We start from the raw sequence: 55,127 nt of genomic DNA on the forward strand, positions 1-55,127 counted from the left end.
GCGCGCGGGCGCCGCGTCAGGAGCTGGAGGCGATCGTCGCCGGCGCGATCGATGTGATGGTCGGCAACAAATAGCGGTTCAATATCCCCTGACGCGATCGACCAGATTGCGCAGCGCCCCGCCGGCCTCGAAGGTCGCGATCTGCTCGGCGACGTAGCGCGAGATCGCGTCGGCGTCGGTGTCGGCCGCATTGTGCGGCGTCAGCACCACCTTCGGGTGGCTCCAGAACGGGCTGTCGACCGGCAGCGGCTCCTGGCCGAACACGTCGAGCGAGACCGAACCAAGTGTGCCGTCGTCGAGGCAGGCGAGGATGTCGGCCTCGTTCTGCAGGCCGCCGCGCCCGGCATTGATCATGACGGGGGCGCCGAGCGGCGAGCTGCGCCGAAGCCTCGCGAACATCTTGCGATCGAGAATGCCGCGCGTGTCGGGCGTCAGCGGTAGCAGCGACACCAAAATGTCGGTCCGCGCCAGGAACGCATCCAGCTGCGCCGCACCGTGGAAGCACTCGATGCCGTCCGCCTGCTTTTCGCTGCGGCTCCAGCCGGCGACCTGGAAGCCGAGCCGCTTGAGCACTTCGGCCGCATCGATGCCGAGCGTACCCAGTCCGAGAATACCGACTCCGATCGCGGCCGCCGGCCATTGATACTTGGGCGCCCAGCGCTTCACGCGCTGCGACTCGCGCAGATACAGCTCCTGCCGATGATGCATCAGCACGTGCAGCACGACATATTCGGTCATCCGCGCCGTAAGATCATCGACCGCGACCCGGACCAGCGGCACGCTCGGCAGCGTCTTGTCGGCCATCAGTGCGTCGACGCCCGCGCCGAGATTGAAGATCACGCGCAGGTTCGGGAAGCCGGCGAGCTCGCCGGGGACCGGCTTCCACACCGCGGCGTAGTGCACCTCCGCCGGATCGAGGCTCGCATCCGGCAGCAGCACCACCGGGCGGTCGCCGCAGACGTCGTCGAAACGCGCCTTCCAGCGCTGCGGCGACCAGTTATCGGTGCCGCCATGGATCAGGAGCGCCAGCGCGCCTTTGGTCATCGGGGGGTCCTCGAGCTTATGTGACGTGTTCCACATACCAGATCGCGCGCGCAGGCCAATCTCCAGCCATCAACACGGAGACATCGTCATGCGCAAATTGCTTCTCGCCGCCGCTTTCGTCATCGCATCCGCCTCGGTCCAGGCTCAGACCATCGATGTCGGGTCGATCCTGTCGGCCAACGGCATTTCCATTGGCAAGGGCGGCGGTCAGCCGCAGGCCGCCAGTCAACAGGGCGCCGCGGACGGCATGGCGCAAGGTGCGGGCGGCCAAGGTGCCGCAGGGCAAGGTCAGGGGCAGGGCCAAGGCCAGTCGCAGCGCCAGACGGGCCGAGCCAGGCAGCCGCGCGAGAGCGCGCAGGAGACGCGGGCGCGCAACATCGCGGCCAAGTACGGCATCTCTTGGTAGGCGGCTTGTTCCTGCAGGCGGAACCCGCGAAAATACTTCATGGGTCTGTCGGCCGGAGGCATACTCCGCCGTCTTGAAGACGAATGGAGATGACTTCCGATGCTGTATGCGCTGCTCTGCTATCATGACGAGGATGTCGTCTGCGCCTGGAGCAAGGACCAGGATGCCGCGGTCATGGCCAAGCTTGCGGTCATCCAGGAGAAGCTCGCCAAGCAGGGGCGGCTCGGGCCGGTGGCGCGGCTGCTGCCGACCACGGCCGCGACGACGCTCCGGAAGGAGGATCCGCCGCTCGTCATCGACGGCCCCTATGCCGAGACCAAGGAGCAACTGCTCGGCTTCTATCTCGTCGACTGTGCCAATCTCGACGAGGCGCTCGAGGTCGCGCGCGAGCTCGGTGAGGCCAATCCAGGCGGCTCCTACGAGATCCGTCCCGTCGGCACGTTCAGGCCGGGTGGAGCGCTGGCATGACCGATACGGCCTGGATCGATGCAGCCCTGACATCAGCACGTCCCCAGGCCGTCGGCGCGCTGCTGCGCTATTTCCGCGACCTCGACACGGCGGAGGAGGCATTCCAGAACGCCTGCCTGCGCGCGCTGAAGAGCTGGCCCCAGAATGGGCCGCCGCGCGATCCCGCGGCGTGGCTGATCATGGTCGGACGCAACGCGGCCATCGATGATGTCCGCCGTGTCCGCCGCGAGCAGCCGCTGCCGGAGGACGAGGCGATCTCGGATCTCGACGACGCCGAGAGCGCGCTGGCCGACCGGCTCGACGGCTCGCATTATCGCGACGACATCCTCCGCCTGCTGTTCATCTGCTGCCACAAGGATCTGCCCGCGACGCAGCAGATCGCGCTGGCGCTGCGCGTGGTGTCCGGACTGACGGTGAAGCAGATCGCCCGGGCCTTCCTGGTCAGCGAGGCCGCCATGGAGCAGCGCATCACCCGCGCCAAGGCGCGCGTCGCGCAGGCGAACGTGCCGTTCGAGACCCCTGGCGCGGTCGAGCGGTCGGAGCGCCTGACCGCGGTCGCCGCCATGGTCTACCTGATCTTCAACGAGGGCTATTCGGCCAGCGGCGAGACCGCCGCGCAGCGCCAGCCGCTGTCCGAGGAGGCGATCCGGCTGGCGCGGCTGCTGCTGCGGCTGTTTCCGAGCGAGCCCGAAATCATGGGGCTGACGGCGCTGCTGCTGTTGCAGCACGCCCGCTCCGCCGCCCGCTTCGACGCCGAGGGATTGCCGATTCTTCTGGAGGATCAGGATCGCTCGCTGTGGAACCAGCCGATGATCGCGGAAGGCACAGCCCTGATCGACAAGGCGATGCGCCATCGCCGCAGCGGTCCGTACCAGATCCAGGCGGCGATCGCGGCGCTGCATTCGCGCGCCGCGCGTCCGGAGGACACCGACTGGACGCAGATCGACCTGCTCTATGGCGCGCTGGAAGTGGTGCAGCCCTCGCCGGTGGTGACGCTCAACCGCGCCGTTGCGGTGTCCAAGGTCCGCGGCGCCGGGGCGGCGCTCGACCTGATCGCGCCGCTCGAAGGGCGGCTCGCCAACTATTTCTATTTCTTCGGCGTGCGCGGCGCGCTGCTGATGCAGCTCGGACGCGCCGACGAGGCACGGACCGCCTTCGACCGCGCCATCGCGCTGGCGCACAGCTCGGCGGAGGCCGCGCATATCCGCATGCAGCTCGATCGCCTGATGCGCGACAGCGCAACGGCTCAGGTCCAGGTCGGCCAGTGACATTCCGCTGAGATTCGATCCAAAATCTTGAACCGGGCTGTCGGCGGCACGCTCCTTCATTCGTCCTTGGAGCAGCATTACGGGGAGGAGCTGCAGATGACGACGATCACCTTGGAAGAACCGGTCTCGCGCGCCGAATTGTGGAGCGGCCGCATCCTGAGTGGGCTGGTGACCCTGTTCCTGCTGTTCGACGGCGCGATCAAGCTCGTCCCTCTGTCCGTCGTCACCCAGACGCTGGATCAGATGGGCTATGGCGCGAGTGACGGCACGGCCCGCGCGCTCGGTCTGATCACGATCGTCTGCACCGTGCTCTATGCGTTGCCGGCGACGTCGTTCGTCGGGGCGATCCTGCTGACAGGCTATCTCGGCGGCGCCATCGCTTCTCATGTCCGCATCGGCAGTCCGCTGTTCAGCCACGTCCTGTTCGGCCTCTATCTCGGGCTGATGCTGTGGGGCGGCTTGTGGCTGCGCGATCGCCGGCTGCGCGCGCTGCTGCCGCTGCCGCTGCCGCGCTGACGAATGATCTTTCAACCAAGGAGGATGACGATGATCTGTCCCTATCTGACGTTCAACGGCGATTGCGAGCAGGCGCTCAAGCACTACCGCGAGGTGCTCGGCGCCAAGATCGAGATGATGATGCGCAACGGCGAGGCGCCGCCGGAGATGCCGTGTGCGCCGGAGCACAAGGACAGGATCATGCATGTCCGCTTCTCGATCGGCGGAGGCGTCCTGATGGCCTCGGATTCGCCGCCCGAATATTATCAAGGCAAGCCGCACGGAATCTCGGTCTCGCTCCAGATCGCGGATCCGGCCGAGGCCGAGCGCAAGTTCAACGCGCTCCTCGAAGGCGGTGCCGTCACCATGCCGTTTGGCAAGACCTTCTGGTCGAAGGGCTTCGGCATGGGCGTCGATCGCTTCGGCATTCCGTGGATGATCAATTCCCCGGCGGAAGGCTACGCGGCGTGACGCCGCTAGCGGCACGAGGGGTACATCGCCTTGAGCTCGCGCCCGCGCAACAACAGAAGCCGCGACGTCAGGCCGCCGCGGCGCTCGATCCAGCCGCGCACCGGCGTGGGATAGGTCTGCAGCACCAGCTTGGAGGCTTCGGGTTCCGCATAAACGCGGCCGCGCCGGTCGACCGAGCGTGCGGCGTGGAAGCCGAGGGAGGCTCGCCGCGTCACGCAGATGCGGTCCTCGGGCACGACGCTGAGCACCAGCGTGCAGGCCGACAGGCAGGGACCGTCGATGATGACACGCTCCCCGGAGGCGCGCACCTTCTCGAACAGATCGAGGAACGGTCCCACCTCGCCGCCGGGCGAGGAGATGATGCGGACGTCGGCGCGCGCCAGCATCGTCGCGATCCCCCACAAGAGGACGGCGAGCAGCAAGGTCAGGATGATGCGCGTCCGGCTCGGCATCGTTTCATGTGTTCCTGCGTTGGCCGCGCAAGGTCGGCAATCCGATTCCCGCGGCATCGAAGCCGCCATCGACGGCCAGGATCTGTCCGGTGATATAGCTGGAGCGTTCGGAGCTGAGAAACAAGATCGCCTCGGCGAGTTCGTCCTCGAGGCCGTAACGGTTGAGTGGAATGGCGTCGTGATAGTCGGCGCGGATCTCCGGCGTGTGCACGTCCTTGGCCATCGCGGTCTCCACCGGGCCCGGCGCCACCGCGTTGACGCGGATGCCGGCGGAAGCGAGCTCGACCGCGAGCTGCTTGGTCAGATGCGCCAGCGCCGCCTTGCTGGTGCCGTAGGCGGAGCGCAGCGTCGAGGCGCGGACGGCTGAAATCGAGGTGATGTTGACGATGGTGCCGCCGTGCTCGCGCATCAGCGGCACCGCGGCGCGCGTGCACAGAAACGGCCCGGTCAGGTTGACGTCGAGGATGCGTTGCCAGTCGGCTTCGCTGGTTTCCATGATCGGGGCGAAACGCGCCACGCCGGCATTGTTGACCAGTGCATCGAGACGACCGAAACGGCCGGCAATGCGCGCCAACGCATCGGCGACCATCGCCGCGTCCGCGACGTCGCAATGCAGCGCGAGCGTTCGATCGGGGGATTTGAGTGCCGATGTGGCGTCGTCGAGCAGCGTCTTCTCGATGTCGAGAAGCGCCACGCGCCAGCCTTCGTGCAGAAATCTCTTTGCCGTCGCCAGCCCGATGCCGCGTGCCGCCCCGGTGATCAGGGCGACCTTGTCAGTCAGCGTCGTCGTCGATGTTTCCGTCACGGGGGTCGACTCCTCGGGCCGGCAGCCCGGCTCTTCTCGTCGTTGAGTCCTAACATGCGCTGCGCGGATCGGCTGTGGAGGCCGTCACATCTGTCAGTGTACGTTCAATCCAGCTCCGCGCGATGCGTATAGCCAGCGAGTTTCGTGGGCGTTGTCAAACAGCCAGGGGTGGTAACGACGACGTCAATTCGCGTTCTCGCGGTGTCGAAGCACCCGAGTCGTGCTCGCCCTGGCCTCCCTCTCGGGTCGGAGGGCGCAGGGAAGACCGGGAGCTTGCCCGCCCCATGGCCCCCGCGGGAAAAATGCACGGGGCAGGAACCACAGATTCGGCTGAGACATCCCGGCCCTCCCTGCGCGATGCCCGGGGACCGGCTGTTTTGCCCCCGTTTCCGCCACAATACGCTCCCGCATCGGACACGGCATCAGCATCGGGATGCCAGGGACCACATGATTTCGCCGTACGCGCCGCGTTGTTCGTCTGCGTGTCCTCATATGAGCATGATCTTGTCGGAAAGCTGTGGCGCAATAGCCGTCAACGGCCTCCGGTTCCGAATCATGCTCCACGCTGCAACATCGACGCGTTCACCGCATCCTGCTCCCCACGTTCGTGACGACCGCGAAACGTCCCTCTCGATCGGGAACAGGACGTGGCTAAAGGAGCATGAATTCCGGAAAGGCGAAAGAGGGATTTTTTACGGGAAGCACTGGACAAGGGTGATCGACTTGAAAGTCTTCAGGAAAAGAGCCGCCTCTCCAGGCGCGTTCCCCCGTGGAATTGGACAGTCCCGCCGTCGGCTGATTTGCTCGTCGTCGGGTGGCTCTCGGACGTGTCCGGGACGAATCTGAACCGGTGGCGTAGAGTTTAAGAGTCTCGGTAGAATCGACATGGGCGATCTATTCATCAGCCGGCGAATCACCCTCGTCAGAACCACGGAGCTGCACGCTTCGTCGCACGGGTCGAATGGTCTGTGGCGCGGGTGCGGCGCGCTGCTGTTGTCGTGCATTGTCCTCGGGCTCGCGGCGTCCGGCGCCGTCGGAGCGGATGGCAGCGTTGCTGCGAAACCGGCAGAGACCGAGCAGGCTGCGCACGATGTCGCGCCGCCGCAGCAGCCGCAGACGGCGGAGCCCGAGACGGTGGGGCGGCCGTCGGACGTGCAGATGCCGGCTCTGAAAGTGGTTGTTCCACCGACCGAGCCTGCGAAGCCGATCGCGGCCGAGCGCAAGGGCGACCCGCGGAGCGACGCCAAGACCACGAAGAATCTGTCGGTGCCTCAGCGCGCGCTGCCGGCCGACGTCGCGCAGATGATCGGCCGCAGGATCTGGCTCAACGAGGCCGGGGGACGGCGCGACGCGATCACGTCGTGGAATGCGGGTGAAGAATTCGCCTCGCTGGGAATCGGGCATTTCATCTGGTACCCGTCCACCGCGAAGCCGCCTTATGAAGAGGGTTTTCCGGGGCTGATCGCATTTCTGCGCAAGGGCAAGACGCCGTTGCCTGCATGGCTCGACAAGACGCCGATTCCGGCATGCCCGTGGACCAGCCGGGCCGACTTCAAGCGGAATTTCAACTCGCCGCAAATGCGGCAATTGCGGCAGTTCCTGCTCGACACGATTGCGGAGCAGACGCAGTTCCTGGTGGCGCGTGCGCAAGGCGCGATGGACAAGATCCTCGCCAACACGCCCGACAGCGCCGAACGCGAGCACATCGTCGCGCAATATTCGCGGGTCGTGCGCGCCTCCAACGATCTCTACCCGCTGATCGACTACATCAACTTCAAGGGCGAGGGCACCAATCCGTCCGAGACGGCCGTGGACAAGGAGACGGGCCAGCGCCAGGGCTGGGGTCTCAAGCAGGTGCTGCTCAAGATGAACGGCACCACCACCGAGTCCAAGGCCGTGCTCGCCGAATATTCCGACGCGGTGCAGGTCGTGCTGCAGCAGCGGGTTCGCAATCTGCCCTCGAACCGCGTGTGGGAGGCGGGCTGGCTGCGTCGCGCCGAGACCTATCGCCGTCCGATCGCGCAGCTCGAGCAGGCCCCCGAACGCGCCCCGCGCAAATCATCGCGCTACAGGGCCGACAACACGCGGTTCTGATGCGGGAAGCGGCGCGCACGATCCGTGCGCGTCGCGAGGCGTGCGATCATCGGCCGCCTGCCTCGGCCTTCTTGGCAGCGACGACCTTCTGGTAAGCTGCCTGCAGCCGCTCGCCGACGCTCGGTCCAGCCCTCCTGCGCCGTTTCGCGCCGAGATGGGTTTCGCGCAGCTCGTCCATGAATTCGGCCCACATCTTCGGGCCGCCTTCCATCAATAGCTTGGCGCGGATGCCGAGCTCCTCCGAGACGGGCAGATACTTGTAACCCCAGCCCGCCATCTGCGCGAGGATCGGCAACAGCTCGATGCCCTGCTCGGTCAGGGAATAGATGCCCTTCTGCTTGTGGCTCGGATCGTCCTCACGGCTGATGATGCCGGCCGCGAGCAGCGTCTTCAGCCGGTCGGCGAGAATGTTCGAGGAGATGCCCTCCTCCGAGCCGCCGAGCAGCTCGCGATAGTGCCGGCGATTTCCGAACATCATGTCGCGGATGATCAACAGGCTCCATTTATCCCCCACCACTTCGAGCGACAGGTTGATCGGGCAGCCGGAGCGCTGAGGGTCGGACATCGAAGTCTCGTGAGCAGGGATCGCGCATAAACCGCTTGCAATATTGCACCGGTCTGGGCATTCTCCAACTGCTTGCAAAATGAAAGCAGTCAGGGAGAGGCAGTCGATGGCGAGACTGGTGATGTGGAACATGATGACGCTGGACGGCATGGTTGCGGGCCCGAACGGCGACATCTCCTGGCACGAGGATGTGTGGGGCCCGGAGCTGGAGCAGATCTCCGAGACGCAACTGCACGAGGCGGGCGGATTGCTGTTCGGCAGGGTGACCTACGATCTGATGGCCGGCTATTGGCCGACCGAGAAGGGCGTGATCGCCGACGTCATGAACAGCATCCCCAAATATGTTGCCTCCCGCACGCTATCTCGCCTGGCATGGTCAAACGCGCATCTGCTGGGTCCGGAGCTCGCGGCCGAGGTCGACAAGCTCAAGCAGGAGAATGCCAAGGACCTGTTCCTGTTCGGCAGCGCCGACCTCGGCTCGACGCTTGTGGCACACGACCTGATCGATGAGCTTCGAATCGCGATCAACCCGCGCGTGCTTGGCGCCGGACGGCCGCTGTTCAAGCCGGGGCAGGCCTTGAAGCTCAGCCTGATCGACAGCCGGGCGCTGTCCAACGGCGTTGTCATCGCGCGCTATGCCCCCGTTCGGGGCGTGTGAGCCCATATCTCGCGGCGCGCTCCGGGTTCCGGGGCAGCGCAGGTCTTTCCACTCACATCATCCGTGCGTCAAGGGCCTCACCTCAACCCTCTCCCCGTGAACAGCGGGCCGCGGGAGCGCACCGTCCTGCGGCCGCGCGTTCGGGACCAAACGACTTGTTCTCACTCAACTCAGCAGGAGCGTACGATGTCCCTGACCCTTTACTATCATCCGCTGTCGTCGTTCTGCTGGAAGGTGCTGATCGCGCTGTATGAGAACGACGTTTCGTTCACGCCGAAGCTGATCAATCTCGGTGACGCGGATGAGCGCGCGGCGTTCTTGAAGCTGTGGCTGATCGGTAAATTTCCCGTGCTGCGCGACGAGCAGCGCACGATTCCGGAATCGAGCATCATCATCGAGTATCTCGACCAGCACTATGCGGGCAGGACGCGCTTCATTCCCGATGATCCCGATCTCGCTTTGCGGACACGTCTGCGCGATCGCTTTCTCGACCTCTATGTGCACATGCCGACGCAGACCGTCGTGTTCGACCGGCTGCGGCCGGCCGATGCCCGCGATCCGCTCGGCGTCGCCGACGCCCGAAGCCGGCTCCGCACGTCCTACGCCATGCTCGAGGCCGAGCTGCCGCCGCGTGGCTGGGCGATGGGCGACCCTTTCACCCTGGCGGATTGCGCGGCCTTGCCGGCGCTGTTCTACGCCGACAGAGTGGAGCCGCTGGGTGATGGGCTGCCTGGGGTCACAGCCTATCTCGACCGGCTCAAGGCGCGGCCCTCCGTCGCGCGGGTGCTCGCCGAGGCCCAGCCTTATTTCCACATGTTCCCGCAAGAGCCGGGCTGAACCGGGAACCCGGCCAAAATAATTGCGGGAGCGTGTCGGCCGTGCCGGGGCCGGATCGTCCTACTGATGAGGGCAGGGCAGTCCTGCCGGACAGCATCAGGGGAGAGCAGCCATGCGGTTCATGGTGATCGTGAAGGCGACCAGGGACACGGAAGCCGGAATCCTGCCGACCACCGAGGAGTTCGCGGCGATGGGCCGGTTCAACGAGGGCTTGGTGAAGGCCGGCATGATGGAGGCCGGCGAGGGCCTGCATCCGACCGCGAAGGGGGCGCGCATCGACTTCTCGAACGGGACGCCGAGCGTCGCGCGCGGTCCGTTCGATCTCTCCCGCGATCTCGCGGCGGGCTTCTGGATGCTCAAGGCCGGTTCGCTCGAGGAGGTGATCGAGCACATGAAGCGGGCGCCGTTCCCGAGCGGCGAGATCGAGATCCGCCAGGTCTATGCCGCGGAGGATTTCGGCGAGACGTTCACGCCCGAATTGCGTGAGCGGGTCGAACGGCTGCGTGCGCAGGCCGCCAGGAACTGAACCGACCCTGATCAGGAGAGGAGGATAAACGCGATGCGATTCATGATGCTGATGATCCCGCTCGGCTATGAGAGTGCGCCGCCGGACGTGCAGCTCGATCCCGAGCGTGTCAAGGCGATGATGCGCTACAACGAGGCCCTGAAGGACGCCGGCGTGCTGATCACGCTGGAGGGCCTGCATCCGCTGTCGATGGGGGCGCGGGTCTCGTTCGCGGGCGGCAAGCCTGTGGTGACCGACGGCCCGTTCGCGGAGGCCAAGGAGGTGCTCGGCGGCTATTGGATGATCGAGGTCGCCTCGCGCGACGAGGCGATCGCCTGGGCCAGGCAGTGCCCGGCCTCGGACAACGAGATCATCGAGATTCGCCAGGTCCAGGAGATGGCCGACTTTTCCGAGGAGGTGCAGCAGGCGGCGGCGGGCTTCGCCGAGCTGCCGCATGCCGGCCGTGTCTGATCGATCCGTTTCACAGCAGGAGAGGGAAGTGCAATGAGTGACAACAGCAACACCTATCTCGCCGTCTTTCTCGGCAGCAAGACCAGTCCGGTCTGGAAAGACTGGGAGGCGCTGTCCGAGACGGAGCGCAATGCCAGGGGACAGCAGGGCATGGCGGCCTGGCATGCCTGGGTGGACCAACACAAGGACGCGATCGTCGCGATGGGCGGGCCGCTCGGCAAGACCAAGCGGGTCGACAAGGGCGGCGTCAACGACATCGCCAACGAGATGGGCGCGTTTACCGTGGTCCGCGCCGCGTCGCACGAGGATGCCGCGAAGATGTTCGTCAACCATCCGCATTTTGCGATCTTCCCGGGCGAGCGGGTCGAGATCATGCCGGTGCTGCCGATTCCGGGCGGCTAGTTGAGCGGCCTGCAGGGCGGAGCACGTCGGCTGAGGTGAACGTCCCGCTTGCTGCGGGCGCCCGGCGCTTGTGCCGGGCGCGCTGATCCCGCGGCGACTTCGGTGCCACCCTGCCCCTTGCGGGGGCCCTCAAGGGGCGAGGGTGGCACCTGTTCGCGGGGGCTTAACCGAACGGCGCGATAGAGCGTCCCGGAAGTCGGCGGCTGACCCCGCCCAAAAGTCGCTGGCTTCCTTCGACCCGGCTCATGTAAAAGCCATTTACATGAGCTGGCGCAAGGAAGAGCGCCGCGCCGAGCGCGGCTATCATCACGGTAACCTCAAGGAGGCGCTGCTGCAGGCGGCGCTCGACCTGATCGCGCAGAAGGGGGCTGCCGGCTTCACCTTTGCCGATGCGGCCCGCATGGCCGGCGTCAGTCCGGCCGCGCCCTATCGCCACTTCCGCGACCGCGACGAACTGCTGTCGAGCATCGCCCAGCGCGGCTTCGAGCAGTTCGAGGCGCAGCTCTCGGCGGCGTGGGACGACGGCCGGCCCGACACCGTCACGGCGTTCGAGCGCGTCGGCAAGGCGTATCTCGCATTTGCCCGTTCGGAGCCTGCGTTCTATTCGGCGATGTTCGAATCCGGCGTGCCGGCGGACTCCACCGCGGGCCTGTTGGCGGCGGGTGAGCGCGCTTTCGGCGTCATTCGGGCCGCGGCGGAGCGGCTGGCGGCGCTGGCGCCGCCCGGGATGCCGCGGCCGCCGGCCCTGATGATGGCGCTGCACATCTGGTCGATGGCGCATGGCATCGCCTCGCTGTTCGCGCGCGGCGATGCCGCCCGGCGCAAGCTGCCGATGTCGCCCGAGGAGCTGCTGGAGGCCGAGCTGCTGATCTATCTGCGCGGGCTCGGCTTCCCGACCGACCGCCGGCCTGCGCCGTCCTCCGCTGCCGAGCCGCCGCCGCTGCCGGACGATGACAAGCCGGCAGGGCCCTGGGGCCGCCCGAAATAAGGTTCAAAGAACGCCGAAAAATAATTCGAGCGACGCGTCAGGCGGTCGCCTTGACAAAATCCCGGGTTGAGCTAGCTATGTAAATGTTATTTACATTCACACGGCATGGCGCCGCGAATGGAGAGGGAGATGGCCTACACCGCAGATGTCAATCGTTGGCGCGGTTCGGAGGAGGAGCAGAGGTACCGGCCCCGCATGATGGAGTCGCCCTGGCATCCCGGCTGGATCGCCGTGACCGTGCTCGGCTTCATCATCTGGTGGCCGATCGGACTTGCCCTTCTCTTTTTCACACTCGGGAGCAGAAAGATGTCGTGCTGGAACGGCGGCGATCGCTGGTCGAACAAGATGGAACGGATGCAGTGGAAGATGGACCGCATGCGCGACAAGATGGAGCGCCGCGGCTTCGGCTTCGGTTTCTCGCAGCCGGCTTCGAGCGGCAACCGCGCCTTCGACGAGTACCGCATGGAGACCCTGCGGCGGCTCGAAGAGGAGCAGCAGGAGTTCCGTGACTTCCTGACCCGGCTGCGCCACGCCAAGGACAAGGAGGAGTTCGACGCGTTCATGGCCCAGCACAAGCCGCGTCCGACCCCGCCGAACGACCAGCCGCAGAGCTGATCGCCTCTCACCTGACGCCGCAGGGCTTTCAGCCCCCGCCCTGACGGCACAAGACGCCCGCCTGCGGTTCCCCCGCCTGCGGGCGTTTTGCGTTCTCCGATACCGCCCGCCTGCGGCGGCTGGCCGCTGTCCGCCGCCGGCCAAAACGGTCAAGCGGCTGATCACAAAGGCTCTATCTGGCTGGTCCGGCTGGACCTTTGACCTCGGCAATACTCCGCGGTAACCCCGCCTTAACCCCGGAGGGGGTTTGGTTAAGGGGCGCTTACGCGCGCCAAGAGCCCTTGTTTTGACACGTTGGCAGAGGAAGCAGGCCGCTTATGGCTTCGGCGGGCCTCTTAAAGCGATCAGTTCAGGGTTTTCTCGCGCAGGCGCTTTCCGCCGCGACGGCATCCGGCATGGAACGGCGGCTGCATGGTCCCGGGCATCCCGGGATGATTGGTTGAGAGGATACTGCAGATGTCTGTCGATAGCGGCGGCCTGTCCCTGATCGATCTGTTCGGCAATGCCGGCTGGGTAGTTCGGATCATCATGCTCGGCCTGATCTCCTGCTCGATCTGGGTCTGGGCGATTGCGATCGACAAGATGTTCCTGTTCTCGCGGACCCGTCGCTCGATGGACCGGTTCGAGCAGGCCTTCTGGTCCGGAGAATCCATCGAGGAGCTGTACCGGGTGCTATCGGCGAAGCCGACGCAATCCATGGCGGCGTGCTTCGTGGCGGCGATGCGCGAGTGGAAGCGCTCGTTCGAGGGCCACGCGCGCTCCTTCGCCGGCCTGCAGATGCGCATCGAGAAGGTGATGAACGTGTCGATCGCGCGCGAGGTCGAGCGGCTGGAACGCCGTCTCCTGGTGCTTGCCACGGTCGGTTCCGCCGGCCCGTTCGTCGGTCTGTTCGGCACGGTCTGGGGCATCATGACCAGCTTCCAGGCGATCGCGGCTTCCAAGAACACCTCGCTGGCGGTGGTCGCGCCGGGCATCGCGGAGGCGCTGTTCGCCACTGCCATCGGCCTGATCGCGGCCATCCCGGCGACGATTTTCTACAACAAGTTCTCTTCGGAGGTGAACCGGCAGGCGCAGCGGTTGGAAGGCTTCGCAGATGAATTTTCGGCCATCTTGTCCCGTCAGATCGACGAGCGGGGATGAGGGCAGGTATAGTGGCATCCGGATCGTGAGTACCACAGCATGGGCATGAGCATGGGCAGCGCGTCCGGCGGCGGTGGTCGCCGCGGTCGGCGCAAGGCGGCCGTGATGGCGGAGATCAACGTCACGCCGATGGTCGACGTCATGCTGGTGCTGCTGATCATCTTCATGGTCGCGGCGCCGCTGCTCACCGTCAACATCCAGGTCGACCTGCCCCAGGCGCAAGGCGGCTCGGCCTCGACGGCCGACGCCAAGCCGCCGCTCGAGGTCACCGTGAAGAAGACCGGCGGCGGCTGCGCGTCGAAGGTGGACGTGTATCTCGGTGACTCGCCGATCGCGATCAACGAGCTTGGGCCGAAGATCAAGGCGATGAAGGAGGCGGGCGCAGGCGGCGGCGACAACGTCGTCAAGATCCGCGGCGATCGCGACGCCTGCTACTCCGACATGATGAAGGTGCTGGGCCTGGCGCGCGATGCCGGCTATCGCGCCAGCATCGTCGTGCTGCCGGATCAGGGCTCATGACGTCGAAGGACCTCATCCGGTTCGTGCGCACGCGCAAGGGGACAGTGCTGTCCGTCGCCCTGCACGTGCTCGTGCTGTGCTGGGGCCTGTTCAGCTTCTCCGCGCGCTCGATGGTGGCGCCGCCGGAGGACCTTGTGCCGGTCGACGTGATCTCGGAGGACAACAGCTCGAAGGCCAAGGCCGGCGCGCTGACGGGCAAGAAGGAATCCCAGAAGCTGCTGGCCGACAAGATCGGCGAGAAGAAGCCGACCGAGGACATCGTCGGCAAGGTCGATACCAAGCAGGTCACCGAGACCGACGCCGCGCCTGAGCCGCAGCCCAAGCCGGAGAAGCCGGTCGAGAAGAAGCCCGATCCGCCGAAGCCGGTCGAGAAGCAGCCGGATACGCCGAAGCCGGTGGCCGAGAAGAAGCCGGAGCCGCCGAAGCCCGCGCCGGCCGAGAAGCCGAAGCCGGAGGAGAAGAAGCCGGACCCGTTCAATCCGGACCAGATCGCCAGCGTGCTCAACAAGGACAAGGCGAAGCAGCCGCCGAAGCCGCAGGCCGCCGCCGCGCCGCCGGAGCCGCCCAAGCACAAGAGCGAGCGCAAGTTCGACGCCGAGAAGATGGCGAGCTTGATCAATCAGAAAGATCCGACGCGGCAGGCGGTCACGGGATCCGAGATCAATGCGAATGCGGCGCTGGGCTCGGTGCGAGGAACGGCAGAGGCCAATGTCGCGAGCTGGCAGGCCGCGTTCCAGGAGGCGGTCACCCGCTGCTTCAATGCGCCCTATAGCGGCGTGGATGAAGACAAGATCTCCGTTGATCTCGATATCCAGCTACGGCCGGATGGATCGCTCTTTGCTGCTCCCGCCGTCGTCGGCATGACCGGACCGTCCCGTACCGTCAGCCTGGCCATGGCGGAAAATGCCAAGCGTGCGGTCGAGAACTGTGCGCCCTACGCGTTTCTGCCGAAGAACCGGTACAATGAGTGGAAGTTGATACCCGCGACATTCAACCTCAAAATGATGAATTCGATGCGAGGCCGAACTTGACGACACCTCCGACGCGCAAGACAGGATCCACCACGCGGCGCCAGGTTCTGCTGGGCGGAGGAGCCGCCATGGCAGCCTTGGGCGCGGGGCCCGCGTTCGCGCAACGTGTGATTATCGGCCCCGGCGAGTTCAAGCCGATCCCGATCGCGATTCCGCCCTTCGTGCCCGGCGGTGCCGGCGACGCCGATGTCGGCAACGGTATCGCACAGGTGATTACCAACAATTTCAAGCGCAGCGGGTTGTTCGCGCCGGTGGACCCGGCCGCCTTTCCCGAGCGCATCAGCAATTTCGAGGCCCCGCCGCAATTCGCGAGCTGGAAGCCGCTCGATCTGCGCGGGCTCGTCACCGGCCGCGCGACGCGGCAGCCGGACGGGCGGCTGAAGGCCGAGTTTCGGCTGTGGGACCCGAACTCAGGCCAGCAGCTCACCGGCCAGCAATATGTGACGGCGCCGGAATACTGGCGGCGCATCGCACATATCATCTCGGACCAGATCTACACCCAGATGACCGGCGAGAAGGGCTATTTCGACAGCCGCGTCGTGTTCGTCGACGAGAGCGGCCCGTCCGAGCGGCGCGTCAAGCGGCTCGCGCTGATGGATCAGGACGGCGCCAACGTCCGCTACCTCACCCGCGGCGCCGACCTCGTGCTGACGCCGCGGTTCTCGCCGTCGAGCCAGGAAATCACCTACATGGAGTTCGGGCAGGGTGACCCGAGGGTCTATCTGTTCAACATCGAGACCGGCCAGCGCGAGATCGTCGGCAACTTCCCCGGCATGTCGTTCTCGCCGCGGTTCTCGCCGGACGGCCAGCGCATCATCCTCAGCCTCCAGCAGGGCGGCAACTCCAACCTGTTCGTGATGGATCTGCGCTCGCGCACGACGACGCGGCTCACCGACACGCCGGCGATCGACACCTCGCCGTGCTACTCGCCGGACGGCAGCCAGATCTGCTTTGAAAGCGATCGCGGCGGCAAACCGCAGATCTACGTGATGTCCTCCAGTGGCGGCGCAGCGCAGCGCATCTCGTTCGGCGAGGGCAGCTACTCGACGCCGGTGTGGTCGCCGCGTGGCGACTTCATCGCCTTCACCAAGCAGGGCGGCGGTCAATTCGCGATCGGCATCATGAAGACGGACGGCTCGGGCGAGCGCATCCTCACCGCCGGCTTCCACAATGAAGGGCCGACCTTCTCGCCCAACGGCCGCGTGCTGATGTTCTTCCGTGACCCCGGCGGCACCGCTGGTCCGTCGCTATATTCGATCGACGTCTCCGGCCGCTTCGAGCAGAAGGTGCCGACGCCGGGCTTCGCCTCGGATCCGGCCTGGTCGCCGCTGCTGTCGTGATGGAGCGAGCCTCTGGGCCCGCTCACGTCGTGGTGGACGCGATTTTTCCAGTCGCGCGATGCGTGTAATATGGAAAGGCAGAACTATTAGTTGTAGTAGCCGGGTAGTGTTTGCCTAGTTCTCTGAATTTTCGAGCGAATTCGTGCACTTCGCGAACGCGGAAACGCTCCGCTAACGATGTTCCCTCAGAAAGACTTCACCTGCGAGCGGTAATGTTTGTGCACCGAACAGGACGCGTGCGCACGAATGCAGCTTGCCACTCAGAACGGAGAAGACGATCGAAAGTTGTCGCCTGCGATCCAGGCGGCTCTCGTCGACTCCCTCTTCCAGGATCCCGGCCCGATGTTCGCCGGCGCACTCTGCGCCGCCGTCGCCGCCGTCATGACCGCGATCAAGAGCGGCGACGTCAATCTGTGGCCGTGTGCCGCGATGCTGATCATCGCAGGGGCGTTCCGTTCGCTCGACATGCGCTACTATCGAAGCCTGTGCGACAACGGCCGCCTCACGCAGGAGGCGGTCGAGCGCTGGGAGGTTCGCTACCAGATCGGCGCCATGATCTATGCGCTGGTGCTCGGCGTCTGGTGCGTGGTCGCCCTGGTCGACAACAGCGACCCGGTGGTGCACCTGATCGCGATCACGGTGACGCTCTGCTACATGTCGGCGGGCGCGGGCCGGACCTACGGGCGGCCCTGGATCTTCCACGTCCAGATCCTGCTCGCCTGCGGACCGCTCGCAGTGGCCCTCGCGATCCACGGCAGCCCTTATTACCTGGGCATGGCGGCGTTCTGCGTCCTGTTCTTCGTGTCGCTGAAACACATCTCGACCAACCTGCAGCGGATCTTCGTCCAGGCCTTCGTGGCGCGCGAAAGCGAGGCCGCACTGGCCAAGCAGTTCGATACGGCTCTGAACAACATGCCGCACGGCCTGTGCATGTTCCGCTCCGACGGGCGTCTGGCCGTGATGAACCATCGCTTCGGCCAGATGATGAGCCTGCCGGATGACATCCTGCAGCGTGGCGGCAAGGCGGCCGACATCATCAACGCCTGCGTGATTGCAGGCTCGATCTCCGCTTCGAGCGGCCGGCTGATCCTGGCCGAGATCGAGCACACCAAGACCCATAATGTCATTACCAGCGATCCCGACGTCGCGCGCGACCGGTCGCTGTCCTGGACCTTCCAGCCGATGGCCGACGGCGGCGCCGTGGTCCTGCTCGAGGACATCACCGAGCGCCGGCATGCCGAGGCGCGCATCTCGCATCTGGCGCGCTACGACGAGCTCACGACCTTGCCGAACCGCGTCAGCTTCCGCGACGAGATCGAACGGCTGCTCAGGATTCCGCAGCGGCACGGCGAATTGTCCGCGCTGCTGTTCGTCGATCTCGACCGCTTCAAGCAGGTCAACGACACGCTCGGCCACCCCTGCGGCGATCAACTGCTCTGCGCGGTCTCCGAGCGGCTGCGCGACATGCTGCGTCCTGAAGACTTCGTCGCGCGCTTCGGCGGCGACGAGTTCGTGGTGTTCCAGCGCAACATCCGCTCCAACGACGACGCGGCGATGCTGGCGCGCCGGATCGTCGACCAGCTCAGCGAGCGCTACAAGATCGACAATCACCTGGTCGAGATCGGCGCCAGTGTCGGCATCGCCATGACCGCGCCGGGGATCAGCGCCGACACCCTGCTGAAGAATGCCGACATGGCGCTGTATCGCGCCAAGGCGGAGGGACGCGGCACCTTCTGCTTCTTCCGCGATGAACTCGCCCAGACGGTGGAAGCACGCCGCATCCTCGAGCTCGACCTGCGCAAGGCGCTGGCGAACGAGGAGTTCGAGCTGTTCTACCAGCCGCTGGTCAACCTGAAGTCCGGCAAGATCTCGACCTGCGAGGCGCTGCTGCGCTGGAACCACCCGGTGCGCGGCACGGTCTCGCCGGTCGACATCATTCCCGTCGCCGAGGACATGGGCCTGATCGTTGATCTCGGCCGCTGGATCCTGCGCAAGGCCTGCCTGGAATGCATGAAATGGCCGGATGCGGTCAGCGTCGCCGTCAACTTCTCGCCGCAGCAGTTCCATCAGCGCGATGTGCTCAGTGAGGTCCGCTACGCGCTCGAAGTGTCCGGGCTGCCGCCGCATCGGCTCGAGATCGAGATCACCGAATCCTCGCTGTTGCGCAACACTCAGCTCACCCACGATGTGCTGTCGCAGCTGCACATGCTCGGGGTCCGTATTTCGCTCGATGATTTCGGCACCGGCTATTCGAGCCTCAGCTATCTGCACAACTTCCCGTTGGAGAAGGTCAAGATCGATCGCTCATTCCTCGAAGGAATCGACAGCGATCGGCCGCTGACCCTGTTGCGCGGTGTCGCAAGATTGTCCGCCGATCTCGGCATGTCGGTGGTGGTGGAGGGCATCGAGACCAACGAGCAGCTCGAACTGGTCAGCGCCGACGGTACGGTCACCGAGGCGCAGGGCTATCTGTTCAGCCGGCCCGTCCCCGCCATCCGCATCCGGCAGCTCCTGAATGCATCGCATGGGCGCCGTTCGAGCGACGGGGCGATCGCGGCCGCCGGCGGGACACGTTCGATCGCTTGATCGCCCGACCTCCGCCTTGATGCGGTGGTGCCGGGAAAGACCGACCAGTGCTGAAGGCGGCTCTGTGCGCAGCATCCCGCCGGTCCGAGCATGGCTCGTATGGGAATGGCAATGTAACAACCCCACGTCGCATCGTTCGGAAACATCGCACGTGCATGCCAAGCGAATCCGTTTCGATTTGATACGCAAGTGATCCGAAGCAATCGTCCAGCGTAGCATCCAATCCCGTAAGTCACGGTTACGCCTCCGGGATTCTACGTGCCGTTAACTTTGTACCGGCGAAAGCTTTGCGTCGGCATTAACCCGCTGTTAAGCTCATACTGCTCGTAGGAGTTGTGTGAAAAGGGGTTGCGGATGAAGTCGGCGGCTAGAGTGAGTGCCGTTGCTGAGCAGAAGTCGGATGTGCTGGAGAACGTGGACTATCGACTGGCGTTGACTGCTGAAGACAAGGACGAGATCTATCGGCTGCGCTACCGCGCCTACCTGCGTGAAGGCGCCATCCTGCCGTCGCCCAGCGAACGCGTCAGCGACGAATATGACGATCTTCCCAACAGCTTCATCTTCGGCGTCTACGTCAATGGCGAGCTCTACAGCTCGATCCGCATCAGCGTGCTGAACTCGCAATGGCGCCGATCGCTGTCCTCGGACATGTTCGCCGACCTGCTGCATCCCGAGCTCGATCGCGGCAAGGTCATCATCGACCCGACTCGGTTCGTCGCCGACCATGAGAAGGCGCGGCTGTTTCCGGCGCTTCCCTATGTGACCGTCCGGCTCGGCTACGTTGCCTGCGCCCATTTCAATGCGGACATCGGTCTCGCCAACGTGCGCCCCGAGCATCGTGCGTTCTACAAGAAGGTGTTCCTGCAGGAACCATGGGGTGAACCGCGGCTCTACTCCGGTCTCACCAAGCCGGTCGGCCTGGTGGCGGCGCATTATCCTTCGATCCGCGATCGCGTGTTCCAGCGCTTTCCGTTCATGCGATCGAGCGCGTTCGAGCGACGGATGCTGTTCGATCGTCCGGCGCCGGACGCCTTCACTGATTCGTTCAGGATTCACGCGGTCGCGAGGGCTGGCTGATCGTCGGCCGATATCGGGGCCAGTTCGGCCGTCCGGCCGGTTCGCACCGTGGCAGCGATGCAAAAATCAGCGAAAAAGCGCCCTGCTGCAGGCGCTGAGCGGCTTGCCTTCACCCTGGCGCCACATTTACAACCCATTAACCATCGCGGTCGCTTTTCGGGTTTCGTTAGCATTTGACGGGGTTCGGCAAGACCCCATCAAGGTTGACGGAACGTTCGCTTAACCATCGCCCTGTAGACCGGATGGCAGTCTAAGAACGTGAGCGTGGAGGCTCCGGGAATGAAATATCAGATGCGTATCCTCCAGGGATTGAAGTTGGCCGCCGTGCTGGCCGTGGCGCTGTCGATGGGCGCCTGCGCCAACAAGAATCTCACCGGGGCCGACGGGGCGATGGCCAGCGCTGCGACTCCAGGCAGCCAGCAGGACTTCGTCGTGAATGTCGGCGATCGCGTCTTCTTCGAGAGCGATCAGACCGATCTCACGCCGCAGGCGATCGCGACCTTGGAGAAGCAGGCGCAGTGGCTGCAGAGCTATCCGCGCTACTCCTTCACGATCGAGGGCCACGCCGACGAGCGCGGCACCCGCGAGTACAACATTGCGCTGGGCGCGCGGCGCGCGCAGTCGGTCCGCAACTTCCTGGCGTCGCGCGGCATCGACCAGGGCCGCATGCGCACGATCTCCTACGGCAAGGAGCGGCCGGTGGCGGTCTGTAACGACATCTCGTGCTGGTCGCAGAACCGCCGTGCGGTGACGGTCCTGAACGCCAGTTCATAAAGCTGAACGAATCCGTTGCTGATGAAGCCGGCGTCGCCCATCGACGCCGGCTTCATCGTTTGTTGTCGGCGGGTCTCGGCCGGACTTGGTTTTTTCTTCGCTTGAACGTCATTTGTATCCGTCGCATTTCTGCTTTACAGCCACGCTCACAGGCCTGTTTTCAACGTCTCGCCGATCTGGTCGTCAGGGCAGCATGTCGTTCATGTTTCTTCCACGGAGCGCCGCCGCGATCCTCGCCGCGCTCGTCATTTTCTCGTGCCAGGCATTTTCGTCGCGGGCGCTCGCCCAGACCGATGATGATGATCCCGAGATCCGGATTCAGCGGCTCGAAAATCAGCTCCGGCAACTGACCGGTCAGAACGAGGAGCTGCAATATCGCAATCGCCAGCTCGAGGAGCGGCTGCGACAACTGCAGGGCGCAGCACCTGGGGGCGCCGCCGCGGCGCAGCCGACCGCGGCCGCGCCGGCGCAGGCCAATCCCGCCTACGGCCAGGCTGCTCAGCCGGCCAACGGCCAGCAGCAATATGGCCAGCAGCCGTACGGCCAGCCGCAACAGGCCTATCCCCAGCAGCAGCCGGGCTACGCGCAGCCGCAGGCCGGCGCGCCGGTGCAAATCGTCCAGGAGCCCGCGGCCCCTGGCCGGGGCCGCCGCGGCGATGCGTTCGATCCGAGCCAGAATCCGACGGCTCCCGGCGCCCCGCAAGCGCTCGGCGGCGGCCAGTTGCCGATCCAGCCGGGTGGCGGCCAGCCCGCCGGCCGTCCCGCCGGCGATCCCACGACTCTCGCCAACACGGGCGGTCGCTATCCCCAGGGTGCTCCGCCGGCCGCCGCTCCCGGCGCTGGCGGACTGGAGACCGCGCCGCCGCGGCAGACGCCGCGCGACGAATACGACCTCGGCATCGGCTACATGCAGCGCCGCGACTACGCGCTGGCCGAGCAGACGATGCGCAACTTCACCCAGAAATATCCGAACGATCCGATGGTCGGCGACGCGCAATACTGGCTCGGCGAGAGCTTCTACCAGCGTCAGCAATATCGCGATGCCGCCGAGGTCTTCCTCGCCGTGACGACGAAATATGAGAAGTCGGGCAAGGCGGCGGATGCGCTGCTCCGGCTCGGCCAGTCGCTGGCCGCGCTGAAGGAGAAGGAGGCCGCCTGCGCCGCGTTCGGCGAAGTGACGCGTAAATATCCGCGCGCCTCGGCGGGCGTGAAGGCGACCGTCGATCGCGAGCAGAAGCGGGTGAAGTGCTGAACGTCCCCGGGCGAGGGGGAGCCTCTCGCCTATAATCGGCGGGGCGGGTAGGCTGCGGCGCCATGTCGAAGGCCCGTTCCGAAGCCGATCCTGCGATCTCCGCAGCCGAAGCCGAGCGCCTGTTCGCCCCGCTTTCGGGGGCGCCCGCGCTGGTGCTCGCCGTGTCGGGCGGTCCGGATTCGATGGCTCTGATGTGGCTCGCGGCGCAGTGGCGCGCGGGGCTCGCGGAGGGGCCGCGCCTTGTGGCCGTGACGGTCGACCATGCGCTGCGGCGCGAGTCCGCCCGTGAAGCCCGCATGGTGAAGGAGACCGCGCGCAGGCTGGCAATTCCACACCGGACCCTGCGCTGGAACGATGAGAAGCCGGACACTGGGATTCCCGAAGCGGCGCGCCTGGCAAGATATCGCCTGCTGGCACGCGCCGCGCGGCAGGCTGGCGCCGGACACGTCGTCACCGCCCACACCCGTGACGACCAGGCCGAGACCGTGCTGATGCGACTCTTGCGCGGCAGCGGCATCGCGGGGCTCGCGGCGATGGCACCGCTCAGCGAGCGTGAAGGGCTGTTGCTGGCGCGGCCTCTGCTCGACGTTGCCAAGGCCAGGCTGGTGGCGACGCTGCGCTCGGCCGGCATCCCTTTCGCAGATGATCCGACCAATCAAGATCCCGCCTTCACCCGGCCGCGGCTGCGCGCCCTGATGCCGGCTCTGGCCGCCGAGGGCGGCGATGCCCGGACGCTGGCGACGCTGGCCGACCGGCTCGGACGGGCCAATGCCGCGATCGAATTGATGGTGGATGGCGCCGAACGCTATCTTGCACTGCGCGCGGCCGGGAGCAGGCCGGTGGGCGCGATTCACGGCGAGACCTTCGAGGCGCGCGCCTTTGTCGCACTTCCAGCCGAAATCAGGCTGCGGCTGCTGATGCGCGCGATCAACCGCGTTGGAACCGAAGGTCCCGTGGAACTCGGCAAGGCAGAGTCGCTGCTGGCGCGGCTGGACCGGACTCTTGCGGAGATCGCAGATGGTGGTACGTCTGCTCCGGGCAGGCTAAAACAGACCCTGGCTGGTGCACTGGTAAGCATGACGAGAGAGACGATCCGCATCACGCCCGCGCCGCCGCGGCGGTCGCGCGGGGTCTGAAGCGGTTCACCGCCTTCGCGGACGCTTAACCACCTGCCTTGGCGGCGCTTTCCCGCGCCATTTTTTGAGCGGGAATCGGGCTAGGATGCGATAAATAGTCCTTTCTAGTTCCCTTGGCATTGCCGCGAGTGGTACCTAGATTACGAGATGGTCGACCGGGGGATTCCCTCGTGGCTACCCAGGGATGAGTCCGAGGACGAACGGCCGCGATCCGCGCGACCACGAAGGAAAATCGATGAACGCCAATCTGCGCAATTTCGCCCTTTGGGTCATTATTGTCCTGTTGCTGTTGGCGCTGTTCACACTCTTCCAGAACCCGGGGCAACGCGCGTCGTCGACCGACATCAACTTCTCGCAGCTGTTGACCGAGGTCGATCAGGGCAATGTGCGCGACGTCGTGATCCAGGGGCCGGAGATTCACGGCACCTTCAAGAACGGCTCGTCGTTCCAGACCTATGCGCCGAGCGATCCGAACCTCGTGAAGCGCCTGTACGACGCCAAGGTCAACATCCAGGCCAAGCCGCCCGGCGACAACGTGCCGTGGTTCGTGTCGCTGCTGGTGTCGTGGCTGCCCTTCATCGCGCTGATCGGCGTCTGGATCTTCCTCTCCCGGCAGATGCAGGGCGGCGCCGGCAAGGCGATGGGCTTCGGCAAGTCGCGCGCCAAGATGCTGACCGAGGCGCATGGCCGGGTGACGTTCGAGGACGTCGCCGGCGTCGACGAGGCCAAGCAGGACCTGCAGGAGATCGTCGAATTCCTGCGCGATCCCGGCAAATTCCAGCGGCTCGGCGGCCGCATCCCGCGCGGCGTGCTGCTGGTCGGCCCTCCCGGCACCGGCAAGACGCTGATCGCGCGCGCCGTCGCCGGCGAAGCCAACGTGCCGTTCTTCACCATTTCGGGTTCTGACTTCGTCGAGATGTTCGTCGGCGTCGGCGCCAGCCGCGTCCGCGACATGTTCGAGCAGGCCAAGAAGAACGCGCCCTGCATCATCTTCATCGACGAGATCGACGCCGTCGGTCGTCATCGCGGCGCCGGTCTCGGCGGCGGCAATGACGAGCGCGAGCAGACCCTCAACCAGCTGCTGGTCGAGATGGACGGCTTCGAGGCCAATGAGGGCGTGATCCTGATCGCGGCCACCAACCGGCCCGACGTGCTCGATCCGGCGCTGATGCGTCCCGGCCGCTTCGACCGCCAGGTCGTTGTCTCGAACCCCGACATCATCGGCCGCGAGCAGATCCTCAAGGTTCACGTCCGCAAGGTGCCGCTGGCGCCGGACGTCAACCTCAAGACCATCGCCCGCGGCACCCCCGGCTTCTCCGGCGCCGACCTGATGAACCTCGTCAACGAGGCTGCTCTGACCGCCGCTCGCCGCAACAAGCGGATGGTAACGCAGTCCGAGTTCGAGGAGGCCAAGGACAAGGTGCTGATGGGCGCCGAGCGCCGCTCGATGGTCATGACCGAGGAAGAGAAGATGCTGACCGCCTATCACGAGGCGGGACATGCGATCGTCGGCCTCAACGTCCCGAGCCACGACCCGATCCACAAGGCGACCATCATTCCGCGCGGCCGCGCGCTCGGCATGGTGCAGTCGCTGCCCGAGGCCGACCGCCACTCGCATACCCGTGAGTGGTGCGTCTCGAAGCTTGCGATGATGTTCGGCGGCCGTGAGGCCGAGGTGCAGAAGTTCGGTCCGGAGAAGGTGACCAACGGCGCCACCGGCGACATCCAGCAGGCCACCAACCTCGCTCGTGCGATGGTGATGGAATGGGGCATGTCCGACAAGCTCGGCCGCGTCCGCTACCAGAGCAATGAGCAGGAGGTGTTCCTGGGCCACTCGGTGGCGCGCTCGACCAACATCTCCGACGATACCGCCCGGCTGATCGACTCCGAAATTCGCGGCCTGATCGAGGCCGGCGAGCAGGAGGCGCGCCGCATCATCACCGAGAAGCGCGACGACTGGGAAGCGATCGCCCAGGCGCTGCTCGAATACGAGACGCTGACCGGCGAGGAGATCAACGACCTCCTGAAGGGCAAGAAGCCGAACCGCGAATCGGCGATCGAGCCGTCGACGCCGCGCGCGTCGGCCGTGCCGCCGGCCGGCAAGCCGCGGCCGCGGCCCGATCCGGGCCTGGAGCCGCAGCCCCAGGCGTGAGCCAGGGTTGATATGCAACGGACATCCGGCGGTCAGCCCGTCTGATCCAGAAGATTAAGAGAAACGACAGGCCCGGCTTGCAGCCGGGCCTTTTGTTTGCTTGGAGATCGGTGCCGGCGGTGGTCCGAACCGCGGTTATGAGCGTGGGAGAAGTCCGTGTGTTGACGGGGGTTGCCGCGGACCGCATCCAGCGGCGCCGCGCGCATCACGGCTTGTCGAACCAGGCCTTCCACTGCGGGACGGCGGTCGCGAACGTGCCGCGATGGCTGGTCGGTCCCGTCGACACCGCCTCGACCTTGCTGTTACCGGCCCCGATCGCCTGCTGGTAGGTCATCGCCAGGCGGCCGAGACCGGTCGAGATCGCCTCGTCGGTCTCACCGTAATAGTTGCGCACCGGCGTCTTGATGATCCAGCGATAGGCCTGCGTCTGCGCGACCAGGCGGCCGTAGGCCGACGCCGCGAAATACTCCGCATCGAAATAGTCGGGCTTGAGCAGCTTGTGCAGATCGGTCGGGACGTCGGCGACGTTGAAGGGCTCGCGCTCATAGGCCTTGCGCGCCACATCGTAGTAGCTGTCGCTGATCACCGAGCGCGCCAGCCCCGGCACCGCATAGTAGTTCTCGAACGCGAACGCCGACAGGATGAACAGCGAATTGACCCAGGCGGCGTCGTTCTTGCGCGGGAAGCTGAGGAAGCCGTTGAGCGCCACGGACACGTCGACAGGGGCGCTCGCGGTCGCCGCCGCCGTCACCGGCGCGCCGGCGCTTTCGAGCTTCTCGAGAAAGGCCATGGTCACGAAGCCGCCTTGCGACCAGCCGGCGATGTCGAGCCTGGCGCTCGTCAGCTTCATCTGGTCGAGCACGGCGCGGCTCGCCCGCAGCATGTCGTAGGTGGCCTGCTGATGGCTGGCCTTCACCATGTAGCCTTCTGGCTCGGTCGAGATGCCCATCCCGAAATAGTCGGCGCCGATCAGCAGATAGCCTTGTCCCGCGAACTGCGCGATCATCAGCTGGGTCTCGGGCGACTGCTCCGGAAACGACGGCACCTCCTGCTTCCCGTACACCGTGCCGTGCTGATAGGACACCATCGGCAGGCTGGTCTCGCCGGTCTCGGGCACTGCGAGCAGGCCGCTCGCCGTGATCGGCTTGTTTCCGCGCTCGGGGATGACGGACGCATAGGTGACGCGATAGAGCCGGACGGCGTTGCGGGCCGGGGTGTAGGTCACCGAAAGACCCGCGAATTTCGGCGTGTCGACGGTGAGGATGGTGTTCAGCCGGGCGACGTCCCAGCGGGCCAGATATTCATAGCTGACGTCGGAGGAGACGCGCACGGGCCCCTTGTCCTGGGCGCGGGTTGCGGCCGGCCAAATGACGCAGACGAGCAGTGCGATGAGAGCGCGATGAACGAACATGGGATCTCCCCGGCCTGCCGCCGTTGGTTGCATTCGGACCCTGCGATACAGTTTGCGAGTAAACAATCGGTGCGGCGCCGGCAGTCGCGCGCCGTTGCCCGCGTTTAAGCCTTCTTCAAGCGTCCGCGCCTATGTCTCGATCGGGAATGCATCCATGCAGCGCGGGGCGAGGTCCAGATGGCCGACAATCCTGATGCCGCCGCGATCCCATCGCAGCGTCGTGACGTTCCGCTCGGCCTGTTCGCGGCCTGCTTTGCGCTCGCCTGCATCAACGCCTCGTTCTTCCCGGCCGGACTGTGGTCGGGCACCTGGATCTGGGACCAGGCCGGGCTCGGCATTCCGACGGACTTCGTCAATGTCTGGGCGGCCGGCAAGCTCGCGCTGCAGGGACATCCGGCGCTGGCCTGGGACTGGGACGTGCAGCGCCAGGTCGAGCTCGCTCTGCTGCGGCAGGATTTTCCGGGCTACTTCGCCTGGCACTACCCGCCGCCATTCCTGTTCGTCGCGGCGTTCCTGGCGCAATTTCCCTACACGCTCGCCTTTGTCGGCTGGGTCTATGCCAGCTTCGTTCCCTATGCGCTCGCGATGCGCGCGATCGTCGGCCGCGGCTTCGGCCTGCTGCTCGCAGCCGGCTTTCCGGCCCTGTTCTCGAACGCTCTGGTCGGGCAGAACGGATGCCTCACCGCCGCGCTCGTCGGCGGCACACTCTATCTGCTGCCGGTGCGGCCGGTGCTGGCGGGGATCTGTCTCGGCCTGCTGACCTACAAGCCGCAATATGGCCTGCTCTTCCCGATCGTGCTGATCGCCACCCAGCGCTGGACAGCCTTCATCTCTGCGAGCGTCACCGCCATCGTGCTGGCGCTGCTGTCATGGCTCGCCTTCGGGTTGGAGAGTTGGCAGGCCTTCTTGCATTGGCTGCCGATGTTCTCGCAGGCGTTCCTGACCGAGGGCAAGGCGACCTGGTGGAAGCTGCAGAGCCTGTTTTCGCTGGTACGCTATTTCGGCGGCTCGGAAGCGCTCGGCTGGACCTTCCAATGGGTGCTGACCGCGGCCGTTGCGATCGTGCTGGTGATGCTGTGGCGCAGCCCCGTGCGCTATGCTCTGAAGGCGGCCGCGCTGGCCGTCGGACTGCTGCTGACGACGCCTTATCTGTTCATGTACGACATGATGGTTCAGGCCATCGCCGTGGCGTGGCTGGTGCGGATCGGCCTCGCCGAGGGCTTTCGCCGCTACGAGCTGCCCGCGCTCGGCGGCATCGCGGCGCTTCAGATCACGTTCATGCTGTCCGGGATTCCGCTTGGGCTCGCCGCCAATCTGATCATGGCCGGCTTGGTGCTGGCGCGCGCCGGCTCGTGGTGGCGTCGGCAGCCGGCGCCCGCCGGCATGGCGCTCGCGCACGCCTGACGCATCGATCGCGCAGCACAGGGTCATGATTTCTCTTGTCTTATCGCGTGAACAAGTGTTCAGTTCTTCCCAGCCATTTGTGAGGTCGATCCTCCAAAAACACTGAACCAGCGTTCGCCGGGTGCCCTGGACGAGCGCGTCCGGGACGAGAAACGCCATGGTCTATCGGCGAACCCATCAGGTCGTGAAGCGGCTGGCGGCCCGCCGCAGTGCGATTCTGGCAGCCGCTCGCGAGACTGCTGCAGAAGGCGGCATGTCGGCCGTCCAGATCGCCCCGGTGGCGATCCGGGCCAATGTCGCAGCCGGCACCGTCTATCGCTACTTTCCTTCCAAGGCCGATCTGATCTCGGAGCTGATCGCGGAAGTCTCGCGCGACGAACTCGCTGCCGTCCGGCGCGCCGCCGATGCCGCGCCCGGTCCGTCCTCGGCCCTGGCTGCCGCGGTATCCACGGTGGCAGTGCACATCCTGTCGCAGCGCAAGCTTGCCTGGGGTATCCTGGCCGAGCCGGTCGACGTCGACGTGACGGCGTCACGGATCGCGAGCCGCCGCGAGATCGTCGGCGAGATCGCCTCGCGGATCGACGCGGCCGTCCGTGCCGGCCACCTTCCGGCGCAGGACACCCAGTTGGCCGCGACCGCGCTGCTCGGCGCGCTGCACGAGGCGCTGGTGGGGCCGCTGGCGACCGAGAATCCCGACGACCCTGCCAAACTCCGCGACACCGTTCAGGCGGTCACCCTGCTGGCGCTGCGCGCGGTCGGCGTCATGGATGCGCGTGCGCGCGGTCTCGTCGTGCAGGCCGTGCTGCCGGTCAGGAACCTGGTCGGCGCGTAGTCCGCGTCACCCATGCCTGTCGGGCAAGGCCGCGCTTAAGCAAGGATTCACCCGTCGCGGCGATGGTGGGGGCTGGCGCGCCGCGAGAAGGCCGCCCTTGCCTCACTCCAGGTGCCTCCTCGGACGATGTCGATTGCACGCAACCCTCTGGCGACGCGCCTCGTCATCGCCGGATCGGCCGCCGCCGGCGCCGTCTATGCGTATCTCGCCGGTGAGGATATCAACTGGGACTGGCAGAACTATCACGACTATGCCGGCTTCGCGCTGCTGCACGGCCGCTTCGATGTCGATGTGGCGCCCGGCGGCTTTCAGAGCTTCCTCAATCCGCTGATCTACCTGCTGCCTTACGCGGTCCGCCACGGGCTCGAGGCGCCGTGGTGGGGCGTCGCGCTGGGCGCGCTGCACGGCCTCAATCTCGCGCTGGTCTATTGGGTCGCGCGCGTGCTGCTCGGGCGCGCGGCTGACGCGTCCACGCTCAGCGCCGCGCTCATCATCGCCGCCCTCAGTCCGATGGCGCTGTCCGAGGTCGGCACCAGCTTCGCCGACATTCTGACGACCATTCCGATCCTCGCCGGCATCGCGCTGATCTTCGGGGAAGATGACGCGCGCGGCCGCCGTTTCGTCGCCGCGGGCCTGCTGATCGGCGCGGCCACGGGATTGAAGCTCACCAATGCGACGTTTCTGGTCGGAGCGGGCGTGTCGCTGCTGCTGGTGGCGCGGCCGTGGCGCGCGATCGTCGCGTTCGGGGCCGGCAGTGCGGCCGGCGCGATCGTGACCGCGGGGCCGTGGGCGCTGAAGATGGCGCGCGACTACGGCAGCCCGCTGTTTCCGTTCTACAACACGATCTTCCGTTCGCCCGAAGCGCCGCAGGCCTCGATCGTCGATACGCGCTTCATGCCGCAGGGACTGCTCGATGCGCTCGCCTATCCATTCTATTGGGTGATCGGCAAGCATCCCTCGTCGGAATGGCCGTTCCGCGATCCGCGCTTCGCCATCGTCATCGTGCTGCTCGTCGCGCTGATCGTCACCGGCCTGTGGCGGCGGCGCGAGGTGCTGCCGCTGCGCGAGCGTCGCCTCCTGATCTTCTTCTGGCTCAGCTACGTCCTGTGGATGCTGGCCTTCTCGATCCAACGCTATCTGATGCCGCTCGAGCTGTTGTCGGCGCCGCTGATCGTCCTGCTGCTCATCCGCCTGATCGATTCCTGGCAGGCGGGCTCTGGCCTGGACGTGTCACCGTCGCGGCGGATGACGCAAGCCGTCACGGTGATGGCCGCGCTCGGCATCGCGCTGGCGTCGCAGCCGACCGACTGGATGCGGCGGTCGTGGTCGGACCCCTATCGGCCGCAGCTCGCGGCCAACCTGCAGCGTCCGGCGACATTCCTGCTGCTGCAGAAGCCGCTCGGCTACGTCACGTCGTTCCTGCCACAGGGCTCGCGCGTCTATCAGTTGTCCGAGCTCGTGGTGCCGATCGTGCCTGGCGGCGTGCTTGACCGCCGGGTTCGCAACGGCCTGGCCAACCCGCTGCCGGGAGGCGTATGGGCGCTGTATCTGTCCAGAAGCCCGGCCGACAACCCGCCGCGGCTCGAGGTGCTCGCCGACTACGACCTCCAGATCGATGCGTCGCGTGGCTGCGAGCGCATTCCTGGCGCCGCCGGCATTGCCATCGAGGCCTGTCCGGTGATCGCGCGGCTCAAGCCCCCGTCGACGGCCGGATTGGGTGCGATCGATACGACCCAATAGGTCGTCTCAGATATGGGCGTCGCTCGACGGCCCGACATAGGCGATCCGCACCATGTTCGTGGTGCCGGGCGTGCCGAGCGGCACGCCGGCGACGATGATGACGCGCTGTCCGGCGCGGACGAAGCCGTCGCGGAACGCGATCGAGCCGGCGCGCTCGACCATGTCGTCCTGGTCGCGCGCGTCCTCGGCCACCACGCAGTGCACGCCCCAGACGACCGACAAGCGGCGCCCGGTCGCCAGGTTGGGCGTGATCGCGACCACCGGCGGCTTCGGCCGCTCGCGCGCGACACGGATGGCGGTGGAGCCGGACGAGGTCCAGCAGATGATCGTAGGAAGATCGAGATTTTCCGCGATCCGCCGCGCGGCCTCGGCGATCGCATCGCCCGCGGTCGATTCCGGCTCGGGACGCTGCGCCGCGATCACCGAGCGATAGACCACGTCGCGCTCGACCTCCTCGCCAATGCGGTTCATGGTCGAGACCGCCTCGACCGGGTATTTGCCGGCGGCCGACTCGGCCGACAGCATGATGGCGTCGGCGCCTTCATAGACGGCGGTGGCGACGTCGGAGACCTCGGCGCGGGTCGGCACCGGCGACTGGATCATCGATTCCAGCATCTGCGTTGCCACCACCACCGGCTTGCCGGCGCGGCGCGCCAGCCGGGTCATCTGCTTCTGCAGTCCGGGCACGCGCTCCAGCGGCAGCTCGACGCCGAGATCGCCGCGCGCCACCATCAAGGCATCGGAGACATCGATGATGTCGTTGAGCCGGTCGATCGCCTGCGGCTTCTCGATCTTGGACATCACCGCGGCGCGGCCGCGGATGATCTTCTTGGCTTCCAGCACGTCGTCCGCGCGCTGCACGAAGGACAGCGCGATCCAGTCGATGCCGACGTTCAAGGCTGCATCGAGGTCGGCGCGGTCCTTCGGCGTCATCGCCGAGACCGGCAGGTCGGTGTCCGGCAGGCTCACGCCCTTGCGGTCGGACATCCTGCCGCCGATCACGACCCGGGTGACGGCGCGGGTCGGCGAGGTCTCCTCGGCGATCAGCCGCACCTTGCCGTCATCCAGCAGCAGCGCATGTCCCGGCTGCAGGGCGGCCAGGATTTCCGGATGCGGCAGGTGGACCCGCGTCACATCGCCCGGCGTCTTGTCCGAATCGAGCACGAAGCTCTGGCCGTTGTTGAGCTGAACCGGGCCCTCGGCGAAGGTGCCGAGCCTGAGCTTCGGGCCCTGGAGGTCGACCAGAATGCCGATCGGGCGGCCGTAGCTCGCCTCCACGCTGCGGATCGTGGCCACCAGCTCCCGCAACTTGTCGTGCGAGGTGTGGCTCATGTTGATCCTGAAGATGTCGGCTCCGGCCTCGAACAGCTTGCGAATCATCGTGCTGTCCGAGGAGGCGGGACCGAGCGTGGCGAGGATCTTGATGCGTCGCAGCCGCCTCATGGCTTGGGTGCTTGCCCTGGCGGCAGGGCCGGCGCGGCCGCCGGCGGCGTGCCCTGCGGCCCATTCGGCAGACCGGGGACGTTGCCTCCGGGCCCGAGCGTGCCCGGGATACCCGGAACGCGCTGCTGCGCCGGCTGCTCATTGGCCTCCGTGAGCTGCACGGTCCAGGCGCGCTGGTCGCCGGTGTCGACCTCGAAGAAGCCGGTGCGGTCGAAGCCTCGGGCCAGGCAATTGTCGGTGCCCTTGATGGTGAATTCCTTGTCACGCGAGCACATGAAGGCCTGTCCCGACCATTCACCGCCGCGGTCATAGTCCAGCGCATAGATGTAATAATAGCGCGCCACCAGCGTGCCCTTGAGCAGCGTCTCGCAGCTGCGTGACGACACGTTCCACCAGCCTTCCGTGGTCCAGCCTTCGGCGTCCTTGTAGCCGAGGGCGATCCCGACCCGGCTGGAGGTGTTGTTGCAGAGCCGAAAATCGGCGGCCGCCGGGGACGACCACAGACAGAGCGCGGCCAACCCAAGCAGCGAAAGCAGTCCGTAACCGGGGCGGAAGGGATTGCGATGCAAGAGAGAGGAGATTTTCGGGATCATTGCGCGACGCTATATCAACCGTTGAACGATGTCGCTGGGCTTGGCTGCGGCCATCAACGCCATGACGATCTCGTGCGAAGCCGCTGCGATCCAGCGCCTCGCTCCTCCTGACGGTGCTGCGATATGGCCAAATCTGCGACGAAGCCTCATTATATAGCAGACATCCGTCACGGCGCGGAACAGGGAACAAAGAGATGACGATGGACAGCACCACCCGGACCGAGCTCGAAGCCGCCGCCTTTCGCCGGCTCGTCGAGCATCTGCGGACCAGAACCGACGTTCAGAACATCGATCTGATGAACCTGGCAGGCTTCTGCCGCAACTGCCTCTCCAACTGGCTGAAGGACGCCGCCGACGCCCAGGGGGCGCCAATGACCAGGGACGAGAGCCGCGAGGCGGTCTATGGCATGCCCTACGAGCAATGGAAGGCGAAGTACCAGCGCGAGGCGAGCGCCGAGCAGCACGAAGCGTTCAAGAAGGCGCATCCGGGCCACTGAATCCGGAACGAGCGCGCAGGAGACGCGCTGTGTTGCCCTGCGCGCGCGAGTCCAGACTTGGCAGGGGCTTCGAACGGCGAATCGGGTGCTGCGCGCGATGGCGACGAAACACAAGTGGCGCGGGCGGCTTGCGCGGGCTTGACGCTGCGCAGGCCAACAAGATGTGGGCGCTCTGTGGATGAGGTCGATGTCGCCTTGACGCAGGGCACGCCAGATTTGAGGGTTCGCGGCGAACACGCAGCGCCCTTTGGCGCCTTCCTTGGACACAGAGTTCCACTCAGGAGTATCAGATGGCCACCTCCGCCGCCGCGAAGGACGACGACTCGCCCGCGACCCGCTTTGCCGTAGACCAGCTCAAGTCGATCATCGAGCGGATCGAGCGTCTCGAGGAGGAGAAGAAGGCGATCTCCGAAGACATCAAGGACGTCTACGCCGAGAGCAAGGGCAATGGCTTCGACGTCAAGGCGCTGCGCACGATCATCCGGCTGCGCAAGCAGGACCCGAACGAGCGGCAGGAAGAGGAAAGCATCCTCGAGACCTATATGCAGGCGCTCGGAATGATCTGAGCAGCCGGCCTCGCTTACCCGCAGGAGACCTCCGCCGGCCCCTGACGGGGCATTCGCTTTCTCGCGATTCGGCTCGGCGCGCCGGCGGCATGCGCGTGCTGCGGCGATCGACGCCGCACTCCAAACGCGTCAATGCTGAGGAGAACGACGAGCCGGCCACAGCGGCGTTAGCGCAAGGCTGCCGCGCGCATGGCGAAGGATTTGGTTTCGAGCTTGATGATCGCCGGCCCTGTGAACTGGTCATAGCTCAGTCCCGGCGTCGGCTCGGCGGCGAAGCTCATCGCCAGCGCGACCTGCGGCTTGACGAAATAGCTGCGCATCGCGGTGAGGTCCACGTCGCCCATTTTCGTCACGGACATCGATGACGATGCGCTCGGCGTCAGCATGATGGCCCGCATCCAGGTCGAATCGGGGCCCTTGGCCGCCGAGATTCGCGTCGCCATCGTGATGGCGCCGTCCTGACCTTGCCCGTTCTTCGCCGCCACCGGGGCGGGCTCCGGCGCCGGCGTGACGCTGCGGGTCGCCGGGCGGGAGTTTCGCACCGGGATGGCGGTCGTGGAGGCGGCATTGGCGCGATCGAGCGGAGAGGAGGCCGGGGGCGCGAAGGCCATGGCCTGCATCAGGCTCGCGGTCTGTTGCTGATCGATCGACGACAGCGCACGGCGCGCCGTGATCGCGGCAACCTGCTCGGGGGTTGCCTGCTTCGGCGTCCCAGGATTGTCACCCCAGAAGCCGCGCGAATTGATGATGTCGGCGACGCTCTGCGGCGCGCCGTCCCTGGATTTGCTGCCGACAGCACCCGTCGTTTCGGACTTCGTCTCGGGCTTGGTCGCCACGGGCTGAGCGGCAGATTGCGCATCCGCGGAGGCCAGCTGCAGCGCATTGGCGATCTTGCCACGCGCGGTGGCGGCTTTGCTGTCCACCGCTCGCTCGGCGGTCCGGCTGTCCTTGTCGGAGCTCTTGTCAGCCGGCTTGGCGGCGAGTGCCGCGGTTTGGACCGGCTTGGCGTCGGCCTTGCTCTCGCTCTCGCCAGACTCGTCGTCATCCTCGCTCGGACGACCGCGGAACAGCCGTGCAAACAGGTTGGGGCGGCTGGACGACGCGTCATCGCCATTGCCGCGTTTCTCGATCTCGGCCTTCGCCAGCTCATAGCCCTTGAGCGGAACGCCGTTGCTCGGCACGTGAACGGTCTTTCCGTCGGGGAAGACGCGGGCGAGCTGGTCGGCCGTCATCCGCGGCCAGTGCCGGATGTTGCCGGTGTCGAGGTGCACGAAGGGCGAGCCGGAGGTCGGATAGAAGCCGACACCGCCGCGCTGCAGGCGCAGGCCGGCGAAGCGGATCTGCTCCAGCGGCACATTGGGAATGTAGAAATCCATCGCGTGGCCCAGCATGTGCTGGCTATGCCGCGCCACACCGGAATGCGCCGAGCGACGGCGCAGCATCGAATTGGTGGCGGGCGACCGGTACGACGAGATGATCTGGATCGGCTGCTTGGCGTCGACGTCGCGATAGACTTCCCAGAGGATGTCGAACAGGCGGCGGTCCATGACCGTCTCGTCCTGGGTACGCCAGTCGCGGAGGAAGTGATTGAGCTTCTTCAGCGCGTCTTCGTCATAGCGGCCCTCGCGCTTGAAGGTGACCGTCAGGTCCTCGCCGGAATGGGTGTGGTGGAAGGAGAGGGTGTGGGTTTCATTCAGCGCCGCTGCGTCATGCACCGAGCCGGCGCCGATGAGCAGCAGCAGCGCCGCCAGCCCGCATTGGCATCCAGCCTTCCAACCCGCCCTCGTGAGCGAAACAGATTGGCGCGCGAAAACAGACAGCAAGATGCAGCCCACCCCGTCGACGAGCGTTTACTCGATTACCCTCTTGCGGCCCGTCCGGCGGAAGAGAGAGGAAACGCTTACCTAAGGCGGGATGGTTAAGGGATACTGACCGGCCCGCCCCCCAATTACCCTTAACATATACTCTTGAGTGTGGCGAAAAAGAGCCATCGAATCTTGGTTGATCCTTGTGGTTAACCTAAAGCAAAGGCCCCGCCGATCGGCGAGGCCTTTGATCTCCAAATGGAAATTGTGACCGTGATCGGCGGCCCGATCAGCGGGTGAAGACACGCCGGGCAGGGCGGCCGACCGGCGCCGGCGGCGTCGGCGGGCCACCGCCACCGAACAGACGCTCGAAGAAGTTCGGGCCGGAGGAGAAGCTGTTGTCGCTGAGGCTGACCGAGTTCGGCAGCGCCCCCTTCGGACGCGCGTAGCTGGGTTGGGCGTGGGCGACGACGTTCTCGAGATCCTTGCCGCGGTTGTTCTTCAGGATCGCGATCATGGTGGCGTCGCGGCCATAGATGTCCTTGCGGAATTGCAGCTTGCCGGCTTCGTCGACGAAGGCGGTCTGGTAGGTGATGTTGACCGGGATCGGCGTCGGGAATTTCAGGTCGATCTCGCTTCGGCCGTACATGCTGCGGATGCGCTCGGGCGTGTAGCGCTCGTTCGGCATGGTGATGTTGAGCAGCACCGACGCGTACTGATCCGGATACTGCACGCGCATGCAGCCGTGGCTGAAGGCGCGCTCTTCACGGGCGAACAGGTTCTTGTCAGGCGTATCGTGCTGATAGACCAGGAACTTGTTCGGGAAGTTGAAGCGGATGCGGCCGAGCGCGTTGGCCTCGCCCGGCGGCTGCGAGATGTGGATCGAGCCGTCGCGCGCGCGCTCCAGCCGCAGGCCCATGCGGTCCAGCACGGTCGGGTCCTGCTGCAGCGCCGGCAGATACTCGTTGTAGATGATCGACGGCGGCACGTTCCAGGTCGGATTGACCGTGATGAACTTCATCGTCTCGCTGAGCAGCGGCGTCGCATGCTGTCCGGGCTTGCCGGTCACCACGCGGGTGGTCCACACCTGCGCGCCGTGCTGCATCACCTTCAGCGTGTAGTCGGGGATGTTGAGGATCACATAGGCGTCGCCGATCGCCGGCGCGCCGAGGTCGCGCGGCAACCAGCGCCAGCGCTCCATGTTGACGAGGACCGTATCGATCTGCTTGTCACGCTTGGGCGTGTTCAGTGCCTTCACGGTGCGGTCGTCGAGCACCCCGGTCGGCTTGAGGTCGACACTCTCCTGGAACTTGCGGACGGCGGCGGCGACCTTGGCGTCGTAGCGGATGTCGTCGGCATTCTCGGTGAGACCGAGCTTGGCGCGCAGCTTGGGCACGCGCGGGTCGGACATCTGCGCCTCGGCTTCCTGCGCATTCTTGCCGCGGGCCGGGGTGTATTTCAGCGGCTGGCCTTCGTCGATGATGACGGGCGCGCCGTCGGTGACGCCGCGCAGCTCGGCAAGCTTGGCCTTCAACAGCTTGTAGAGCCGGTGCGGCGGGTTGTAGCTCTCCAGCGCCGCGGAGGCGTCCTTGGCGCCGGTGACGTTGGCCAGCACCTCGTTCGGGTCGATCGGGTGCTCGGGATACTGGATGTCCGCCGAGACCTGCGACCAGTGCATGCGGCCGCTCTGCGCCTGGCGGGCGTAGTCCATCATGCTCTCGGTGAGCCTGAGATCGGCCTCCGCCAGTGCGTCCGGTGCGGAGGCTGCGGCCGCGAAGTCCGGCACCGGATAGTCGCCGGGATTGAGGCCATCGGCTGCTGCATCCTTGAGACGGGCGATGACGCCCTTCGCGGCGGCCGTCAGGTTGCCGCCCTGGGTCCAGATCGGCGCGTAGTCGCGGCCGATGTAGAATTTCTCGACGGCGGCGCGTTCGGCCTTGCGGTCGAAATACCTTGTCGCCTTGGTCGCCATCAGGTCGCGCAGACGGTCGGCAACCGGCTGATCGGCGGCGGGAACGGTGCTGGCGGCCTTGACCGGCTCTGGGACTGTCGCGGTCGCAGGGGCTGCTGCAGGCGGTGTGGCGATGGTCTTGGCGGGATCGGCCGCAGGCGCCGCGGCAGAGTCGAGCGGCTTGGTCGTCGTCTCCGGCGCCTTGGCCGGGTCGGGCGACACGGTGGCGGTGGTGTCGAGTTTGAAGTCGCTGGCGGTCGGCGGCGGCACGTTGGCCGGCTCGGGGAACGGGATCGCAGCATCGATGGCGAGCTCGGCCGCGCTGCTGCGGGGCGGATCGCTCTGGGCGAAAGCAGAGGTCGAGGACACCGCGAGGAAGGTCGCCGCGACAGCCATGAGCACGCGGTCATATCCGCCACGGGTGGTCACACAATCTCGCATCGTCAATCCCTCGGATGATCTGTCCCGGCTGGAACAGGTGTAACAAGGTCGATCTGCCAGCTTCGGCGTCGGTACCGCCGGTGAGGATGGTTCACGTCTGCACGCAATGATTCACGCCCAAACGATACTCAAGCCCCACTTCTGCGGCCAGCGCCACACGGGACAACTCACGACAAACTGACTCTTGGGAAACCCCGGCCAAACCGATCGTGCGTTTGTGCCACGCGTTATTTCCTTTGTCTGTCACCGCAAGGCAACGGTTCAGATGTTCCAGTGTTGCCAAGACTTGCGGCCTTTTTCGGACGACAGCCGAGCGCGACCATGGTGAGGATCCGAGCGGCTCAGCCAAGCGGCGGGCTTTCCGTCGCGGGCGTCTCGCCATTGGCCTCGTCGAGCTTGCGGTAGAGCGTCGAGCGTCCGATTTTGAGGCGGCGCGCCACCTCAGACATCTGGCCGCGGTAATGGGCGATGGCGAAACGGATGATCTCATGCTCCATCTCCTCGAGCGGCCGCACCTCGCCGCTTGCGGTGAGCAGCGGCAGGAACCCATGCGAGGGCAGGGGGGCAATGGGGACTTCACTCCCCGGCACCATCGCAGGCAGGGGAGGAACGGGCCGCTCCACGGTGAGGGCCGGCGCAGGCTCCACCGGCGGCGCGTGGGTGGGAATCAGCGGAAAATCGGCAACGCCGAGCTGGTCGCTCTCGCCCATGACGACGGCGCGGTAGACCGCGTTTTCCAGCTGGCGGATATTGCCGGGCCAGTCGAGCTTGGTCAGATAGGCGACGGCCTCGCCGGTGATGCCCGAAATGGCGCGGTTCTCCTCAGCCGCAAACCGCGCGAGGAAATGCCGCAACAGATGCGGGATGTCCTCGCGGCGGGTGCGCAGTGGCGGAACGGTGAGCGGCAGCACATGCAGCCGGTAGAACAGATCCTCGCGGAAGTGGCCTTCCTTGACGCGGTCGAGCAGCCTGCGATTGGTCGCCGAGATGATGCGCACGTCGACCTTGACCGGCTTGCGGCCGCCGACGGCTTCCACGGCGCCCTCCTGCAGGGCGCGCAGCAGCTTGACCTGGGCGGTGAGCGGCAGCTCCGAGACCTCGTCGAGGAACAGCGTGCCGCCATGGGCTTCGACGAACTTGCCCATGTGACGCTCGGTCGCGCCGGTGAATGCGCCCTTCTCGTGGCCGAACAGGATCGATTCCACCAGATTGTCCGGGATCGCGCCGCAATTGACGGCGACGAACGGCTTCGTCTTGCGCTCGCTGGTGCCGTGGATCGCGCGGGCGAACAGCTCCTTGCCGACGCCCGATTCGCCTTCGATCAGCACGGGAATCGACGAAGCCGCGGCCTTCTCCGCGATGCGCAGGATCGGCGCCATCGCCTCGGCGCGGGTGATGATGTCCGCGAAGGTCAGGCGCCCCTCGCGGCTGTGCCGGATGCGCTGCAATTCGCCCTTCAGGGCCGAGGTATTGAGCGCATTGCGCAGGGAGACCTGGAGCCGCTCGATGCCGACCGGCTTGACGACGAAATCCTGCGCGCCGGCGCGCATCGCGGAGACCACGTTGTCGATGCCGCCATGCGCGGTCTGCACGATCACGGGTATCGAGATCCCCGTCTCGCGCATCTTGGAGAGCACGCCCATGCCGTCGAGGCCGGGCATCACGAGGTCGAGCACGATGGCGTCGATGGGGCCGGCATCAGGATTCGTCAGCTTCTCGATGACGGCGTCGCCGGTCTCGACGACGACCGCCTCGTAGCCGCATTTCTGCACCATGTTCTCCACCAGCCGGCGCTGGACCGGATCATCATCGGCAATCAAAATGCTGGCAGCCATGGCTTTCCTTGCACGCTACGACTATCTGTCTCGAATCGGGGCACTCTCGCCGACGCCGATTAACGCAACCTTAAACCTCGCTGATCGGGATAAACGTTCGAACAACAGGTTACCCATCCGATGACCTCGCGCGCCTCTTCTGCCCTTCGCAAGCCGACCAAAGCTGCTCCTCCGCCCAAAACCGCGTCAAAGACTGCCAAGGCCAAGCCGGCCAAGAAGTCCGTCGTCAAGACTCCGTCGAGGCAGGCAGCCGCCAAGACCAAGCGTGGCGCGACGGCCAAATCGTCTGCAAAGCCGGCGAAGAAGGTGGTCGCGGCCAAGACGGGGATCGGGACGCTGCCCGAATGGAATCTCGGCGATCTTTATATGGGCATCGACGCGCCGGAGATCGCTCACGATCTCGCGAAGATGGATGCCGAATGCGTCGCGTTTGAGACCGACTACAAGGGCAAGCTTGCCGAGCATGTGGCGCGCGAAGACGGTGGCGAATGGCTCGCAGAAGCCGTGCGGCGCTACGAGGCCATCGACGACCTCGCCGGACGGCTCGGCTCCTTCGCGGGTCTCGCGCATGCCGGCGACAGCGTCGATCCCGCGATCTCGAAATTCTACGGCGACATCTCGGAGCGCCTGACGGCCGCGTCGACGCATCTGCTGTTCTTTCCGCTCGAGCTCAACCGCATCGACGACGCCGTGATCGCGCGCGCGATGGAGACGCCCGCGCTCGGTCACTACCGGCCGTGGATCGAGGATCTGCGCAAGGACAAGCCGTATCAGCTCGAGGATCGCGTGGAGCAGCTGTTCCACGAGAAGTCGCAGACCGGCTATTCGGCTTGGAACCGGCTGTTCGACCAGACCATCGCCGGTCTACGGTTTCAAGTCGGTGGCAAGGAACTCGCGATCGAGCCGACGCTGAATTTCCTGCAGGACCGTGACGGCGCCAAGCGGAAGGCCGCCGCCGAGGCGCTGGCCAAGACCTTCAAGGCCAATGAGCGAACCTTCGCGCTGATCACCAATACGCTCGCCAAGGACAAGGACATCTCCGACCGCTGGCGCGGCTTCCAGGACGTTGCGGATTCGCGCCATCTCAACAATCGCGTCGAGCGCGAGGTGGTCGATGCGCTGGTGGCCTCGGTGCGCGCGGCCTATCCGAAGCTGTCGCATCGCTACTATCAGCTCAAGGCGCGCTGGTTCAAAAAGAAGAAGCTCGCGCATTGGGACCGCAACGCGCCGCTGCCCTTCGCCGCCAATGCCACCATCGCCTGGCCCGAGGCCAAGAACATGGTGCTGACGGCGTATCGCGGCTTCTCGCCCGAGATGGCCGACATCGCCCAGCGCTTCTTCGACCAGAGCTGGATCGATGCGCCGGTGCGGCCGGGCAAGGCGCCGGGCGCGTTCTCGCATCCGACCACGCCCTCGGCGCATCCCTATGTGCTGATGAACTACCAGGGCAAGCCACGCGACGTCATGACGCTCGCGCATGAGCTCGGTCATGGCGTGCACCAGGTGCTGGCAGCGAAGAACGGTGCGCTGATGGCGCCGACGCCGCTGACGCTGGCCGAGACCGCGAGCGTGTTCGGCGAGATGCTGACCTTCAGGCGCCTGCTGTCCGAGACCAAGGACGCGAGGCAGCGCCAGGCGCTGCTCGCCGGCAAGGTCGAGGACATGATCAACACGGTGGTGCGGCAGATCGCGTTCTATTCGTTCGAGCGTGCTGTCCACACCGAGCGCAAGAACGGCGAACTGACCGCGGAGCGGCTGGGACAGATCTGGCTGTCGGTGCAGACCGAGAGCCTCGGCGAGGCGATCGAGATCAAGCCGGGCTACGAGAACTTCTGGATGTACATCCCGCACTTCATCCATTCGCCGTTCTACGTCTACGCCTATGCCTTCGGGGACTGCCTCGTGAACTCGCTCTACGCCGTCTACGAGCATGCCGCCGAGGGGTTCGCCGAGCGCTATCTGGCGATGCTCGCGGCCGGCGGCACCAAGCACTATTCGGAGCTGCTCGCCCCGTTCGGGCTGGACGCCAAGGACCCCAGGTTCTGGGACGGTGGTCTCTCGGTCATCGCCGGGATGATCGACGAGCTGGAGCGGATGGGGTAGGGGCGTATAACATGTGTTGAACGGGTCGAAGAGGCGCGCCGGCGAGGTCAGCGAGGCCAGCCTGACGCGCTGGATCCGTGATAATTGGCCTTGCCAATAGGGCGATCGGAAAAGGTGATAAAACTGCCTTGCATGCCAGCCGTTGCCCTTGCATCGGCTTTGGGGTATGCGACCTTAACAAAGCATATTTTCTCTGGGGGACCCCGATGGCAAACCATGGCGAGATCGCCTACTCGACGGCTGACGGCAACGACTATCTGGCGCATGAGGCCACCTACGAGGGCTTCATCAGGCTGGTGAAGTACGGCACGATCGGCGTCGCTCTCATCGTCATCTTGATGGCTATTTTCCTCGCTTAATGTCGCGATCGGCCCGCCGGCATCCCCGCTGGCGGGCCTTCAGCTGACTGCCGAAGCCGATTGCTGACCAGGCGTCACGCTGTAGCCCATGGACGTCCCGCCCTCTTAAAGCTCGCGCGCGCATTCGCGCCGGAGGCCTCATGAAGATTGCCGTCGCCAAGGAAATCGACCCGTTGGAGCCGCGGGTCGCCGCCTCTCCCGACACGGTGAAGAAGTTCAAGGCGTTGGGTGCCGAGATCGCGGTCGAGCCCGGCGCCGGCATCAAATCCGGCCTGCCGGATTCGGAGTTCACGGCGGCGGGCGCAACCGTGAGCGCCGATGCGCTCAAGGACGCCGACATCATCATCAAGGTGAAACGGCCGGAAGCCTCCGAGCTTGCCAACTACCGGCGTGGCGCCTTGGTGTTCGCGATCATGGATCCCTACGGCAACGATACCGCGCTCAAGGCGATGGCCGATGCCGGCATTGCCTCGTTCGCGATGGAACTGATGCCGCGCATCACCCGCGCCCAGGTGATGGACGTGCTGTCGAGCCAGGCGAACCTCGCCGGCTACCGTGCCGTGATCGAGGGCGCCGAGGCGTTCGGTCGCGCCTTCCCGATGATGATGACCGCGGCCGGCACCGTGCCGGCGACCAAGGTCTTCGTGATGGGCGTCGGCGTCGCCGGCCTGCAGGCAATCGCAACCGCGCGCCGGCTCGGCGCCATGGTCTCCGCCACCGACGTGCGCCCCGCCACCAAGGAGCAGGTGGAGAGCCTCGGCGCCAAATTCCTGGCGGTCGAGGACGAGGAGTTCAAGAACGCGCAGACGGCCGGTGGCTACGCCAAGGAGATGTCCAAGGAGTACCAGGCCAAGCAGGCGGCGCTGACGGCGGAACACATCAAGAAGCAGGACGTCATCATCACAACCGCGCTGATTCCCGGCCGTCCGGCGCCGCGCCTCGTCACCATGGAGATGGTGAAGTCGATGCGCCCGGGCTCGGTCCTGGTCGACCTCGCGGTCGAGCGTGGCGGCAATGTCGAGGGCGTCAAGCTCGGCGAGACTGTCGAGATCGACGGCGTCAAGATCATCGGCTACCCCAATCTCGCCGGCCGGGTCGCAGCGTCCGCCTCCGGCCTGTACGCCCGCAACCTGTTTTCCTTCATCGAGACGATGATCGACAAGAAGGAAAAGACACTGGCGGTCAACTGGGACGATGAGCTGGTCAAGGCCACGGCTTTGACAAAGGATGGCGCCATCGTCCACCCGAACTTCCAGCCGAAGGCCTAAGGAGCAGAGCCATGGAACATGTCGTCCAAGCCGTCGACCCCTTCGTCTTCCGGCTGTCGATCTTCGTGCTGGCTGTGTTCGTCGGCTACTTCGTGGTGTGGTCGGTGACGCCGGCCCTGCACACGCCGCTGATGTCGGTGACCAATGCGATCTCCTCGGTGATCGTGGTCGGCGCGCTGCTGGCGGTCGGCGTTCCCATGCTCTCGAGCGGCAGCGGTCTGGCGCGAGCGTTCGGCTTCGTCGCGCTGATCTTCGCCTGCGTGAACATCTTCGGCGGCTTCCTCGTCACCCAGCGCATGCTGGCGATGTACAAGAAGAAGTCCAGGTAACAACGCCGCACGACGCGGGATGACAGGCACAACGGGGCATCTGCAATGAACGCCAATCTGTCGGCACTCCTTTATCTCGTGGCAGGTGTGCTGTTCATCCTGTCTCTTCGCGGGCTGTCGAGCCCGGCCTCGAGCCGGCAAGGCAACTTCTTCGGCATGGCCGGCATGGCGATTGCGGTCGCCACCACCCTGGCCGGGCATCCACCGGCGGATGCGATCGCCTGGGTGCTCGTCATCCTCGGCGTTGCGATCGGCGGCGGTATCGGTGCGGTGATTGCGCGCCGGGTGCCGATGACGTCGATGCCCGAGCTCGTGGCGGCGTTCCATTCGCTGGTCGGCATGGCCGCGGTGCTGGTCGCCGCCGGCGCGTTCTTCGCGCCGGAAGCCTTCGACATCGGCACGCCCGGCAACATCCATCCGCAGAGCCTGGTCGAAATGTCGCTCGGCGTCGCCATTGGCGCGCTGACCTTCACCGGCTCGGTCATCGCCTTCCTCAAGCTGTCCGCGCGGATGAGCGGTGCACCGATCATCCTGCCGGCGCGCCACATCATCAACATTGCGCTCGCGGTCGCGCTCGTCTTCTTCGTGGTCCGCCTGGTGATGACCGGCGGCGGCTTCGACTTCCTGATGGTGACGCTGCTGGCGCTGGCGCTCGGCGTGCTCATGATCATCCCGATCGGCGGCGCCGACATGCCGGTCGTGATCTCGATGCTGAATTCCTATTCGGGCTGGGCCGCGGCCGGCATCGGCTTCACGCTCGGCAATTCGGCGCTGATCATCACCGGCGCGCTGGTCGGCTCGTCCGGTGCGATCCTGTCCTACATCATGTGCCACGCGATGAACCGGTCCTTCATCTCGGTCATCCTCGGCGGCTTCGGTGGCGAGACCGCAGCGGCCGGCGGGGCGACAGGCGAGCAGAAGCCGGCCAAGCTCGGCTCGGCCGACGACGCCGCCTTCATCATGAAGAACGCCTCCAAGGTCATCATCGTCCCCGGCTACGGCATGGCGGTCGCCCAGGCGCAGCACGCGCTGCGCGAGATGGCCGACACGCTGAAGAAGGAAGGCGTCGAGGTGAAATACGCGATTCATCCGGTCGCGGGCCGCATGCCCGGCCACATGAACGTGCTGCTCGCCGAAGCCAACGTTCCCTACGACGAGGTGTTCGAGCTCGAGGACATCAACTCGGAATTCGCCCAGGCCGACGTCGCCTTCGTGATCGGCGCCAACGACGTCACCAATCCGGCGGCCGAGGAGGACAAGTCCTCGCCGATCTACGGCATGCCCGTGCTGCAAGTCTGGAAGGCCGGCACCGTGATGTTCATCAAGCGCTCGCTCGCCTCGGGCTATGCCGGCATCGACAATCCGCTGTTCTACCGCGACAACACGATGATGCTCCTCGGCGACGCCAAGAAGATGACCGAGAACATCGTCAAGGGCATGTAGCCCACGGCGTCGGGAGCCATGACGTTTCTGAAATGGCTCCTGATCGTCCTGGCGGCGGTCTACGGCATCGTGCTTGCGGCCCTGTTCGTCCGCCAGCGTGCGATGCTGTTTCCCATTCCGCCGGTCGGCCGCACGGCACCGGCTGCAGCCGGGTTTCCTCAGGCTGAGGAGCATGTGCTGACCTCGGCCGATGGCGAGCGGGTCATCGTCTGGCATGTGCCGGCGAAGCCGGGCCGCAAGGTCGTTCTGTACTTCCCGGGCAATGGCGATTTTCTTGCCGGCGTGGCGTCGCGCTTCAAGGCGCTCACGGCCGACGGTACCGGTCTCGTTGCGCTTTCCTATCGCGGCTATGCGGGGTCCAGCGGCAGTCCCAGTGAGCCCGGGCTGCTGCAAGATGCCGCAGTCGCCTATGCGTTCACGACAGAGCGCTACGAGGCGGGACGGATCGTCGCCTGGGGCTTTTCCCTCGGCAGCGGTGTCGCCACCGCCATCGCGACGGAGCACCCGATCTCCAAGTTGATCCTCGAAGCCCCTTATACGTCGACCGTGGACGTCGCCTCCGCGATGCTCAGGGTCGTCCCGGTCAGCCTGCTGATGCGCGACAGCTTCCATTCCGACCAGCGCATCGCCAATGTGCATGTGCCGCTGCTGATCATGCATGGCGAACGGGATCCGGCGATTTCGATCCGCTTCGGGGAACGATTGTTCGCACTTGCGCATGACCCCAAGCGCTTCGTACGGTTTCCCGGCGGCGGACATAACGACCTGGATCTTTTCGGTGCGACTGAGACGGCAAAGAGCTTCATCGACAATCCGTAACGTCCGTGGATCGCGGTGGCTGGCCCTGCGCGGGACCATCCTGCTCCTTGTCTTTGGGAGCCTGCCGGTGCAGGCGCATGCGGCCGGGCTGAACGGCTCCGCGATGACCTGGCCGTTCGCGCTGCCGTTCGCGGGACTGCTGTTGTCGATTGCGCTCGGGCCGCTGCTGTTTGCCAGGTTCTGGCATCATCACTACGGAAAGATCGCCGCGGCATGGGCCTTGGTGACGTTGGCGGCGTTGACCTGGAATGCAGGGCTCGGCACGGCGCTCGACGCCTTCGTCCACGCGCTGCTCGCCGAGTATCTCAGCTTCATCGTGCTGCTGTTCGCCCTCTATACGGTGGCCGGCGGCATCCTGGTGACCGGCGACATCAGAGGTACACCTGCGACAAATACGGCCATCCTGGCACTCGGCACGATCATCGCGAGCGTCGTCGGCACGACGGGCGCCGCGATGATCCTGGTGCGCCCCCTGATCCGCGCCAATCTGAGCCGGCCGCATAATGTGCATGTGCTGATCTTCTTCATCATTCTGGCCGCCAATGTCGGTGGTGCACTGAGCCCGCTCGGCGATCCACCGCTGTTCGTCGGTTTTCTGCGTGGTGTCGACTTCTTCTGGACGACGCAACATCTCTGGCTGCAGACCGCGATCGTCGCCGGATTGCTGCTCATCGTCTTTGCCGCTACCGACTGGTGGCGCTTCCGCGCGGAGAAGCTTGCGTCGCAAGCGTCCGTAACAAGGGAGCCGGTGCGCATTCGCGGCCTCATCAATGTCGTTTTGATCGCCGCGATCGTTGCCAATACGCTGCTATCGGCGACCTGGAAGCCGGGCATCTCCTTCGACGTCTTCGGCACGCATGTCGAGCTTCAGAACCTCGTGCGCGATGCCGTCCTCGTGGCGATCGCCGGACTGTCGCTGTGGCTGACGCCGGACGAGCACCGCGAGGCGAACGGGTTCAACTGGGAGCCGATTCGAGAGGTCGCCAAACTGTTCGCGGCGATCTTCACCGCGATCGTCCCGGTCATCGCCATGCTGAATGCGGGGCGCAGTGGCTCTTTCGGCTGGCTCTTGGACGCCGTGACGACACCCGCCGGCGCGCCGCGGGAGGTCGCCTATTTCTGGTTCACCGGGCTGATGTCGGCCTTCCTCGACAATGCCCCGACCTATCTCTTGTTCTTCGAATTGGCGGGCGGCGATCCCAAGGTGCTGATGGGCGAGCTCTCGGGAACGCTGGCGGCGATTTCGATGGGCGCAGTCTACATGGGCGCGCTGACCTATATCGGAAATGCGCCGAACTTCATGGTCGCAGCGATCGCCACTGAGCGCGGCATCAAGATGCCGAGTTTCTTCGGCTACATGTTGCGGGCAGGTGCAGTCCTCATTCCGCTGTTCGTGCTGCTGACCGTGCTTCCGATCCATCCGCTGCTCAGCCCGCATTGACCTGATCGACGGCACTTTCAGAGACCGTCCTGGTTGACCCTGTCACGGCCGGACCGCGTGACGATCGCCTCGCGGTCGCGCATAGTCGGACAGAACGGATCGAAGGACGCGAATCATGAGCGTGAAGGGCGCAACGCCCGCATCATCGGTGATCTTTCCCGGCCTGGCGGTCGCGCTCGTCGCGATCGTCACGGCGACGCATTATGACTTCACGCCTTCGGCCGCCGGCGTGGTCTTCGCCGCGGTGCTGCTGGTGATCCTGTTCGGCACGGTGTTCGCGGCCGTGCACCATGCCGAGGTGATCGCGCATGAGATCGGCGAGCCGTTCGGCACGCTGCTCCTGACCCTGGCGGTGACGGTGATCGAGGTGGCGCTGATCGCCACCATCATGCTCGGCGACAAGGCTGCGCCCGCGCTGGCCCGCGACACCGTGTTCGCGGTCGTCATGATCGTGTGCAACGGCCTGGCCGGCATCTGCATCTTCATCGGCGGCGTGCGCTATCGCGAGCAGGACGTGCTGGTCTCCGGTGCCAATCTGTATCTCAGCGTACTGTTCACGATGGCAACCATCACACTGGTGCTGCCGAATTATACCTTGACGTCGCCTGGTCCGGTGTATTCTGCCGTGCAGATCGCCTTCGTCAGCGTCGTGACGATCCTGCTCTACGCGGTGTTCCTGTATACGCAGACCACCCGCCATCGGGATTATTTCGTCGGCGGCTCGGCTGGGTTCGCCGATGACGATGTCCGGCTGCCGCGTGCGAAGCTGTTGCTCAGTGTCGGGCTGCTGCTGGTCGCACTGCTCGCTGTGGTCCTGCTTGCCAAGAAGTTCTCGCTGGTGGTCGACGCCGGCGTTGCCGCAACGGGGGCGCCGCAGGCGGTCGCAGGCGTGCTGGTGGCGCTGTTGATCCTGCTGCCGGAGAGTGTCGCCGCCCTCTCGGCCGCCCGCGCCAACGACCTTCAGAAGAGCATCAATCTCGCGCTTGGCTCCTCGCTCGCCACCATAGGGCTGACCATCCCGGCAGTGGCGGTCGCCGCCCATGTGCTCGACAGGCAGCTCGTCCTCGGGCTGGACCCGCAGGGAACAGTGCTGCTGGTCCTGACCTTCGTCCTGAGCATGCTGACCTTCGGCACCGGACGGACGAACATCCTGTTCGGGCTGGTGCACATGGTGGTGTTCGCGATATTCGTGTTCCTGCTCTTCGTCCCCTGATTCAAGAGATCCCCCATGCTCAGCGCTCAGTCCGACGTCCAGGTCGATACGCCCGAAGTCCGCGTCACGGAGTGGCGGCTATTGCCCGGCAGTGCCACGGGGCGCCACGTTCATGAGATGGATTACGTGATCGTGCCGGTCACAGCGGGCGAGATGACGATCGTGGCGCCGTCCGGCGAGCGCTCGAAGGCGCAGCTCGCGGTCGGCAAATCCTATTTCCGAAAGGCCGGTGTCGAACACGATGTGCTGAACGAGACCGGTTCCGAGATCGTTTTCCTCGAAGTTGAATTGAAGCCGTAACCAATTGTTTACCGGGATGCCGCTGATTGTGGTATCTTGAGCCGGCGATCCGGAAGCTGTGGCAACACCCTCGGATTGCTGGCTCCGGTTTCAAAGGATTTCAGGAAACGACTTTTCGGCGGTCGCGTCTGCGCGGAGTGCAGTCTGCGAGCTTCGGAAGGTGTGGGATGGTCCCTTAATTGTGCCTCAAAGTTCCCGCAAATACCGCGCGGGAGTGGTCAGCATGCTGAAATATCTCACAAAGTTCGCCATGGAGATCATCCCGTCGGTGGTTGCCACCATCATCGGGGCCTACATCGTCAATCACTACATCAACACCAAGCCGGACTCGCCGCCATCGACCGTGGCGTCGGTGGCGTCGGCTGCCTACGCCAAGCTCACCGGCTCAAAGAGCGACGCTCCGAAATCCACGGGCAAGGGGACCGACCCTGCCAAGCTGGAAGCGAAGGCCGATCCCAAGTCTGACGCCAAGCCGGCGGAAACGTCGAACGAGGTCTCGAGCATTCCCGCTCCCGGCATCAAGGCCAAGGGCGTGTCCGAGAAGTCGCTGGCCGACAAGGCTGCAGAGAAGGCGGTCGAAGTGAAGCCGGCCGAAACGGCGAGCCTCCCGGCCGATCCGCAGGCCTCGCGCCATCCCGCGTCGCCGCGGGAAAAGCTGATTGCGCGCGGTACTCCGGCCGAGGCCCCAGCGACCCAGCAGGAAGATCGCCGGGATGCCGCTGATCTCGCCCGCGCGGCGATCGAGCGGTTGCGCGCGAGCGAAGGTACCGGCAAGGCGGCTGTCGAGAAGCCGTCGAGCGACGCACCCCGGGGCGCTGGCGAGGCGCCGCGCATCGCGACCGTCGCGCCACCGGTGTCGCCGGTCCGTCCGCTGCCGCCGCCCGTGACGGTGTCTGCGCCACCGGTCGAGCAGGGCTTTGCCTTGCCGTCGGCCTCGAGCCCGCCCTACACGGGATCATTGCAGCCGGACGGGCGCCCGACGCCTCCGGCGGAGATCCCTGTCCAGCAGTTGCGTCCGCTCGACCTGCGCGCCGACAAGACTGATCCATCGATCAAGGACCAGATGTCCAACGTGGCGCAGGACATGATGTCCGCAGCCAAATCGGTGTTCCACTCGGTGTTGCCGAAATAGCTGACCGAATCGTTCGCCGACGTGATCGAGGCGGTGGGCCCGGGCGGTCTGCCGCTTTTTCTTTGGAGTGGCGAACTATGCAGCGATGCCAGGAGTGGCGGCGCAACCCGGATTGACCCCGGTCGCCGGATGGCAGGAGGCGTGAAATCAAAGAGAGGCGCCCAAAACAAAAACGCGAGCCAAAGGCCCGCGCTTCAGACGACGTCAGATCAATCTGGCCAGATCAGCGCGGCGCGCTGGGACGGGCACCTGCACCCGGACCACGACCAGCACCACGGTCGCCGCCGGGGCCAGCGCCGAACACCGGCTTCGGCTTCATCGGCAGCAGGCCTTCACGCTGCAACTTCTTGCGGGCCAGCTTGCGCGCGCGACGCACGGCTTCGGCCTTCTCGCGGGCTTTCTTCTCGGACGGCTTCTCGTAATGGCCGCGAAGCTTCATCTCGCGGAAAATGCCCTCACGCTGCATCTTCTTCTTGAGCGCCTTGAGGGCTTGATCGACATTGTTATCGCGAACGAGAACCTGCACGCGGCATCCTCTTTCTCAGTCTATCGGTTTGAAATCTGGTGAAGCCAGGGCTGGCAGATGGCCGCGCCCTTGACCTTGAGCGCGCCCGTGTATCAGAGGACATCCTCGCTGTCCACCCGCTGACGGGCTCTTGACCGCAAGTTTAACCTCGCCGGAGCGGTTTATTTCAGCCCTGCCTCGGCGGCAGTGGCGAGACCTGGGTCACATGCCCCATCTTGCGGCCCGGACGAGCGGCGCCCTTGCCGTAGAGATGCACGGTGGCGCCAGGAACCGTGAGCCACTGCTCGTAGCTGTCGATCTCGTCCCCGATCAGGTTCGTCATCGTGACGTGACCGTGGCGCAGCGGCTTGCCGAGTGGCCAACCGGCGATCGCCCGGATGTGCTGTTCGAATTGGGAAATCGAGGCGCCATCGAGGGTCCAGTGGCCGGAATTATGCACCCGCGGGGCAATTTCGTTGACCAGGACGCCTTGAGTGGGACCGTCCGACACCACGAACATCTCCACGGCCAGCACCCCGACGTAGTCGAGGGCGGTGGCGATCCGGCTGGCAATGTCCCTGGCCTCGTCGGCGAGCGCATCAGGGATACGCGCCGGCGCCCGCGACACCTTCAGGATGTGATCGCGATGCTCGTTCTCGGTCACGTCGAAGCACTCGACCTGACCGTCGGCCGCTCGGGCCGCCACGACCGAGATCTCGCGCTCGAACGGAACGAACGCTTCGAGGATGGCCGATTTGGTGCCGAGCTCGGCCCAGATCCGCTCGAGATCGTCACCCTGGTGGATCTTGATCTGACCCTTGCCGTCATAGCCAAATCGCCGCGTCTTCAGCACGGCCGGTAAGCCGATCCGGAACGCAGCTTCGCGCAAGGTGGCGACCGAGGACACATCCGCATAGGGCGCGGTGCCGATGCCCAGCGAGGTGACGAAATCCTTCTCGGTGAGGCGATCCTGGGTGGTCTCGAGCGCCGAACGCCGCGGCAGCACCGGGCGTCTGGCCGCCAGCACCATGGCCGCAGCCGAGGGGACGTTTTCGAACTCGTAGGTGACGACGTCGACATCATTGGCGAACAGCTCGAGCGCCTCGACGTCGGCATATTCGGCGCAGGTTGCGTTCAGCACGACGTCGAAGGCGGGGGAGTCCGGGTCCGGCGAGAACACTTGGCAGCGCAGCCCGAGCCGCGCCGCAGCAAGCGCCAGCATGCGGCCGAGCTGGCCGCCGCCGAGAATACCGATGGTGTCGCCGGGCTTGAGCTTCACCCGATTGGAGTCGGTCACGCCGTGCCCTCCGGACGTTCGGCGATCGCATTGGTCTGCGCCTGGCGCCAAGCCGACAGACGGCTGGCAAGCGCGGAGTCCGAGAGAGCGAGCACGCTGGCCGCCAGCAGCGCTGCGTTAATGGCGCCGGATTTGCCGATGGCGAGCGTTCCGACCGGAATTCCGGCCGGCATCTGGACGATGGAATACAGCGAATCGACCCCCGACAGCGCCTTCGACTCGACGGGAACGCCGAACACGGGCAGTTCCGTGAGCGAGGCCGTCATACCCGGCAGATGGGCGGCGCCGCCGGCACCGGCGATCACGACCTTGTAGCCCGCCGCCTTGGCACCCTTGGCGAAAGCATACAGCCGGTCCGGGGTGCGGTGCGCCGAGACGATCCGGGCGTCGTAGCTCACGCCCAGGGCGTCAAGCGTCTCGGCGGTATGGCGCATGGTATCCCAGTCCGACTGGCTTCCCATGATGATGGCGATCGGGGCGGTCATGACCTCAATTCTTCTCGGGAATCCATCAGCATGGGCCGGAGTATAGGATCGGTCCTGACAGCGGCAAGCCATGGCATGGAGGTCCGAATGGACTATCCTGTCTTGGTCAAGCCCGGCAAGCCCAAACGATGGCGCGGCAGGTGTCCGATGAAAAAGAAGCGCATGGCGGCCGCGTGGCGAGCCGGGAAGCGAAGAACCCGCTACCGTCATCGGCCTTCGCGGCGCGCGCGGGCTCCTGAACCCGGTTCCGTACCGGCAGGCGCGCGGCACACGATCCGACGCCTCAAGGCGGAGTTGGCGACAGCACAGGCCCGGATCGCCGAGCTGACGGCCTCCGCTGAGCGCGATTTCCTGCTCGACATCTTTAATCGTCGCGGCTTCGCCCGCGAACTCCATCGTTCCATCGCCTTCATCAAGCGCTACGACGCGACCGGTGCTCTCATCGTGCTCGACGTCGATCGGCTGAAACCGATCAATGATACGTTCGGCCATGCCGCCGGTGATGAGGTCCTGAAGGCGGTTGCGCGTGTCCTCGGCGAGCATGTCCGATCCTCCGACGTGATCGGTCGGCTCGGCGGCGACGAGTTCGGCGTGCTGCTCTGGCACCTCAGCGCGGCGGACGCACATGCCAAGGCGACGGAGCTGGAACAGGCCATCGACAGCCTGACCTTCACCTTCGGCGATCAGACCGTGCGTGCCGGCGCGTCGGCCGGGATCGCCCTTCTCGACAAGCGCGTCAACCCAGTACGTGCGTTGGAGGAAGCCGACCGTGCGATGTATATGCGCAAGGCCCAGCGGAGGTACGAGAGCCCCGCGCACGGCACGGCCCTGTCGGGCGACCAGCGGTGACGCTCGTGGGCCGTCCGCTCCGATGACAGAGCTGTGCACGGCGCTCACAACTCGCCGAGATCGTCGGGCAACTCGCCGAACTTGTGCAGCAGCCGGGCGTCGCAGAATTCCCCCAGCAAGGGATCTCCGCTGCGGCTGAAGGCAATGGCGCCGATGTTGTCCGGCAAGCGCGACATCGCTTCGGCACGACGCAGCGCTGCGGACGAGCTCTGACATTCCTCGGCCGCGCCTGCGACCAGCATCCCAGTCTCGTCCCGTCTGAACGGCATGGCGACGTAATAGGTGATGTCAGGCATTGCACGCACCTCCCGGCCTTCGTCGAAGCTGCGAGCGAGCGCGGTGGCAATCGTCCGGAGAGCCTCGACGGCCTAGGGCTCAGGCCGCATTGTTCTGCGCATCGTCCGAAATGGTGTTGGGCATGCAGCCGCAGGAGATTGCCGCCCGCAGCTCCTGCAGCTCCAGCTCGAGATACTCGTTCGCCATGATCAGCGCCTTGATCGTGGAGCGCAGATTGCCGTCGCACATCGCGATGGCTTGGTCACAGGCCTGTTCATAGAGGCGATCCTGTGGGGAGAAGGAGGCGGGCATCACAACCATCCTTGTTGTCGTCAGGAGTTACGAGGGACTGGTCCGATTGTTCTCTTTTTGTTCTTATTGTCAAGGCGCTTCGGCAAATCCTGCACCGCTGTTGCGTATTGCTTGTGTGCATACGGTCAGCCGTGCTGACGCTTCGCCTCAGGCGATGATGTCGGGCGTGATCTGGTCTTCGATGAAGGCGATCCGATCGCGTAGCAGAAGCTTCCGCTTCTTCAGTCGTTGCAGCCGCAACAAATCGGGGGCGGGCGATTGATGCAAAGCGTCGATCGCCGCGTCGAGATCGCGGTGCTCCTGCTGCAGGCGCGCGAGTTCGGCCTGCAGTTCGCGCTCGTCTTGGTCAGCCATGATCTATGATAGCAAAAAAGCGGAAGGAAGTGGAAAGCCTTGCGAAGGCGGGCGCAAATATTGCGCCTGCGAAGCTGATAAGCAAGTCGCACTCCTCGAGATCGGTGCAGCTGTCCCGTGAATTTCGGGTTGGCGCCGGCTTTAGATTCGTCCGGATCTGCTCACGCTTCGTTACACACGGCGCTCAAATTTGCATGTGCGGTCTTTTGGCCCCATCGACAGGTCAAGCGACTTGTGTACACTCATTAGCCCTGGTCGAATCTCAGGTTCACCTACCGAGGAGGTTTCGAATGGCCATTCAGGCGCATCTCGTTGAACTGGAGCGTAAGCATAAAGTTCTTGAAAACGAATTGCATCAAGCTCTCCTGCATCCATCGACGGACGACCTGCGAATTGTCGAACTGAAGCGACGCAAACTGATGGTGAAGGATGAGATCGAGCGCTTGAGACAGGTAACCAGCGAAACACTTCACTGACATGTGACCATCATCCGCCGTACCATCTGATCGTAAGACCGTGCGCCTGGGATGGTGACGAGTCCATCCCAGACGCAACTCCAATCAAATTAGTTGC

Annotated in this window: 57 protein-coding genes (1 of these 57 cut by a window edge); 41 read left to right on the top strand and 16 right to left on the bottom strand. The window is 65.5% G+C overall.

Annotation, left to right across the window (positions count from 1 at the left end; translation table 11 throughout):
• Positions 1-74, top strand: partial view of a TetR/AcrR family transcriptional regulator gene (locus ACQR13_RS29350; RefSeq protein ID WP_316166856.1) — the 3' end only. The gene continues 598 nt to the left of window position 1, outside the view; only the last 74 of its 672 coding nucleotides appear in the window; the start codon falls outside the window, past its left edge; the stop codon is at positions 72-74.
• 4 nt (positions 75-78) lie between these two features.
• On the opposite strand, the gene ACQR13_RS29355 is transcribed toward ACQR13_RS29350, so the two are convergent.
• Positions 79-1,044, bottom strand: a complete 966-nt coding sequence (locus tag ACQR13_RS29355) for a 2-hydroxyacid dehydrogenase (protein WP_315717602.1) — start codon at positions 1,042-1,044, stop codon at positions 79-81.
• Between the two features lie 88 nt (positions 1,045-1,132).
• Between ACQR13_RS29355 and ACQR13_RS29360 the strand changes: the two genes are divergently transcribed.
• From ACQR13_RS29360 to ACQR13_RS29380, 5 genes are all read left to right on the top strand, one after another.
• Positions 1,133-1,450, top strand: a complete 318-nt coding sequence (locus ACQR13_RS29360) for a hypothetical protein (RefSeq protein WP_315717601.1) — start codon at positions 1,133-1,135, stop codon at positions 1,448-1,450.
• 99 nt (positions 1,451-1,549) lie between these two features.
• Complete coding sequence (locus ACQR13_RS29365) at positions 1,550-1,918, top strand: YciI family protein (RefSeq protein ID WP_315717600.1); 369 nt, start codon at positions 1,550-1,552, stop codon at positions 1,916-1,918.
• On the top strand, positions 1,915-3,186 hold the full coding sequence (locus ACQR13_RS29370) for an RNA polymerase sigma factor (RefSeq protein WP_315826689.1): 1,272 nt from the start codon (positions 1,915-1,917) through the stop codon (positions 3,184-3,186). Before ACQR13_RS29365 ends, ACQR13_RS29370 begins: the two co-directional genes overlap by 4 nt.
• Positions 3,187-3,282: 96 nt before the next feature.
• Positions 3,283-3,702, top strand: a complete 420-nt coding sequence (locus ACQR13_RS29375) for a DoxX family protein (RefSeq protein WP_315753959.1) — start codon at positions 3,283-3,285, stop codon at positions 3,700-3,702.
• Between the two features lie 30 nt (positions 3,703-3,732).
• Positions 3,733-4,152 (top strand): VOC family protein, encoded by a 420-nt coding sequence (locus tag ACQR13_RS29380; RefSeq protein WP_315753957.1) that lies wholly within the window; start codon positions 3,733-3,735, stop codon positions 4,150-4,152.
• 5 nt (positions 4,153-4,157) lie between these two features.
• On the opposite strand, the gene ACQR13_RS29385 is transcribed toward ACQR13_RS29380, so the two are convergent.
• Both ACQR13_RS29385 and ACQR13_RS29390 read right to left on the bottom strand, forming a co-directional pair.
• Positions 4,158-4,604 (bottom strand): hypothetical protein, encoded by a 447-nt coding sequence (locus tag ACQR13_RS29385; RefSeq protein ID WP_315717596.1) that lies wholly within the window; start codon positions 4,602-4,604, stop codon positions 4,158-4,160.
• Between the two features lie 4 nt (positions 4,605-4,608).
• The gene (locus ACQR13_RS29390) at positions 4,609-5,409 is read right to left on the bottom strand and encodes an SDR family NAD(P)-dependent oxidoreductase (protein WP_315717595.1); all 801 of its coding nucleotides are present in this window, start codon (positions 5,407-5,409) and stop codon (positions 4,609-4,611) included.
• Between the two features lie 993 nt (positions 5,410-6,402).
• Here ACQR13_RS29390 and ACQR13_RS29395 point away from each other — a divergent pair.
• Positions 6,403-7,503 (top strand): hypothetical protein, encoded by a 1,101-nt coding sequence (locus tag ACQR13_RS29395; RefSeq protein ID WP_434863491.1) that lies wholly within the window; start codon positions 6,403-6,405, stop codon positions 7,501-7,503.
• A gap of 46 nt (positions 7,504-7,549) precedes the next feature.
• Here the strand turns inward: ACQR13_RS29395 and ACQR13_RS29400 are convergent, their stop codons facing one another.
• Positions 7,550-8,068 (bottom strand): winged helix-turn-helix transcriptional regulator, encoded by a 519-nt coding sequence (locus tag ACQR13_RS29400; protein WP_315753948.1) that lies wholly within the window; start codon positions 8,066-8,068, stop codon positions 7,550-7,552.
• 106 nt (positions 8,069-8,174) lie between these two features.
• On the opposite strand from ACQR13_RS29400, the gene ACQR13_RS29405 reads away from it, so the two are divergent.
• The 17 genes from ACQR13_RS29405 to ftsH all read left to right on the top strand — a co-directional run bounded on the left by ACQR13_RS29405 (position 8,175) and on the right by ftsH (position 25,551).
• Complete coding sequence (locus ACQR13_RS29405; RefSeq protein ID WP_316195355.1) at positions 8,175-8,726, top strand: dihydrofolate reductase family protein; 552 nt, start codon at positions 8,175-8,177, stop codon at positions 8,724-8,726.
• Between the two features lie 186 nt (positions 8,727-8,912).
• Complete coding sequence (locus ACQR13_RS29410; RefSeq protein WP_316193971.1) at positions 8,913-9,563, top strand: glutathione S-transferase family protein; 651 nt, start codon at positions 8,913-8,915, stop codon at positions 9,561-9,563.
• 112 nt (positions 9,564-9,675) lie between these two features.
• Positions 9,676-10,089 carry a YciI family protein gene (locus ACQR13_RS29415; RefSeq protein WP_315826693.1) on the top strand — a complete coding sequence of 138 codons (414 nt, stop codon included), beginning with the start codon at positions 9,676-9,678 and terminating at the stop codon, positions 10,087-10,089.
• A gap of 33 nt (positions 10,090-10,122) precedes the next feature.
• A complete protein-coding gene (locus ACQR13_RS29420; RefSeq protein WP_315717588.1) occupies positions 10,123-10,539 on the top strand; it encodes a YciI family protein in 417 nt (138 codons plus the stop codon).
• Positions 10,540-10,572: 33 nt separating this feature from the next.
• Positions 10,573-10,941, top strand: a complete 369-nt coding sequence (locus tag ACQR13_RS29425; RefSeq protein WP_315826694.1) for a hypothetical protein — start codon at positions 10,573-10,575, stop codon at positions 10,939-10,941.
• A 262-nt stretch (positions 10,942-11,203) separates the two neighbouring features.
• On the top strand, positions 11,204-11,929 hold the full coding sequence (locus ACQR13_RS29430; protein WP_315717586.1) for a TetR/AcrR family transcriptional regulator: 726 nt from the start codon (positions 11,204-11,206) through the stop codon (positions 11,927-11,929).
• Positions 11,930-12,058: 129 nt separating this feature from the next.
• On the top strand, positions 12,059-12,544 hold the full coding sequence (locus tag ACQR13_RS29435; RefSeq protein WP_315717585.1) for a DUF2852 domain-containing protein: 486 nt from the start codon (positions 12,059-12,061) through the stop codon (positions 12,542-12,544).
• A gap of 456 nt (positions 12,545-13,000) precedes the next feature.
• Positions 13,001-13,684, top strand: coding sequence for a protein TolQ (gene tolQ, locus ACQR13_RS29440; protein WP_315717584.1), 684 nt, complete (start codon positions 13,001-13,003; stop codon positions 13,682-13,684).
• A gap of 39 nt (positions 13,685-13,723) precedes the next feature.
• On the top strand, positions 13,724-14,203 hold the full coding sequence (locus tag ACQR13_RS29445) for an ExbD/TolR family protein (protein ID WP_315717583.1): 480 nt from the start codon (positions 13,724-13,726) through the stop codon (positions 14,201-14,203).
• Positions 14,200-15,234 (top strand): protein TolA, encoded by a 1,035-nt coding sequence (locus ACQR13_RS29450; protein ID WP_315717582.1) that lies wholly within the window; start codon positions 14,200-14,202, stop codon positions 15,232-15,234. The genes ACQR13_RS29445 and ACQR13_RS29450 overlap by 4 nt, the downstream gene beginning before the upstream one ends.
• Before the next feature lie 68 nt (positions 15,235-15,302).
• Entirely contained in the window at positions 15,303-16,574 is a 1,272-nt protein-coding gene (gene tolB, locus ACQR13_RS29455) for a Tol-Pal system beta propeller repeat protein TolB (protein WP_315717581.1), read from the top strand.
• Positions 16,575-16,820: 246 nt separating this feature from the next.
• The gene (locus tag ACQR13_RS29460) at positions 16,821-19,160 is read left to right on the top strand and encodes a putative bifunctional diguanylate cyclase/phosphodiesterase (protein WP_315826695.1); all 2,340 of its coding nucleotides are present in this window, start codon (positions 16,821-16,823) and stop codon (positions 19,158-19,160) included.
• A 354-nt stretch (positions 19,161-19,514) separates the two neighbouring features.
• Positions 19,515-20,237 carry an N-acyl amino acid synthase FeeM domain-containing protein gene (locus ACQR13_RS29465; protein ID WP_315717579.1) on the top strand — a complete coding sequence of 241 codons (723 nt, stop codon included), beginning with the start codon at positions 19,515-19,517 and terminating at the stop codon, positions 20,235-20,237.
• A gap of 279 nt (positions 20,238-20,516) precedes the next feature.
• A complete protein-coding gene (gene pal, locus ACQR13_RS29470) occupies positions 20,517-21,011 on the top strand; it encodes a peptidoglycan-associated lipoprotein Pal (protein WP_172133860.1) in 495 nt (164 codons plus the stop codon).
• A 202-nt stretch (positions 21,012-21,213) separates the two neighbouring features.
• A complete protein-coding gene (gene ybgF, locus ACQR13_RS29475; protein ID WP_315826697.1) occupies positions 21,214-22,263 on the top strand; it encodes a tol-pal system protein YbgF in 1,050 nt (349 codons plus the stop codon).
• Between the two features lie 62 nt (positions 22,264-22,325).
• Positions 22,326-23,399 (top strand): tRNA lysidine(34) synthetase TilS, encoded by a 1,074-nt coding sequence (tilS, locus tag ACQR13_RS29480; RefSeq protein WP_316166872.1) that lies wholly within the window; start codon positions 22,326-22,328, stop codon positions 23,397-23,399.
• Between the two features lie 235 nt (positions 23,400-23,634).
• The gene (gene ftsH / locus ACQR13_RS29485) at positions 23,635-25,551 is read left to right on the top strand and encodes an ATP-dependent zinc metalloprotease FtsH (RefSeq protein ID WP_315717576.1); all 1,917 of its coding nucleotides are present in this window, start codon (positions 23,635-23,637) and stop codon (positions 25,549-25,551) included.
• A gap of 205 nt (positions 25,552-25,756) precedes the next feature.
• On the opposite strand, the gene ACQR13_RS29490 is transcribed toward ftsH, so the two are convergent.
• The gene (locus ACQR13_RS29490) at positions 25,757-26,962 is read right to left on the bottom strand and encodes an alpha/beta hydrolase family protein (protein ID WP_316202636.1); all 1,206 of its coding nucleotides are present in this window, start codon (positions 26,960-26,962) and stop codon (positions 25,757-25,759) included.
• Between the two features lie 177 nt (positions 26,963-27,139).
• Between ACQR13_RS29490 and ACQR13_RS29495 the strand changes: the two genes are divergently transcribed.
• The 3 genes from ACQR13_RS29495 to ACQR13_RS29505 all read left to right on the top strand — a co-directional run bounded on the left by ACQR13_RS29495 (position 27,140) and on the right by ACQR13_RS29505 (position 30,938).
• Positions 27,140-28,366, top strand: a complete 1,227-nt coding sequence (locus ACQR13_RS29495) for a glycosyltransferase family 87 protein (RefSeq protein ID WP_434863492.1) — start codon at positions 27,140-27,142, stop codon at positions 28,364-28,366.
• Between the two features lie 157 nt (positions 28,367-28,523).
• On the top strand, positions 28,524-29,198 hold the full coding sequence (locus tag ACQR13_RS29500; RefSeq protein WP_315753933.1) for a TetR/AcrR family transcriptional regulator: 675 nt from the start codon (positions 28,524-28,526) through the stop codon (positions 29,196-29,198).
• 126 nt (positions 29,199-29,324) lie between these two features.
• Positions 29,325-30,938, top strand: coding sequence for a glycosyltransferase family 87 protein (locus tag ACQR13_RS29505; RefSeq protein WP_315753931.1), 1,614 nt, complete (start codon positions 29,325-29,327; stop codon positions 30,936-30,938).
• A 6-nt stretch (positions 30,939-30,944) separates the two neighbouring features.
• On the opposite strand, the gene pyk is transcribed toward ACQR13_RS29505, so the two are convergent.
• Positions 30,945-32,381 carry a pyruvate kinase gene (pyk, locus tag ACQR13_RS29510; RefSeq protein ID WP_315753929.1) on the bottom strand — a complete coding sequence of 479 codons (1,437 nt, stop codon included), beginning with the start codon at positions 32,379-32,381 and terminating at the stop codon, positions 30,945-30,947.
• Positions 32,378-32,974, bottom strand: a complete 597-nt coding sequence (locus tag ACQR13_RS29515; RefSeq protein ID WP_315717570.1) for a DUF1036 domain-containing protein — start codon at positions 32,972-32,974, stop codon at positions 32,378-32,380. Before ACQR13_RS29515 ends, pyk begins: the two co-directional genes overlap by 4 nt.
• Before the next feature lie 194 nt (positions 32,975-33,168).
• On the opposite strand from ACQR13_RS29515, the gene ACQR13_RS29520 reads away from it, so the two are divergent.
• Together ACQR13_RS29520 and ACQR13_RS29525 are read left to right on the top strand one after the other, a co-directional pair.
• Positions 33,169-33,471, top strand: a complete 303-nt coding sequence (locus ACQR13_RS29520; protein WP_315717569.1) for a DUF1244 domain-containing protein — start codon at positions 33,169-33,171, stop codon at positions 33,469-33,471.
• 290 nt (positions 33,472-33,761) lie between these two features.
• Entirely contained in the window at positions 33,762-34,037 is a 276-nt protein-coding gene (locus ACQR13_RS29525) for a DUF2312 domain-containing protein (protein WP_008961835.1), read from the top strand.
• A gap of 167 nt (positions 34,038-34,204) precedes the next feature.
• On the opposite strand, the gene ACQR13_RS29530 is transcribed toward ACQR13_RS29525, so the two are convergent.
• The 3 genes from ACQR13_RS29530 to ACQR13_RS29540 form a co-directional block, all read right to left on the bottom strand.
• Positions 34,205-35,860 (bottom strand): DUF882 domain-containing protein, encoded by a 1,656-nt coding sequence (locus ACQR13_RS29530; RefSeq protein ID WP_315753925.1) that lies wholly within the window; start codon positions 35,858-35,860, stop codon positions 34,205-34,207.
• A 271-nt stretch (positions 35,861-36,131) separates the two neighbouring features.
• Positions 36,132-38,189: a L,D-transpeptidase family protein gene (locus ACQR13_RS29535; RefSeq protein WP_315754013.1), complete on the bottom strand. Its 2,058-nt coding sequence runs from the start codon at positions 38,187-38,189 to the stop codon at positions 36,132-36,134.
• A gap of 386 nt (positions 38,190-38,575) precedes the next feature.
• Positions 38,576-40,069 carry a sigma-54-dependent transcriptional regulator gene (locus tag ACQR13_RS29540; RefSeq protein WP_316186040.1) on the bottom strand — a complete coding sequence of 498 codons (1,494 nt, stop codon included), beginning with the start codon at positions 40,067-40,069 and terminating at the stop codon, positions 38,576-38,578.
• Positions 40,070-40,189: 120 nt separating this feature from the next.
• Here ACQR13_RS29540 and ACQR13_RS29545 point away from each other — a divergent pair, with 120 nt between their 5' ends.
• The 10 genes from ACQR13_RS29545 (at position 40,190) to ACQR13_RS29590 (ending at position 50,476) form a co-directional block, all read left to right on the top strand.
• Positions 40,190-42,172, top strand: a complete 1,983-nt coding sequence (locus ACQR13_RS29545) for a M3 family oligoendopeptidase (protein ID WP_316226768.1) — start codon at positions 40,190-40,192, stop codon at positions 42,170-42,172.
• A gap of 206 nt (positions 42,173-42,378) precedes the next feature.
• Positions 42,379-42,531 (top strand): aa3-type cytochrome c oxidase subunit IV, encoded by a 153-nt coding sequence (locus ACQR13_RS29550; protein WP_315717565.1) that lies wholly within the window; start codon positions 42,379-42,381, stop codon positions 42,529-42,531.
• 140 nt (positions 42,532-42,671) lie between these two features.
• Positions 42,672-43,799: a Re/Si-specific NAD(P)(+) transhydrogenase subunit alpha gene (locus ACQR13_RS29555; RefSeq protein WP_315717564.1), complete on the top strand. Its 1,128-nt coding sequence runs from the start codon at positions 42,672-42,674 to the stop codon at positions 43,797-43,799.
• 11 nt (positions 43,800-43,810) lie between these two features.
• The gene (locus ACQR13_RS29560) at positions 43,811-44,128 is read left to right on the top strand and encodes a proton-translocating transhydrogenase family protein (RefSeq protein ID WP_315717563.1); all 318 of its coding nucleotides are present in this window, start codon (positions 43,811-43,813) and stop codon (positions 44,126-44,128) included.
• Positions 44,129-44,173: 45 nt separating this feature from the next.
• On the top strand, positions 44,174-45,571 hold the full coding sequence (locus ACQR13_RS29565; protein WP_315717562.1) for an NAD(P)(+) transhydrogenase (Re/Si-specific) subunit beta: 1,398 nt from the start codon (positions 44,174-44,176) through the stop codon (positions 45,569-45,571).
• An 18-nt stretch (positions 45,572-45,589) separates the two neighbouring features.
• Positions 45,590-46,390 carry an alpha/beta hydrolase gene (locus tag ACQR13_RS29570; RefSeq protein WP_315753918.1) on the top strand — a complete coding sequence of 267 codons (801 nt, stop codon included), beginning with the start codon at positions 45,590-45,592 and terminating at the stop codon, positions 46,388-46,390.
• Between the two features lie 103 nt (positions 46,391-46,493).
• On the top strand, positions 46,494-47,831 hold the full coding sequence (locus ACQR13_RS29575) for a sodium:proton antiporter (RefSeq protein ID WP_316202675.1): 1,338 nt from the start codon (positions 46,494-46,496) through the stop codon (positions 47,829-47,831).
• 115 nt (positions 47,832-47,946) lie between these two features.
• Positions 47,947-49,044, top strand: coding sequence for a calcium:proton antiporter (locus ACQR13_RS29580; RefSeq protein ID WP_316175049.1), 1,098 nt, complete (start codon positions 47,947-47,949; stop codon positions 49,042-49,044).
• A gap of 15 nt (positions 49,045-49,059) precedes the next feature.
• Complete coding sequence (locus ACQR13_RS29585) at positions 49,060-49,344, top strand: cupin domain-containing protein (protein WP_315717559.1); 285 nt, start codon at positions 49,060-49,062, stop codon at positions 49,342-49,344.
• Between the two features lie 223 nt (positions 49,345-49,567).
• A complete protein-coding gene (locus ACQR13_RS29590) occupies positions 49,568-50,476 on the top strand; it encodes a hypothetical protein (RefSeq protein ID WP_316175048.1) in 909 nt (302 codons plus the stop codon).
• A 223-nt stretch (positions 50,477-50,699) separates the two neighbouring features.
• Here ACQR13_RS29590 and rpsU read toward each other — a convergent pair whose 3' ends face one another.
• The 3 genes from rpsU to purE all read right to left on the bottom strand — a co-directional run bounded on the left by rpsU (position 50,700) and on the right by purE (position 52,763).
• Positions 50,700-51,002: a 30S ribosomal protein S21 gene (gene rpsU, locus ACQR13_RS29595; protein WP_315717557.1), complete on the bottom strand. Its 303-nt coding sequence runs from the start codon at positions 51,000-51,002 to the stop codon at positions 50,700-50,702.
• Positions 51,003-51,168: 166 nt separating this feature from the next.
• Positions 51,169-52,278, bottom strand: a complete 1,110-nt coding sequence (locus ACQR13_RS29600) for a 5-(carboxyamino)imidazole ribonucleotide synthase (RefSeq protein ID WP_434841614.1) — start codon at positions 52,276-52,278, stop codon at positions 51,169-51,171.
• Positions 52,275-52,763 (bottom strand): 5-(carboxyamino)imidazole ribonucleotide mutase, encoded by a 489-nt coding sequence (gene purE, locus ACQR13_RS29605; RefSeq protein ID WP_315717555.1) that lies wholly within the window; start codon positions 52,761-52,763, stop codon positions 52,275-52,277. Before purE ends, ACQR13_RS29600 begins: the two co-directional genes overlap by 4 nt.
• A gap of 87 nt (positions 52,764-52,850) precedes the next feature.
• Between purE and ACQR13_RS29610 the strand changes: the two genes are divergently transcribed.
• A complete protein-coding gene (locus ACQR13_RS29610) occupies positions 52,851-53,612 on the top strand; it encodes a GGDEF domain-containing protein (RefSeq protein WP_315753908.1) in 762 nt (253 codons plus the stop codon).
• Between the two features lie 44 nt (positions 53,613-53,656).
• On the opposite strand, the gene ACQR13_RS29615 is transcribed toward ACQR13_RS29610, so the two are convergent.
• From ACQR13_RS29615 to ACQR13_RS29625, 3 genes are all read right to left on the bottom strand, one after another.
• On the bottom strand, positions 53,657-53,908 hold the full coding sequence (locus tag ACQR13_RS29615) for a hypothetical protein (RefSeq protein WP_315717553.1): 252 nt from the start codon (positions 53,906-53,908) through the stop codon (positions 53,657-53,659).
• Positions 53,909-53,987: 79 nt separating this feature from the next.
• Positions 53,988-54,200 carry a hypothetical protein gene (locus ACQR13_RS29620; protein WP_315717552.1) on the bottom strand — a complete coding sequence of 71 codons (213 nt, stop codon included), beginning with the start codon at positions 54,198-54,200 and terminating at the stop codon, positions 53,988-53,990.
• Positions 54,201-54,347: 147 nt separating this feature from the next.
• Positions 54,348-54,554, bottom strand: a complete 207-nt coding sequence (locus ACQR13_RS29625) for a YdcH family protein (protein WP_009028242.1) — start codon at positions 54,552-54,554, stop codon at positions 54,348-54,350.
• A 290-nt stretch (positions 54,555-54,844) separates the two neighbouring features.
• Here ACQR13_RS29625 and ACQR13_RS29630 point away from each other — a divergent pair, with 290 nt between their 5' ends.
• Entirely contained in the window at positions 54,845-55,030 is a 186-nt protein-coding gene (locus ACQR13_RS29630) for a YdcH family protein (RefSeq protein WP_315717551.1), read from the top strand.
• Positions 55,031-55,127 lie beyond the last annotated feature (97 nt).

It is taken from the genome of Bradyrhizobium sp. HKCCYLRH3059 (assembly GCF_051168035.1).
Taxonomy (GTDB): Bacteria; Pseudomonadota; Alphaproteobacteria; order Rhizobiales; family Xanthobacteraceae; genus Bradyrhizobium.

Excerpts from the sequence above, each read along its gene's own strand:
- ACQR13_RS29355 (WP_315717602.1), bottom strand. The coding sequence starts at position 1,044 with ATGACCAAAGGCGCGCTGGCGCTCCTGATCCATGGCGGCACCGATAAC.
- ACQR13_RS29360 (WP_315717601.1), top strand. The coding sequence starts at position 1,133 with ATGCGCAAATTGCTTCTCGCCGCCGCTTTCGTCATCGCATCCGCCTCG.
- ACQR13_RS29365 (WP_315717600.1), top strand. The coding sequence starts at position 1,550 with ATGCTGTATGCGCTGCTCTGCTATCATGACGAGGATGTCGTCTGCGCC.
- ACQR13_RS29370 (WP_315826689.1), top strand. The coding sequence starts at position 1,915 with ATGACCGATACGGCCTGGATCGATGCAGCCCTGACATCAGCACGTCCC.
- ACQR13_RS29375 (WP_315753959.1), top strand. The coding sequence starts at position 3,283 with ATGACGACGATCACCTTGGAAGAACCGGTCTCGCGCGCCGAATTGTGG.
- ACQR13_RS29380 (WP_315753957.1), top strand. The coding sequence starts at position 3,733 with ATGATCTGTCCCTATCTGACGTTCAACGGCGATTGCGAGCAGGCGCTC.
- ACQR13_RS29385 (WP_315717596.1), bottom strand. The coding sequence starts at position 4,604 with ATGCCGAGCCGGACGCGCATCATCCTGACCTTGCTGCTCGCCGTCCTC.
- ACQR13_RS29400 (WP_315753948.1), bottom strand. The coding sequence starts at position 8,068 with ATGTCCGACCCTCAGCGCTCCGGCTGCCCGATCAACCTGTCGCTCGAA.
- ACQR13_RS29405 (WP_316195355.1), top strand. The coding sequence starts at position 8,175 with ATGGCGAGACTGGTGATGTGGAACATGATGACGCTGGACGGCATGGTT.
- ACQR13_RS29410 (WP_316193971.1), top strand. The coding sequence starts at position 8,913 with ATGTCCCTGACCCTTTACTATCATCCGCTGTCGTCGTTCTGCTGGAAG.
- ACQR13_RS29415 (WP_315826693.1), top strand. The coding sequence starts at position 9,676 with ATGCGGTTCATGGTGATCGTGAAGGCGACCAGGGACACGGAAGCCGGA.
- ACQR13_RS29420 (WP_315717588.1), top strand. The coding sequence starts at position 10,123 with ATGCGATTCATGATGCTGATGATCCCGCTCGGCTATGAGAGTGCGCCG.
- ACQR13_RS29425 (WP_315826694.1), top strand. The coding sequence starts at position 10,573 with ATGAGTGACAACAGCAACACCTATCTCGCCGTCTTTCTCGGCAGCAAG.
- ACQR13_RS29430 (WP_315717586.1), top strand. The coding sequence starts at position 11,204 with ATGAGCTGGCGCAAGGAAGAGCGCCGCGCCGAGCGCGGCTATCATCAC.
- ACQR13_RS29435 (WP_315717585.1), top strand. The coding sequence starts at position 12,059 with ATGGCCTACACCGCAGATGTCAATCGTTGGCGCGGTTCGGAGGAGGAG.
- tolQ (WP_315717584.1), top strand. The coding sequence starts at position 13,001 with ATGTCTGTCGATAGCGGCGGCCTGTCCCTGATCGATCTGTTCGGCAAT.
- ACQR13_RS29445 (WP_315717583.1), top strand. The coding sequence starts at position 13,724 with ATGGGCATGAGCATGGGCAGCGCGTCCGGCGGCGGTGGTCGCCGCGGT.
- ACQR13_RS29450 (WP_315717582.1), top strand. The coding sequence starts at position 14,200 with ATGACGTCGAAGGACCTCATCCGGTTCGTGCGCACGCGCAAGGGGACA.
- tolB (WP_315717581.1), top strand. The coding sequence starts at position 15,303 with ATGGCAGCCTTGGGCGCGGGGCCCGCGTTCGCGCAACGTGTGATTATC.
- ACQR13_RS29460 (WP_315826695.1), top strand. The coding sequence starts at position 16,821 with ATGCAGCTTGCCACTCAGAACGGAGAAGACGATCGAAAGTTGTCGCCT.
- ACQR13_RS29465 (WP_315717579.1), top strand. The coding sequence starts at position 19,515 with ATGAAGTCGGCGGCTAGAGTGAGTGCCGTTGCTGAGCAGAAGTCGGAT.
- pal (WP_172133860.1), top strand. The coding sequence starts at position 20,517 with ATGAAATATCAGATGCGTATCCTCCAGGGATTGAAGTTGGCCGCCGTG.
- ybgF (WP_315826697.1), top strand. The coding sequence starts at position 21,214 with ATGTTTCTTCCACGGAGCGCCGCCGCGATCCTCGCCGCGCTCGTCATT.
- tilS (WP_316166872.1), top strand. The coding sequence starts at position 22,326 with ATGTCGAAGGCCCGTTCCGAAGCCGATCCTGCGATCTCCGCAGCCGAA.
- ftsH (WP_315717576.1), top strand. The coding sequence starts at position 23,635 with ATGAACGCCAATCTGCGCAATTTCGCCCTTTGGGTCATTATTGTCCTG.
- ACQR13_RS29490 (WP_316202636.1), bottom strand. The coding sequence starts at position 26,962 with ATGTTCGTTCATCGCGCTCTCATCGCACTGCTCGTCTGCGTCATTTGG.
- ACQR13_RS29495 (WP_434863492.1), top strand. The coding sequence starts at position 27,140 with ATGGCCGACAATCCTGATGCCGCCGCGATCCCATCGCAGCGTCGTGAC.
- ACQR13_RS29500 (WP_315753933.1), top strand. The coding sequence starts at position 28,524 with ATGGTCTATCGGCGAACCCATCAGGTCGTGAAGCGGCTGGCGGCCCGC.
- ACQR13_RS29505 (WP_315753931.1), top strand. The coding sequence starts at position 29,325 with ATGTCGATTGCACGCAACCCTCTGGCGACGCGCCTCGTCATCGCCGGA.
- pyk (WP_315753929.1), bottom strand. The coding sequence starts at position 32,381 with ATGAGGCGGCTGCGACGCATCAAGATCCTCGCCACGCTCGGTCCCGCC.
- ACQR13_RS29515 (WP_315717570.1), bottom strand. The coding sequence starts at position 32,974 with ATGATCCCGAAAATCTCCTCTCTCTTGCATCGCAATCCCTTCCGCCCC.
- ACQR13_RS29520 (WP_315717569.1), top strand. The coding sequence starts at position 33,169 with ATGACGATGGACAGCACCACCCGGACCGAGCTCGAAGCCGCCGCCTTT.
- ACQR13_RS29525 (WP_008961835.1), top strand. The coding sequence starts at position 33,762 with ATGGCCACCTCCGCCGCCGCGAAGGACGACGACTCGCCCGCGACCCGC.
- ACQR13_RS29535 (WP_315754013.1), bottom strand. The coding sequence starts at position 38,189 with ATGGCTGTCGCGGCGACCTTCCTCGCGGTGTCCTCGACCTCTGCTTTC.
- ACQR13_RS29540 (WP_316186040.1), bottom strand. The coding sequence starts at position 40,069 with ATGGCTGCCAGCATTTTGATTGCCGATGATGATCCGGTCCAGCGCCGG.
- ACQR13_RS29545 (WP_316226768.1), top strand. The coding sequence starts at position 40,190 with ATGACCTCGCGCGCCTCTTCTGCCCTTCGCAAGCCGACCAAAGCTGCT.
- ACQR13_RS29550 (WP_315717565.1), top strand. The coding sequence starts at position 42,379 with ATGGCAAACCATGGCGAGATCGCCTACTCGACGGCTGACGGCAACGAC.
- ACQR13_RS29555 (WP_315717564.1), top strand. The coding sequence starts at position 42,672 with ATGAAGATTGCCGTCGCCAAGGAAATCGACCCGTTGGAGCCGCGGGTC.
- ACQR13_RS29560 (WP_315717563.1), top strand. The coding sequence starts at position 43,811 with ATGGAACATGTCGTCCAAGCCGTCGACCCCTTCGTCTTCCGGCTGTCG.
- ACQR13_RS29565 (WP_315717562.1), top strand. The coding sequence starts at position 44,174 with ATGAACGCCAATCTGTCGGCACTCCTTTATCTCGTGGCAGGTGTGCTG.
- ACQR13_RS29570 (WP_315753918.1), top strand. The coding sequence starts at position 45,590 with ATGACGTTTCTGAAATGGCTCCTGATCGTCCTGGCGGCGGTCTACGGC.
- ACQR13_RS29575 (WP_316202675.1), top strand. The coding sequence starts at position 46,494 with ATGACCTGGCCGTTCGCGCTGCCGTTCGCGGGACTGCTGTTGTCGATT.
- ACQR13_RS29580 (WP_316175049.1), top strand. The coding sequence starts at position 47,947 with ATGAGCGTGAAGGGCGCAACGCCCGCATCATCGGTGATCTTTCCCGGC.
- ACQR13_RS29585 (WP_315717559.1), top strand. The coding sequence starts at position 49,060 with ATGCTCAGCGCTCAGTCCGACGTCCAGGTCGATACGCCCGAAGTCCGC.
- ACQR13_RS29590 (WP_316175048.1), top strand. The coding sequence starts at position 49,568 with ATGCTGAAATATCTCACAAAGTTCGCCATGGAGATCATCCCGTCGGTG.
- purE (WP_315717555.1), bottom strand. The coding sequence starts at position 52,763 with ATGACCGCCCCGATCGCCATCATCATGGGAAGCCAGTCGGACTGGGAT.
- ACQR13_RS29610 (WP_315753908.1), top strand. The coding sequence starts at position 52,851 with ATGGACTATCCTGTCTTGGTCAAGCCCGGCAAGCCCAAACGATGGCGC.
- ACQR13_RS29615 (WP_315717553.1), bottom strand. The coding sequence starts at position 53,908 with ATGCCTGACATCACCTATTACGTCGCCATGCCGTTCAGACGGGACGAG.
- ACQR13_RS29620 (WP_315717552.1), bottom strand. The coding sequence starts at position 54,200 with ATGCCCGCCTCCTTCTCCCCACAGGATCGCCTCTATGAACAGGCCTGT.
- ACQR13_RS29625 (WP_009028242.1), bottom strand. The coding sequence starts at position 54,554 with ATGGCTGACCAAGACGAGCGCGAACTGCAGGCCGAACTCGCGCGCCTG.
- ACQR13_RS29630 (WP_315717551.1), top strand. The coding sequence starts at position 54,845 with ATGGCCATTCAGGCGCATCTCGTTGAACTGGAGCGTAAGCATAAAGTT.